The 55,271-nt window shown below is 64.9% G+C and carries 58 protein-coding genes and 2 tRNA genes (1 of these 60 running past the window's edge); 12 read left to right on the top strand and 48 right to left on the bottom strand.

What is annotated here, in order from left to right; genetic code table 11:
• Together F790_RS0100315 and mutM are read left to right on the top strand one after the other, a co-directional pair.
• A protein-coding gene (locus F790_RS0100315) for a hypothetical protein (RefSeq protein ID WP_019590544.1) crosses the window boundary here: on the top strand, window positions 1-147 show its 3' portion. 810 nt of this gene lie to the left of the window's left edge; the window shows 147 of its 957 coding nt (coding positions 811-957); its start codon lies beyond the left edge, outside the window; it ends in the stop codon at window positions 145-147.
• Window positions 140-967, top strand: coding sequence for a bifunctional DNA-formamidopyrimidine glycosylase/DNA-(apurinic or apyrimidinic site) lyase (gene mutM, locus F790_RS0100310; RefSeq protein WP_019590543.1), 828 nt, complete (start codon window positions 140-142; stop codon window positions 965-967). The genes F790_RS0100315 and mutM overlap by 8 nt, the downstream gene beginning before the upstream one ends.
• Window positions 968-975: 8 nt before the next feature.
• Here the strand turns inward: mutM and ggt are convergent, their stop codons facing one another.
• Genes ggt through coaD form a run of 3 tightly spaced genes read right to left on the bottom strand, consistent with a single transcriptional unit; the run spans window position 976 to window position 3,499 of the window.
• Window positions 976-2,706, bottom strand: a complete 1,731-nt coding sequence (gene ggt / locus F790_RS0100305) for a gamma-glutamyltransferase (RefSeq protein WP_019590542.1) — start codon at window positions 2,704-2,706, stop codon at window positions 976-978.
• A gap of 15 nt (window positions 2,707-2,721) precedes the next feature.
• Window positions 2,722-2,973: a YfhL family 4Fe-4S dicluster ferredoxin gene (locus F790_RS0100300; protein ID WP_018869036.1), complete on the bottom strand. Its 252-nt coding sequence runs from the start codon at window positions 2,971-2,973 to the stop codon at window positions 2,722-2,724.
• 37 nt (window positions 2,974-3,010) lie between these two features.
• Window positions 3,011-3,499, bottom strand: coding sequence for a pantetheine-phosphate adenylyltransferase (gene coaD / locus F790_RS0100295; protein ID WP_018869035.1), 489 nt, complete (start codon window positions 3,497-3,499; stop codon window positions 3,011-3,013).
• A 148-nt stretch (window positions 3,500-3,647) separates the two neighbouring features.
• Here coaD and F790_RS0100290 point away from each other — a divergent pair, with 148 nt between their 5' ends.
• The gene (locus F790_RS0100290) at window positions 3,648-3,875 is read left to right on the top strand and encodes a hypothetical protein (protein ID WP_018869034.1); all 228 of its coding nucleotides are present in this window, start codon (window positions 3,648-3,650) and stop codon (window positions 3,873-3,875) included.
• A 188-nt stretch (window positions 3,876-4,063) separates the two neighbouring features.
• On the opposite strand, the gene F790_RS0100285 is transcribed toward F790_RS0100290, so the two are convergent.
• The 7 genes from F790_RS0100285 to F790_RS0100255 all read right to left on the bottom strand — a co-directional run bounded on the left by F790_RS0100285 (window position 4,064) and on the right by F790_RS0100255 (window position 11,226).
• Window positions 4,064-4,813: a ThiF family adenylyltransferase gene (locus F790_RS0100285; RefSeq protein ID WP_019590541.1), complete on the bottom strand. Its 750-nt coding sequence runs from the start codon at window positions 4,811-4,813 to the stop codon at window positions 4,064-4,066.
• Window positions 4,800-5,591 (bottom strand): TatD family hydrolase, encoded by a 792-nt coding sequence (locus F790_RS0100280; protein WP_018869032.1) that lies wholly within the window; start codon window positions 5,589-5,591, stop codon window positions 4,800-4,802. Before F790_RS0100280 ends, F790_RS0100285 begins: the two co-directional genes overlap by 14 nt.
• 15 nt (window positions 5,592-5,606) lie before the next feature.
• Entirely contained in the window at window positions 5,607-6,638 is a 1,032-nt protein-coding gene (locus F790_RS0100275; protein ID WP_019590540.1) for an NADP(H)-dependent aldo-keto reductase, read from the bottom strand.
• 28 nt (window positions 6,639-6,666) lie between these two features.
• Window positions 6,667-7,803: an FIST C-terminal domain-containing protein gene (locus tag F790_RS0100270; RefSeq protein WP_019590539.1), complete on the bottom strand. Its 1,137-nt coding sequence runs from the start codon at window positions 7,801-7,803 to the stop codon at window positions 6,667-6,669.
• A complete protein-coding gene (locus F790_RS0100265) occupies window positions 7,800-8,261 on the bottom strand; it encodes a hypothetical protein (RefSeq protein WP_019021552.1) in 462 nt (153 codons plus the stop codon). The genes F790_RS0100270 and F790_RS0100265 overlap by 4 nt, the downstream gene beginning before the upstream one ends.
• 164 nt (window positions 8,262-8,425) lie before the next feature.
• The gene (locus tag F790_RS0100260) at window positions 8,426-9,316 is read right to left on the bottom strand and encodes a phosphoribulokinase (RefSeq protein WP_019590538.1); all 891 of its coding nucleotides are present in this window, start codon (window positions 9,314-9,316) and stop codon (window positions 8,426-8,428) included.
• Between the two features lie 50 nt (window positions 9,317-9,366).
• Window positions 9,367-11,226 carry an SLC13 family permease gene (locus F790_RS0100255; RefSeq protein ID WP_019590537.1) on the bottom strand — a complete coding sequence of 620 codons (1,860 nt, stop codon included), beginning with the start codon at window positions 11,224-11,226 and terminating at the stop codon, window positions 9,367-9,369.
• A 259-nt stretch (window positions 11,227-11,485) separates the two neighbouring features.
• On the opposite strand from F790_RS0100255, the gene F790_RS0100250 reads away from it, so the two are divergent.
• On the top strand, window positions 11,486-12,343 hold the full coding sequence (locus F790_RS0100250; protein ID WP_018869026.1) for a universal stress protein: 858 nt from the start codon (window positions 11,486-11,488) through the stop codon (window positions 12,341-12,343).
• A gap of 9 nt (window positions 12,344-12,352) precedes the next feature.
• On the opposite strand, the gene trmB is transcribed toward F790_RS0100250, so the two are convergent.
• From trmB to thiS, 3 genes are read right to left on the bottom strand one after another with little or no spacing between them, the layout of a single operon-like run.
• Window positions 12,353-13,114 (bottom strand): tRNA (guanosine(46)-N7)-methyltransferase TrmB, encoded by a 762-nt coding sequence (trmB, locus tag F790_RS0100245; RefSeq protein ID WP_019590536.1) that lies wholly within the window; start codon window positions 13,112-13,114, stop codon window positions 12,353-12,355.
• Window positions 13,111-13,923, bottom strand: a complete 813-nt coding sequence (locus F790_RS0100240) for a thiazole synthase (RefSeq protein WP_019590535.1) — start codon at window positions 13,921-13,923, stop codon at window positions 13,111-13,113. The genes trmB and F790_RS0100240 overlap by 4 nt, the downstream gene beginning before the upstream one ends.
• Before the next feature lie 59 nt (window positions 13,924-13,982).
• Window positions 13,983-14,192, bottom strand: a complete 210-nt coding sequence (gene thiS / locus F790_RS0100235; protein ID WP_019590534.1) for a sulfur carrier protein ThiS — start codon at window positions 14,190-14,192, stop codon at window positions 13,983-13,985.
• A 65-nt stretch (window positions 14,193-14,257) separates the two neighbouring features.
• On the opposite strand from thiS, the gene F790_RS0100230 reads away from it, so the two are divergent.
• The 4 genes from F790_RS0100230 to F790_RS0100215 all read left to right on the top strand — a co-directional run bounded on the left by F790_RS0100230 (window position 14,258) and on the right by F790_RS0100215 (window position 16,383).
• Window positions 14,258-14,331 (top strand) — tRNA-Gly (locus tag F790_RS0100230).
• 126 nt (window positions 14,332-14,457) lie between these two features.
• Window positions 14,458-14,907, top strand: coding sequence for a Fur family transcriptional regulator (locus F790_RS0100225; RefSeq protein ID WP_019589866.1), 450 nt, complete (start codon window positions 14,458-14,460; stop codon window positions 14,905-14,907).
• A 278-nt stretch (window positions 14,908-15,185) separates the two neighbouring features.
• Entirely contained in the window at window positions 15,186-16,352 is a 1,167-nt protein-coding gene (locus F790_RS14965) for a ChuX/HutX family heme-like substrate-binding protein (protein ID WP_083938851.1), read from the top strand.
• Window positions 16,308-16,383: transfer RNA gene (locus F790_RS0100215), tRNA-Thr, on the top strand. The genes F790_RS14965 and F790_RS0100215 overlap by 45 nt, the downstream gene beginning before the upstream one ends.
• Before the next feature lie 240 nt (window positions 16,384-16,623).
• On the opposite strand, the gene F790_RS0100210 is transcribed toward F790_RS0100215, so the two are convergent.
• The 5 genes from F790_RS0100210 to F790_RS0100190 form a co-directional block, all read right to left on the bottom strand.
• Window positions 16,624-17,574, bottom strand: coding sequence for a site-specific integrase (locus tag F790_RS0100210; protein WP_019590533.1), 951 nt, complete (start codon window positions 17,572-17,574; stop codon window positions 16,624-16,626).
• Between the two features lie 135 nt (window positions 17,575-17,709).
• Window positions 17,710-18,048, bottom strand: a complete 339-nt coding sequence (locus F790_RS0100205; protein ID WP_156824316.1) for a hypothetical protein — start codon at window positions 18,046-18,048, stop codon at window positions 17,710-17,712.
• A gap of 129 nt (window positions 18,049-18,177) precedes the next feature.
• Window positions 18,178-20,016 carry a MobH family relaxase gene (mobH, locus tag F790_RS0100200; protein WP_026332809.1) on the bottom strand — a complete coding sequence of 613 codons (1,839 nt, stop codon included), beginning with the start codon at window positions 20,014-20,016 and terminating at the stop codon, window positions 18,178-18,180.
• Window positions 20,017-20,121: 105 nt separating this feature from the next.
• Window positions 20,122-20,640, bottom strand: coding sequence for a hypothetical protein (locus F790_RS13660; protein WP_019590530.1), 519 nt, complete (start codon window positions 20,638-20,640; stop codon window positions 20,122-20,124).
• A 24-nt stretch (window positions 20,641-20,664) separates the two neighbouring features.
• Complete coding sequence (locus F790_RS0100190; RefSeq protein ID WP_019590529.1) at window positions 20,665-21,045, bottom strand: hypothetical protein; 381 nt, start codon at window positions 21,043-21,045, stop codon at window positions 20,665-20,667.
• Window positions 21,046-21,292: 247 nt separating this feature from the next.
• Between F790_RS0100190 and F790_RS0100180 the strand changes: the two genes are divergently transcribed.
• Window positions 21,293-26,104, top strand: a complete 4,812-nt coding sequence (locus tag F790_RS0100180; protein ID WP_019590528.1) for a type ISP restriction/modification enzyme — start codon at window positions 21,293-21,295, stop codon at window positions 26,102-26,104.
• Between the two features lie 1,758 nt (window positions 26,105-27,862).
• Window positions 27,863-28,729 (top strand): DNA adenine methylase, encoded by an 867-nt coding sequence (locus tag F790_RS14050; RefSeq protein WP_083938849.1) that lies wholly within the window; start codon window positions 27,863-27,865, stop codon window positions 28,727-28,729.
• Here F790_RS14050 and F790_RS14460 read toward each other — a convergent pair.
• From F790_RS14460 to F790_RS0100145, 5 genes are all read right to left on the bottom strand, one after another.
• Window positions 28,707-29,819: a hypothetical protein gene (locus F790_RS14460; RefSeq protein ID WP_156824315.1), complete on the bottom strand. Its 1,113-nt coding sequence runs from the start codon at window positions 29,817-29,819 to the stop codon at window positions 28,707-28,709. The genes F790_RS14050 and F790_RS14460 overlap by 23 nt on opposite strands.
• Complete coding sequence (locus tag F790_RS14455) at window positions 29,809-30,987, bottom strand: ParB N-terminal domain-containing protein (protein ID WP_156824314.1); 1,179 nt, start codon at window positions 30,985-30,987, stop codon at window positions 29,809-29,811. The genes F790_RS14460 and F790_RS14455 overlap by 11 nt, the downstream gene beginning before the upstream one ends.
• A gap of 234 nt (window positions 30,988-31,221) precedes the next feature.
• A complete protein-coding gene (locus F790_RS13655; protein WP_038036457.1) occupies window positions 31,222-31,461 on the bottom strand; it encodes a WGR domain-containing protein in 240 nt (79 codons plus the stop codon).
• Window positions 31,454-32,038 carry a recombinase family protein gene (locus F790_RS0100150; RefSeq protein ID WP_019590522.1) on the bottom strand — a complete coding sequence of 195 codons (585 nt, stop codon included), beginning with the start codon at window positions 32,036-32,038 and terminating at the stop codon, window positions 31,454-31,456. The genes F790_RS13655 and F790_RS0100150 overlap by 8 nt, the downstream gene beginning before the upstream one ends.
• A 563-nt stretch (window positions 32,039-32,601) precedes the next feature.
• A complete protein-coding gene (locus F790_RS0100145; RefSeq protein ID WP_019590521.1) occupies window positions 32,602-32,865 on the bottom strand; it encodes an integrase domain-containing protein in 264 nt (87 codons plus the stop codon).
• Between the two features lie 29 nt (window positions 32,866-32,894).
• Between F790_RS0100145 and F790_RS0100140 the strand changes: the two genes are divergently transcribed.
• Together F790_RS0100140 and F790_RS0100135 are read left to right on the top strand one after the other, a co-directional pair.
• Window positions 32,895-33,107: a hypothetical protein gene (locus F790_RS0100140; protein ID WP_019590520.1), complete on the top strand. Its 213-nt coding sequence runs from the start codon at window positions 32,895-32,897 to the stop codon at window positions 33,105-33,107.
• 134 nt (window positions 33,108-33,241) lie between these two features.
• Window positions 33,242-33,610: a hypothetical protein gene (locus F790_RS0100135; protein WP_019590519.1), complete on the top strand. Its 369-nt coding sequence runs from the start codon at window positions 33,242-33,244 to the stop codon at window positions 33,608-33,610.
• A 152-nt stretch (window positions 33,611-33,762) separates the two neighbouring features.
• On the opposite strand, the gene F790_RS0100130 is transcribed toward F790_RS0100135, so the two are convergent.
• The 25 genes from F790_RS0100130 to F790_RS0100010 form a co-directional block, all read right to left on the bottom strand.
• Window positions 33,763-35,313: a conjugal transfer protein TraG N-terminal domain-containing protein gene (locus F790_RS0100130; protein WP_019590518.1), complete on the bottom strand. Its 1,551-nt coding sequence runs from the start codon at window positions 35,311-35,313 to the stop codon at window positions 33,763-33,765.
• Window positions 35,310-35,654, bottom strand: coding sequence for a hypothetical protein (locus F790_RS0100125; RefSeq protein WP_038036455.1), 345 nt, complete (start codon window positions 35,652-35,654; stop codon window positions 35,310-35,312). The genes F790_RS0100130 and F790_RS0100125 overlap by 4 nt, the downstream gene beginning before the upstream one ends.
• Complete coding sequence (locus F790_RS0100120; protein WP_232199238.1) at window positions 35,651-37,000, bottom strand: integrating conjugative element protein; 1,350 nt, start codon at window positions 36,998-37,000, stop codon at window positions 35,651-35,653. Before F790_RS0100120 ends, F790_RS0100125 begins: the two co-directional genes overlap by 4 nt.
• Before the next feature lie 10 nt (window positions 37,001-37,010).
• Window positions 37,011-38,036 carry a TIGR03756 family integrating conjugative element protein gene (locus F790_RS0100115; RefSeq protein ID WP_019590515.1) on the bottom strand — a complete coding sequence of 342 codons (1,026 nt, stop codon included), beginning with the start codon at window positions 38,034-38,036 and terminating at the stop codon, window positions 37,011-37,013.
• A gap of 4 nt (window positions 38,037-38,040) precedes the next feature.
• The gene (locus F790_RS0100110) at window positions 38,041-38,430 is read right to left on the bottom strand and encodes a TIGR03757 family integrating conjugative element protein (RefSeq protein WP_026332807.1); all 390 of its coding nucleotides are present in this window, start codon (window positions 38,428-38,430) and stop codon (window positions 38,041-38,043) included.
• 8 nt (window positions 38,431-38,438) lie between these two features.
• Window positions 38,439-38,930 carry a hypothetical protein gene (locus F790_RS13650; RefSeq protein ID WP_019590513.1) on the bottom strand — a complete coding sequence of 164 codons (492 nt, stop codon included), beginning with the start codon at window positions 38,928-38,930 and terminating at the stop codon, window positions 38,439-38,441.
• Window positions 38,927-41,677, bottom strand: a complete 2,751-nt coding sequence (locus F790_RS0100100; protein ID WP_019590512.1) for a conjugative transfer ATPase — start codon at window positions 41,675-41,677, stop codon at window positions 38,927-38,929. The genes F790_RS13650 and F790_RS0100100 overlap by 4 nt, the downstream gene beginning before the upstream one ends.
• A complete protein-coding gene (locus F790_RS0100095; RefSeq protein ID WP_156824313.1) occupies window positions 41,677-42,090 on the bottom strand; it encodes a TIGR03751 family conjugal transfer lipoprotein in 414 nt (137 codons plus the stop codon). The genes F790_RS0100100 and F790_RS0100095 overlap by 1 nt, the downstream gene beginning before the upstream one ends.
• Window positions 42,062-43,501, bottom strand: coding sequence for a TIGR03752 family integrating conjugative element protein (locus tag F790_RS0100090; RefSeq protein WP_026332805.1), 1,440 nt, complete (start codon window positions 43,499-43,501; stop codon window positions 42,062-42,064). The genes F790_RS0100095 and F790_RS0100090 overlap by 29 nt, the downstream gene beginning before the upstream one ends.
• Entirely contained in the window at window positions 43,486-44,268 is a 783-nt protein-coding gene (locus tag F790_RS0100085) for a TIGR03749 family integrating conjugative element protein (RefSeq protein WP_019590509.1), read from the bottom strand. Before F790_RS0100085 ends, F790_RS0100090 begins: the two co-directional genes overlap by 16 nt.
• On the bottom strand, window positions 44,268-44,888 hold the full coding sequence (locus F790_RS0100080; protein ID WP_019590508.1) for a PFL_4703 family integrating conjugative element protein: 621 nt from the start codon (window positions 44,886-44,888) through the stop codon (window positions 44,268-44,270). The genes F790_RS0100085 and F790_RS0100080 overlap by 1 nt, the downstream gene beginning before the upstream one ends.
• Window positions 44,885-45,238: a TIGR03750 family conjugal transfer protein gene (locus F790_RS0100075; protein WP_019590507.1), complete on the bottom strand. Its 354-nt coding sequence runs from the start codon at window positions 45,236-45,238 to the stop codon at window positions 44,885-44,887. Before F790_RS0100075 ends, F790_RS0100080 begins: the two co-directional genes overlap by 4 nt.
• A complete protein-coding gene (locus F790_RS0100070) occupies window positions 45,238-45,603 on the bottom strand; it encodes a TIGR03745 family integrating conjugative element membrane protein (RefSeq protein WP_038036453.1) in 366 nt (121 codons plus the stop codon). Before F790_RS0100070 ends, F790_RS0100075 begins: the two co-directional genes overlap by 1 nt.
• Before the next feature lie 40 nt (window positions 45,604-45,643).
• The gene (locus F790_RS0100065) at window positions 45,644-45,871 is read right to left on the bottom strand and encodes a DUF3262 family protein (protein WP_019590505.1); all 228 of its coding nucleotides are present in this window, start codon (window positions 45,869-45,871) and stop codon (window positions 45,644-45,646) included.
• The gene (locus F790_RS0100060; RefSeq protein ID WP_038036451.1) at window positions 45,868-46,170 is read right to left on the bottom strand and encodes an RAQPRD family integrative conjugative element protein; all 303 of its coding nucleotides are present in this window, start codon (window positions 46,168-46,170) and stop codon (window positions 45,868-45,870) included. The genes F790_RS0100065 and F790_RS0100060 overlap by 4 nt, the downstream gene beginning before the upstream one ends.
• A 345-nt stretch (window positions 46,171-46,515) precedes the next feature.
• A complete protein-coding gene (locus F790_RS0100055; RefSeq protein WP_019590503.1) occupies window positions 46,516-47,250 on the bottom strand; it encodes a TIGR03747 family integrating conjugative element membrane protein in 735 nt (244 codons plus the stop codon).
• Window positions 47,250-49,325, bottom strand: a complete 2,076-nt coding sequence (gene traD, locus F790_RS0100050) for a type IV conjugative transfer system coupling protein TraD (RefSeq protein ID WP_019590502.1) — start codon at window positions 49,323-49,325, stop codon at window positions 47,250-47,252. The genes F790_RS0100055 and traD overlap by 1 nt, the downstream gene beginning before the upstream one ends.
• A complete protein-coding gene (locus F790_RS0100045) occupies window positions 49,322-49,843 on the bottom strand; it encodes a PFL_4695 family integrating conjugative element protein (RefSeq protein ID WP_019590501.1) in 522 nt (173 codons plus the stop codon). The genes traD and F790_RS0100045 overlap by 4 nt, the downstream gene beginning before the upstream one ends.
• The gene (locus F790_RS0100040; protein ID WP_019590500.1) at window positions 49,840-50,370 is read right to left on the bottom strand and encodes a transglycosylase SLT domain-containing protein; all 531 of its coding nucleotides are present in this window, start codon (window positions 50,368-50,370) and stop codon (window positions 49,840-49,842) included. Before F790_RS0100040 ends, F790_RS0100045 begins: the two co-directional genes overlap by 4 nt.
• Entirely contained in the window at window positions 50,322-51,110 is a 789-nt protein-coding gene (locus tag F790_RS0100035) for a TIGR03759 family integrating conjugative element protein (RefSeq protein ID WP_019590499.1), read from the bottom strand. The genes F790_RS0100040 and F790_RS0100035 overlap by 49 nt, the downstream gene beginning before the upstream one ends.
• The gene (locus tag F790_RS0100030; protein WP_019590498.1) at window positions 51,098-51,322 is read right to left on the bottom strand and encodes a hypothetical protein; all 225 of its coding nucleotides are present in this window, start codon (window positions 51,320-51,322) and stop codon (window positions 51,098-51,100) included. Before F790_RS0100030 ends, F790_RS0100035 begins: the two co-directional genes overlap by 13 nt.
• The gene (locus F790_RS13645; protein WP_019590497.1) at window positions 51,322-52,089 is read right to left on the bottom strand and encodes a hypothetical protein; all 768 of its coding nucleotides are present in this window, start codon (window positions 52,087-52,089) and stop codon (window positions 51,322-51,324) included. Before F790_RS13645 ends, F790_RS0100030 begins: the two co-directional genes overlap by 1 nt.
• The gene (locus F790_RS13640) at window positions 52,089-52,751 is read right to left on the bottom strand and encodes a hypothetical protein (RefSeq protein ID WP_232199237.1); all 663 of its coding nucleotides are present in this window, start codon (window positions 52,749-52,751) and stop codon (window positions 52,089-52,091) included. The genes F790_RS13645 and F790_RS13640 overlap by 1 nt, the downstream gene beginning before the upstream one ends.
• Before the next feature lie 996 nt (window positions 52,752-53,747).
• On the bottom strand, window positions 53,748-54,191 hold the full coding sequence (locus tag F790_RS0100015; RefSeq protein ID WP_026332798.1) for a hypothetical protein: 444 nt from the start codon (window positions 54,189-54,191) through the stop codon (window positions 53,748-53,750).
• A gap of 97 nt (window positions 54,192-54,288) precedes the next feature.
• Window positions 54,289-54,909, bottom strand: coding sequence for a hypothetical protein (locus F790_RS0100010; protein WP_019590494.1), 621 nt, complete (start codon window positions 54,907-54,909; stop codon window positions 54,289-54,291).
• Between the last annotated feature and the right edge of the window lie 362 nt (window positions 54,910-55,271).

Here is a 55,271-nt window from a genome sequence, read left to right as displayed (position 1 = left end):
GTCTATCTGCGCCACCCGGAGCATCGCGACACCGTGGAGGCGATCCTGCGCGAGCACTACGGTGAACGGACTCCGCCGGTGCAATGGGTACGCGGCGATGTCTGCCGCCAGGAGCTGCTGATCGAGATCGAGGGCGTGCATGCCTGAGCTGCCGGAGGTGGAGACCACCCGGCGCGGCCTCGAACCCCTGCTTCGCGAACGGCGCATCCTGCAACTCGAAGTTCGCGACGCGCGGCTGCGCTGGCCGGTCCCGGCGGATCTCCCGGCACGGATCGCCGGCGCCACCGTGCGCAGCCTGCGGCGGCGGGCGAAGTACCTGCTGCTGGATACCGATGCTACCGGACTGCTGCTGCATCTGGGGATGTCGGGCAGCCTGCGCCACTGCGCCCCTGATACGCCGCTGCGGCGCCACGATCACCTGAGTCTGGTCCTCGACAGCGGCAGCGAGATCCGTCTGCACGATCCGCGACGCTTCGGCTGCTGCCTGCCACTGGATCCCGCGCCGGACGGCGGCCCCGCCACCCATCCGCTGCTGGAGGGCCTGGGGCCGGAACCGCTGGACGCGGACATGGACGGCGACTACCTGTTCCGGCGCAGCCGCGGCCGCCGCGGTCCGGTCAAGGCCTTTCTGATGGATCAGGCCACGGTGGTCGGCGTTGGCAACATCTACGCCACCGAGGCACTGTTCCTCGCGGGCATCCGTCCGGGGCGCGCGGCGGGCCGCGTGACCCGCGCCGAATACCGCCGTCTGGCCGGCCACGTGAAGGCCGTGCTGGCCGCCGCCATCGAACGCGGCGGCACGACCCTGCGCGATTTCCTGCGCGAGGACGGCAGCCATGGCTACTTCCGTCAGGAACTGCAGGTCTACGGGCGCGCCGGGGAGCCCTGCCGGGTGTGTGGCACGCCGATCCGCACCCGCAGCGTGGGTCAGCGGGCCAGCGCCTACTGCCCGAGCTGCCAGCGCTGACCCGGGGCTCAGCGTTCGAAGACGCGCGCCTCGCCCTCGCCGCGCGGATCCGAGGCCGCCTCCAGCCGTCCGGCCTCGCGCTCCCACAGCACCGCCTGCATGTCGCCGAACGGGCGCACCTGAGGGGTCAGACGATGGCCACGCTGCACCAGCTTGCCGCGCAGCTCGGTGTCGAAGGCCCCGGTCTCGAATTCGACCCGGTCGGGCAGGTACTGGTGGTGCCAGCGCGGGGCCTCCACCACCTCGTCGATCGACTGACCGTCGACCACACCGAGGATGCCGTGCAGCACCATGGTGATGATGCGGCTGCCCCCCGGGGTGCCGAGGATGGCCACGCGATCGCCGGTGTCCACGAAGGTGGGGCTCATGGACGACAGCGGCCGCCGCTGCGGGGCGATGGCATTGGCCTCGAAGCCGATCAGGCCGTAGGCGTTGGGCTCGCCCGGTTTGGCGGAGAAGTCGTCCATCTCGTTGTTCAGCAGGACGCCGGTGCCCGGGACCACGTAGCCGGAGCCGAACGGGTAGTTCAGCGTCAGGGTCGCGGCCACGCGGTTGCCGTCGGCGTCCATCACCGAGAAATGCGTGGTCTGCGGGCTCTCCGCCGCGTCATCGATCCCCGGACGATTCCCCGGCTCCACCACCGGCGGCAGGCCGTCGCTGGGCGTCGCCTGATCGGGGTGGATCCCGGCGCGCAGGCCGGCCGCGTAATCGCGTGACAGCAGCCGCTGCAGCGGCATGTCGACATGATCGGGATCGCCCAGGTACTCGGCGCGATCACGGTAGGCCCGGCGCATCGCCTCCAGGATCAGGTGGATTCGGGCATCCTCCTCCATCTCATCCAGATCGTGGAAGGACAGGATGTTGAGGATCTGGCCGATGGCCACACCCCCGGAGGACGGCGGCGCGGCGGTCACGATCTCGGCGCCATTCCATTCCAGGCGGACCGGGTCGCGCTCCACGACCTCGTAGCCCGCCAGGTCCTCGGTACTCCAGATCCCCCCGGCCTCGCGCACGCCCTCCACCAGGATCTGCGCCAGCTCGCCGGTGTAAAAGCCGTCACGGCCGTCGGCGGCGAGGCGCCGCAGGGTGTCGGCCAGATCCGGCTGCACCAGCTCCGTACCGGCCTCCGGCGGCCCGCCATCGCGCAGGAAGATCCCTGCGGCATCGGCGCCGTCGCGCAGCGCCTGATGCCGAAACTCGGCCATCTGCTGATAACGCGGCCCGATGGTCACGCCTTCCTCCGCCAGGCGGATCGCCGGGGCCAGACTTTGTTCCAGCGACAGCGCACCGTACTCCGTCGCCAGATGATCCATCCCCGCCGGCATCCCCGGGATACCCGCGGCCAGCACCCCGTCCAGCGACAGCCCGTCGATGACTTCGCCGTCCTCGTCCAGGTACATGTCGCGATCGGCCGCGGCGGGCGCGGTCTCGCGCGCGTCGAGCATCAGCGTGCGGCCGCTGTCCGCTTCGTGCAGCAGAAAGAAGCCCCCGCCGCCCAGCCCGGAGCCATAGGGCTCCGCGACACCCAGCGCCGCGGTGATCGCCACCGCCGCATCGAACGCATTGCCGCCGTCGGCGAGGATCGCCTCGCCGGCCGCGGTGGCCTCGGGATGGGCGGTGGCGACGGCATGTTCGCCGGGCGTATCGGCAGACGTGTCGGCGGGCCCGGCAACAACCGGGGAGGCCAGCGGGGCCGCAAGCAGCCCGAACAGCGTGACGGTCAGGAGGTGGCGCCGCATGACAGGCCGCCCCGGCTATTTCGCCGCCATCAGGGCTTCGTATTTCGTCATCAGCTGCTCGCGGGTCTCCTTGTGATCCGGATCCAGGGGGATGCAGTCCACCGGGCAGACCTGCTGGCACTGCGGCTCGTCGTAATGCCCCACGCACTCGGTGCACAGATTGGGATCGATCTCGTAGATCTCGTCGCCCGGGTAGATGGCCTCGTTCGGGCACTCGGGTTCGCAGACGTCACAATTGATGCATTCGTCGGTGATCATCAGGGCCATGGCTTTTCCTCCTCGGGCCAGGAAGGGGTGCGAGCGGTCAGTCGGCCACCCCGGGATCCCGGGCCAGCATGCGCGCCACCCCGGGGCTCACGAATTTTGAGACATCGCCGCCCAGGCGCGCGATTTCCCGTACCAGACTGGACGAGACAAAGCTGTATTCCTCGGCGGGTGTCAGGAACAGGGTTTCGACCTCGGGCGCGAGCTGACGGTTCATGGCCGCCAGCTGGAATTCGTGCTCGAAGTCGGAAACCGCACGCAGGCCGCGCAGGATCACCGTGGCCTGCTGTTCGCGCACGAAATGGGCCAGCAGGGAGTCGAACCCGATCACCTCCACCCGCGGAACGTCCTTCAGCGCCTCGCGGGTCTGTTCCACGCGGGTCTCCAGCGGGAACGCCGGGCTCTTGCCGGGGTTCGCGGCCACCGCCACCACCACCCGGTCGAACAGGCAGGCGCCGCGACGCACGATGTCGGTGTGCCCGTGAGTAACGGGATCGAAGGTCCCGGGATAGATGGCGGTAATCGGCATGCGGCTCGCAGACAGTACGGTTCGGGGGCGCCATTACACCGCAACCCGCCGCCGGAGGGAAACTCGCGGGTCGCCGGCAGGCCGACAGGCGCGCCTCTAGCCGCTACACTGCGGCGCACACACACGCCGGGCCCACCGGGAGACACGCATGACCGACGAATACCGCCCGCCGCTGGCCGACTACTGGGACGAACTGGAATCCCGTTACGGCGGCGGCTTCAACTTCCAGCAGATCAGCCGCGAGGAACTGGATCAGCTGATCGGGCACCTGCGCCAGGCCGTGAACCAGGACCCGCAGGTGACCGAGGTGGAAAAACAGAACCTCGCCCTGGTGCTCAAGCACGCCGAGGAAAGCCGCAAGCGGCGCAAGGGCTGAGTACCCCGGGGCCCTGCCGGTTCGCGTGCGAGCACGCTCCCACAGATGGATTGATGGGGCGACGGGGCGATGCAACCGGAAAGGTGGGAGCCTGCTTGCAGGCGAACCAGGCGTGCGAGCGCGCTCCCGCAGACGGGGCGATGCAACCAGATAATGTAGGAGCCTGCTTGCAGGCGAACGAGGCAGCCTCAGCGGTCGATCAGACTGCGGATCACCTCGCCGGCGGCGGTCAGGCCGAACAGCGCCGGCAGATAGGAGATGGTGCCGTTGACCGAGCGCGGCCGCCCGCCCAGCGGCCCGTCCACCGGCCGGTGCTCGGTGCCCTTGCTCGGGTTCTCGATGGAGAACACCACCGGATAGTCCAGGCGCGCATCCAGCCGCCGCAGGCGCTTGCGCATCTGCCGCGCCAGCGGGCATACCCGGGTGCCGTCCAGCGGCCCCACGCGCACCGCGCGCGGGTCGATGCGGCCGCCGGCCCCCATGGCCGAGATGACCCGCACCCCGCGAGCCTGCGCGCCGGCCACCAGGGCGGCCCTGCAGGCGATGGAATCGATTGCGTCCAGCACGTAATCGGCATCCTCCGGGATCAGCTCCGCGACCGTGTCCGGGTTGAGGAACTCGCGCCGGACGGTCACCGCGATCGCCGGATCGATGTCGCGGATGCGTTCGGCCATCACGTCGGTCTTGGGATGCTGCACCGTGGAGCGCAGGGCCACCAGCTGGCGATTGAGATTGGACGGCGCGACCACATCGTGGTCGACCAGGGTCATGCGGCCGACCCCGGCACGGGCGACGGCCTCCGCGGCATAGCTTCCAACCCCGCCCAGCCCGGCAATGAAGACATGCCGGTCGCGCAGGCCGGCAGTGACATCCGCCCCCAGCAGGAGATCGGTGCGTTCGGTATAGGCGTCGTGTGGCAGTTCGTCAGTGCCGCTCATTGGTCCGGACCGTATCCAGCCGGAAAACCCGGCGTGCATTCCGGGTTGTGAGTATAGCGGTACTGACGGGGTCCGTGTTGCGCAAACGCGCCACGGCCGCGTTGACCCCGGCGATCATCGCCGGTTCGTTGCGCTCGCCGCGATGCCCGGCCAGCGGCTGGTCCGGCGCGTCGGTCTCCAGCACCAGGGCCTCCTCCGGCAGGTCGCGCACGATCCGCTGCAGGCGCCGCGCACGATCGAAGGTCACCGGCCCGCCGAACCCCAGCACGCAGCCCAGATCCACCGCCTGTCGCGCCTGCTGTTCGCTGCCGGAGAAGCTGTGCAGGATGGCGGTCACGCCCGGGTGCTGGCGCAGCCCCTTGAGGATCGCATCCACCGCGCGCCGGCAGTGCAGGATCACCGGCAGGTCGTGGTTATGCGCGATGGCCAGCTGCGCGGTGTAGAACCGCCACTGGGTGTCGAAGTCGAGCCCCGCCACGAAGCCGTCGAGCCCGGTCTCGCCCACCGCCACCGCCTGCGGATCGGCATCCAGGGCGGCGTCCAGGGCGTCCAGATCCGCGTCGGCGTGCTGTTCGAGAAACACCGGATGCAGGCCGCGGGCCACATACAGCCCCGGCTCGCGGCGAGCCAGGGCATCCATGTCCGCCCAGCGGTCACGGGTCACGCCGGGCAGGACCATCTGCGTGACCCCGGCGGCGCGGGCGCGATCCAGCACCGCCGGGCGGTCCGGATCGAACGGATCCAGATCGAGATGGACGTGGGTGTCGAACAGTTCCACGCCGCCGCCCCCGGACTATGGGCTGGGGTAGGTGTAGCGGGCGTGGATGTCCTCGATGGCCTGCAGGATCTCGTCGGACAGGGCCACGTTCACCGAGTCGATGTTCTCGCGCAGCTGTTCCATGGTGGTCGCACCGATCAGGTTGCTGGTCACGAACGGCTGCCGGTTGACGAAGGCCAGCGCCAGCTGGGTCGGCGTCAGGCCATGGCTCTCGGCCAGCCGGGCGTATTCCTCGGTGGACGCCAGCGCCTGCGGGTTGCTGTAGCGCTGGAAGCGCTCGTACAGCGTGAGGCGCGCCCCCTCGGGCTTGCGCCCCTCGCGGTACTTGCCGGAGAGCATGCCGAAGGCCAGCGGGGAGTAGGCCAGCAGGCCCGCATCCTCGCGGATCGCCATCTCGGCGAGACCGGCCTCGAAGCTGCGGTTCAGCAGGCTGTAGGGGTTCTGGATGGAAACGATGCGCTCGGCCAGCCCGCGCTCGTGCTGGCGCAGCCATTCCATGAAACCCCAGGGCGTCTCGTTGGAGATGCCGATGTAGCGCACCCGCCCGCTGGCGACCACGTCCTTCAGCGCGGCGGCGGTCTCCTCGATCGGCGTGGCCCGGTCGTCCGGATCGTGGACGTAGCCCAGCTTGCCGAAGAAGTTGGTCGAGCGCGCCGGCCAGTGCACCTGATAGAGGTCGATGCAGTCGGTCTGCAGGCGTTCCAGGCTGGCATCGACGGCCTGTTCGACGTGCTCGCGGGTCAGCTGCGTGCCGCCGCGCAGATAGTCCATGCCCGGCCCGGCGACCTTGGAGGCCAGCACCACGCGGTCGCGGCAGCCGCGCGAGCGCAGCCAGTTGCCGATGTAGCGCTCGGTCAGCCCCTGGGTCTCGGCCCGCGGCGGCACCGGGTACATCTCCGCGGCATCGATCAGGTTGATGCCGCGCTCCAGCGCATAGTCCAGCTGCTCGAAGGCCTCGGCCTCGGTGTTCTGCTCGCCCCAGGTCATGGTGCCCAGGCCGATCAGGCTCACGTCGATGCCGGTGCGTCCCAGCTTGCGATACTCCATGCCTCTCCCCTGCCCCGGCGGGGCGTTGTCAGGTGAACAGCGTCAGCACGCCGGTATAGGCGTACAGACGGTTGGAAAAGATCTCGCCGTTGGCGAAGAAGCCGACCAGCGGCACGTCCCCCAGGGCCCGCTGCACGGTGCCCAGCTCCACGTCCGGGTGCACGAACTGGTGCCGCCCGCGCCCGAGACAGGACACGTAGACCGCCCCGCGGATCCCTTCCGGGCACTGCTCGCGGATCTGCTGCAGCATGCGCTCCAGGTCCTCGTGCGCCGACTGGCCGTCGCGGCGCACGAACAGCACCCGCGAGCCCTGCTCCAGGGTCTCGCCCACCGCCAGCAGCTCCTGGTCCATGTCCACGCCGATGATGTTGCGCACGCGATAGTCCCCGGTATCCGATCCGGGAATGGGGAACCCGATCTGGATATACCCCAGGGCGCGCTGCAGATCGCGCGAAAGCACGTCGCCGATGATCCGCCGGAACGCCGGCAGCGCCGGCTCGCCGTTCAGGCGCACCACGATGTTGCGCCAGGTCTCGGTCAGTTCGTGCTGCCCGGGCAGCGGCGTGCAGCCCTGGGTGTGGCGGGCCACCAGCGGCACGTCGTCGCGCAGCACGAGGCCGGTGATGCCCGAGCTCATCACGCCATCGGCGATCTGGACCGCGTCGTCCGCGCCGGAGTTGATCCCGCCGGTCGCGAACCATGCGGTCTCTTCGCCGATACGGGTCAGGATCCCCTCGACGTCTTCCAGGCGCGGATCGGCGTTGAGAATCAGTCGCGCCGGCGTGGCCGGATCGACAAAGCCCTCAAGGGCCCGGGTCAGTTCATCGAAGGAGCGCACCGGATGCCGGATCAGGCGCACGGAGTCCGCCGGCAACTCCCCGACCATCAGGGTGACGGCGGGATCGTCGTAATACTCGTGCTCGCGGCCCATGACCGCGATCCCCATGCCGCCGACGAAGTGATCGATGGGGGCCTTCTTGCGCAGCTCGCGCAGCAGCAGCCGGGCGTTACGCGCGATCTCATCGGAGACGTAGATGAAGCCCACGCGCACCTGCCCGTCGGCCGCCGGGGCCAGCTCGCCCAGCTGATCGGCCAGCTCGGCGGCCAGCGCCCGTGGCTCCTCGCCGGTGGCGCTGGCACACAGGAAAGATTGGCTCGCGTTCATAGTCCGAGATGCTCCAGCATGCTGAGGGCCTCGTTGTCCTCGACCGGGATACCGACCTCCGCCCGCATGTGTTCGTTCCCGACAAACTCCAGACGGGCGTGATGCCGCGTGTCCAGCTCTTCCTGGAACCAGGCGATCTCCGAGGGGTGCACCACGTGCTCGCCGCGCACCAGATGCCGCGCCAGCACCGCGTCCTCGCGGATGTCGAGGAACAGCGGCTGCGGCAGCTCCAGCGGCAGAACATGGGTTTGCACCAGCCATTCCACCGGGGTCGCGCCCCGACCGGCCGGCAGACGACGGCTGTCGATGCGGAAATGTCCGCCTCCTCCGGGCTGCTTGAGCAGCTCCTCCAGCCAGTCGCCGGAAAATCCCCGGTGCACGATCAGCGAACGCCCGGTGTAGCGGGCGCGGAAACGCTCCATCTGGCGCGCCGGACGCGGGCCGAACAATCCGAACACGGCAACTCCGTAATCTCGGGAACAGGCAGGCAATCCTATCCGAAAGCGGCGGCGCGTTGAAAAAGAGCGCCCCGGCGCCGTGCGATCCGCAGCAACAAAAAGGGCCGCGACCCGAAGGTCGCGGCCCCTGCAACGGGCCCGCAGCCCGCGCCATGCACTCGCGATCAGCCGCGACGCGCCAGCATGTCGTGGATGATCGGGGCAAGGATGACTTCCATGGCCAGAGCCATCTTGCCGCCGGGCACCACGATGGTGTTGCGCCGGGACATGAACGAGTCCGGGATCATGTTCAGCAGGTAGGGGAAGTCCACGCCGAACTTCTTGGGATCGCTGAAGCGGATCACCACCATGCTCTCGTCCGGGGTGGGGATGTCGCGGGCGATGAACGGGTTGGAGGTGTCCACCGTCGGAACGCGCTGGAAGTTGATGTCGGTACGCGAGAACTGCGGGGTGATGTAGTTCACGTAATCCGGCATGCGCCGCAGGATCGTGTCCACGGTCGCCTCGGCAGAGTAACCGCGCTCGAGGTTGTCACGGAAGATCTTCTGGATCCACTCGAGGTTCACGATCGGCACCACGCCGATACCCAGATCGACATGCTGCGAGGCATCGATGTTGCCGTCCGCCACCAGCCCGTGCAGGCCTTCGTAGAACATCAGGTCGGAACCCGGCTCGATCTCTTCCCACGGGGTGAACTCGCCCGGACCGAGGTTGGTGCCGAGACGCTGGTTGTGTTGCTCGGCTTCCTCGTCGGAATGCAGGTAGTAGCGCTTCTCGCCCTGGCCGGTCTCGCCGTAGGTCTTGAACAGATCCTCGATGCGGTCGAACAGGTTGGCCTCGGGGCCGAAGTGCGAGAAATGGTTGTTGCCCTCGTCGGCAGCCTTCTGCATGGCTTCCTTCATCGCCTTGCGGTCATAGCGATGGAAGCTGTCACCCTCGATCACCACGGGGTTGATCTGCTCGCGGCGGAATATCGACTCGAACGAGCGCTTCACGGTGGAGGTGCCGGCACCCGAAGAACCGGTGACGGCGATCACGGGATGTTTCTGGGACATGAGAGTCTCTCCTTACGCAATCAAGCGTTACAAACGTCAGCAAATCGGGGTCAGAAGACCAGATTGATCATGAACATGGCGACCACGCCGAACAGGATCGTCATGATGCTGCCGGCCTTCATGTAGTCCTTCACCCGGTAGCCGCCGGGGCCCATGATCAGGGCGTTCACCTGGTGGGTCGGGATCAGGAACGAGTTGGAGGTGGCGATGGCCACGGTGATCGCGAACACGCGCGGGTCGGCATCCATGCCCGCAGCCTGGGCCGCGGTCGCGAAACTGATCGCCAGAGGCACCAGCAGCACGGTCGCGCCCACGTTGGACATGACCAGGGTAAAGAACGTGGCCAGCGCGAAGATCGTGGCCTGCAGCACCCAGGGTGGCACGGTGCCCAGCATGTCCAGGGTGTTCTGCGCGATCCAGGCCGCGGTGCCGGTATTCTCCACCGCCATGCCCAGAGGGATCAGCGAGGCCAGCAGGAACACGGTCTTCCAGCTGATGGAATTGTAGGCGTCGTCCAGGCTCAGCACGCCGGTCAGGATCATGCCCATGGCCCCGGTCAGCAGCGCGATCGACAGCTGCAGGTCGGTGAACAGGATCAGCGAAACCGCCACCGCGAGGAAGCCCAGCGCGTGCGGGACCTTGCTCGGGCGCAGCTCCTCGCGCGGGTAGTCCGAGGTGATCACGACGAAGTCGCGGTCCTTCTCCAGACGCGCCAGCGAGGTCCAGGTGGTGTGCACCACCAGGATGTCACCCGGCTCCAGCGGGATGTCACGCAGGCCCTCGCGGTAAACCTCGCCGCCGCGCTGCATGCGCATCACCGACAGCCCGTAGGTCTGACGCATGGCGACCTCGGTCACCGTCTTGCCGGCCAGGTTGGACCCCGGCGAGATCGCGACCTCGGCGATCCCGGACTGGGAAGAGTCCAGGGCGCTGGCGAACACGTCCAGGTCGCTGGACGGCGGGTGCTTCAGGTGCCGGCTCAGCTCCTCCATGCGCCGCGGGCTGGCCAGCACCGCCAGGCGCGAATTGGGCTGGATCTCGTAGCCGGTCCAGGGGGCCATGCGCAGCTCGTCGCGAGCATGCGAGCCGACGATCGCCACGCCGGTCTCGCGTTCGACATCGGCGACCGTCCGGCCCACCAGCGGATCGCTCTCGGCGATGCGCACTTCGTGGATCCCGTAGGACAGGCCGTAGACCCGCTGGAAATAGTCCCGTGTGCCTTCGGTCGCGGTCGGCTGCGCGCCCACCGACGGCAGGACGTAGCGCCCCAGCAGCACGAAATAGACGATCACCGTGGCCAGCAGCGCCAGGCCGATGGGCGTGACATCGAACAGCTCGAAACGCTCCATGTCATCCGGCAGCAAATCGTTCAGCAGGATCAACGGACTGGAACCGACCAGGGTGATGGTTCCACCCACGATCGCGGCGAAGCCCATTGGCATCAGCAGGCGCGACAGCGGGATACCCAGACGGCTGGAGATGCGGCTCATCACCGGCATGAACAGCGCCGCCGCACCAATGTTCTGCATGAAACTGGAGATGACGCCGACCGTGCCCGACACCGTGGGGATGATGCGTTTCTCCCCGGTGCCACCCACGCGCATGATGAAACTGGCGACCTTGTGCATCACGCCGGTCTTGTCGAGCCCGGCGCCGATGATCATCACCGCGATGATCGAGATCACCGCATTGGAGGCAAACCCGCTGAACAGCTCGTCCTGCGCCACCAGCTCGCCGAGCTCGGGCAGCAGCGGCACCACGCCGAACACCAGCGGGATCAGCCCGATCAGGACCATCACCAGGATCGCGGCCAGATCGACCCGCACGATCTCGGAGACGAACAGGAAGATGGTGAAGGCGAGCAGGCCCAGCACCACGATCATTTCGGTGGTCAGCGTCAGATTTTCCATGAACCGCCAGTCCTGAAGGAGCGAGGCCGGCGGAATCAGTCCGCCGGCACGGGAAGCACGGGCGCGTCGTCCGGTCACGACACCGCGCGGAGCACCGGGCCACGCAGGCCGGGCGGAGCTCCGCAGACAACACCCATTGAAAGCGCGCGATTATTCCATCCCGGCGGGCCGGACGCAAAAACGGGCCCGTGCCGAAGGCGTGCGCAGGCCGTGTCCCCTCCGGTATGCTGGGGAAATCGATCGAGAAGGAGAAACCGCCATGGCCGAAGCGGCGTCCACCGGCAACCAGCCCCAGTTTCGCACCATCGTCGTCGCCACCGACGGCTCGGAATACAGCACCGCCGCGGAGAACGTGGCCCTGGAGCTGGCCGGCCGCTGCGGGGCACGTCTGCGGATCGTGCGCATCATCCCGACCGACACCCAGCACGACGCCCTCTCGCCGCGGCGCAGCCACGACGCCAGCGTCGCGGCCCAGGGTGACCTGGATACGCTGGAGAAACGCGCCCGCGAGGCAGGCCTGGAAGTCTCCGCCATCCTGCGCCACGGGGTCGACCGGCATCAGGAGATCGTCAGCGTGGCGGAAGAGCACGAAGCCGACCTGATCGTGATTGGCCGGCGCACCCGCGGCGAGATGGCCCGCCTCATGGTGGGCGACGCCACCGCCAAGGTGATCGGACTCGCGCCGTGTAACGTGATGGTCGTCCCGCGCGACACCGAAGCCCCGCGCCAGGGCCTGCTGGTAGGGACCGACGGTTCCGAACTGGGCGACAAGGCCGCGCGTGCGGCCGTGGAGCTCGCGCAGCACTGCAGCCTGCCGCTGACCGTGGCCTCGGTCGCCGTGCCCGGACAGAGCGAGGCCCGGCGCCAGGAGGGCGTGGACGCGATCCAGCGGCTGCAGGGCGAGGCCCGCGAAGCGGGCGTGGAAACCGATGCGCTGTTCGAGGAAGGCCGCCCGGAGGTCACCCTGATCGAGATCGCGGAGCGCCAGCATCGCGACCTGATCGTGCTGGGCAGCCACGGCCGCACCGGGCTCAAGCGGCTGCTGATGGGCTCGGTCTCCGAACGCGTCGTCGGTCAGGCGCGCTGCCCGGTCCTGGTGGTCAAGAAGAAGGGCTGAGCCGCGGCTTCACTCCGCCGGGGCGGGGGCCTCGGTGCGCCGGTAGACCAGATCCGCCACTGCATGCCCGCGCTGCAGCCCGCGGCGCTCGAATTTGGTCTCGGGGCGCCAGGCCGGGCGTTCCGGGCGCGGCACCGGGCCGTCCGGCGCGAACCACTCGGTCGCCCCGGCCATCACCTCCTGCATGTGTTCGGCGTAGTCCGCCCAGTCGGTGGCCAGATGCAGCCAGCCGCCCGGCCGGATCCAGCCCGCCAGCGCGCGCACGAACCCCGGCTGGATCAGGCGGCGCTTGTGATGGCGCTTCTTGTGCCAGGGGTCGGGGAAATACACCTGCACGGTGTCCAGGCTGCCCGGCGCGAAATGCGCCTCCAGCAGCTCCACCGCGTCACGGTCGGAGACCCGCAGGTTGGTCAACCCCCGGCGCTCGATCTCGCCGAGCAGGTGCCCGACCCCGGGGCGATGCACCTCGGTGCCGATGAAATCCCGCTCCGGCGCCGCCGCGGCCTGTTCGGCCAGGCTGTCGCCGTCGCCGAAACCGATTTCCAGGGTCACCGGCGCCTCGCGGCCGAAGACCGCCGCCAGATCCAGCACCCCGGCGTCGGGCGCCGGATCCAGGCCGAAGCGCGGCCAGAGCTCATCCAGCGCGCGCTGCTGGCCGGTGGTCAGACGCCCCTCGCGGCGCACGAACGAGCGAACCCGGCGATGGTGCGCCGGGCGCCCCCCGTCCCCGTCAGCGGGCCGGTTGTCGTGCGATTCGTGCGGGACCGTCATGAGCCGGCGAAGAACAGCCCGGTCTCGGGCGAGGAGGCCGAGGCATAGCGCCGTGCCGGCATGCGTCCGGCGCGCCAGGCCTCGCGGCCCGCCACGATCGCGTGACGCATCGCACGGGCCATGCGCACCGGATCGTCGGCCGCGGCGATGGCGGTGTTCATCAGCACTCCGTCGCAGCCCAGCTCCATCGCGATGGCCGCATCCGACGCCGTACCCACACCCGCGTCGACCAGCACCGGCACCGACGCGTTCTCCACGATCTCGCGGATGTTGTAGCGGTTCTGGATCCCCAGACCCGAGCCGATGGGCGCGGCCAGCGGCATGATCGCCTGGCAACCGATGTCCTCAAGGCGCTTCGCCAGCAGCGGATCATCGGTGGTGTACACCATCACCTCGAAGCCGTCGTTCACCAGGGTCTCGGCGGCCTTCACCGTCTCGAACACGTCCGGGTACAGGGTCTTCTCGTCGCCCAGCACCTCCAGCTTGACCAGGTTGTGCCCGTCGAGCAGCTCGCGCGCCAGCCGGCAGGTGCGCACCGCATCCTCGGCGGAGTAGCAGCCGGCGGTATTCGGCAGCAGGGTGTAGCGATCCGGCGGGACCACGTCCAGCAGGTTCGGCTCGTCGGGATTCTGGCCGATGTTGGTGCGGCGAATGGCCACGGTCACGATCTCGGCACCGCTGGCCTCGATCGCCTCGCGAGTCTGCTCCAGATCGCGGTACTTGCCCGTACCCACCAGCAGGCGGGACTCGAAACGGCGCTCGCCGACGTGAAACGGATCGTCGGCGGATCCGGCGGCCATCTGGCTCATGCATGCTCCTCGGTTAACGGTTGCGGGTGCGGATGCGGATACAACTGCGGGCAAGAATATCAGCCACCGCCGATGGCCTGAACGACCTCGACACGATCACCCTCCTGCAACCGCCGCTCGGCGTGCTCGCTGCGGGGCACCAGGGTCTCGTTCACCTCCACGGCCAGTCGCCGACCGCCAAAGCCGCGCTGCCGGATCAGGTCCGCCACCGTCGGCGGCTCCTGATCCGCAGGGATTTCGCAGGTTTCTCCGTTCAACTTGATCTGCATGGGTCATACCGTTGGTGATTCGGGCATTGAGCCGGGGCGCGTACGCGCATACAATTCGTGGCCAGGCGGGTGTAGTTCAATGGTAGAACATCAGCTTCCCAAGCTGAGAACGTGGGTTCGATTCCCATCACCCGCTCCATCCCTTGCTCGTTCCCGGCTTCGTTCTGTCGGCGGCATTCTATCAGCTTGCCGCGCCGAGTCGGCGTATGCCTTCTTCCCAAAACAGAACTGGACTCTGTCCAATTCGCTGTTATATGTTGGAAACATGAGCACCCGAACCCCCCAACCCGATCTGCTGGGAATCGACGACGCGCGCGCCCTGCTGCGCGATTACCGCATCTCGCCGACCGAACAGCGAATCGAGATCGTCCGAGTGCTGTTCGCCCGCAACCAGCACCTCAGCGCCGACCACATCCTCGCGCAGCTCACGCGCCAGGAGTCACGCGTGTCCAAGGCCACGGTGTACAACGCTCTCAAGCTGTTTGCCGAGAAGGGCCTCGTGCGCGAAGTGATCGTCGACCCGTCGCGGGTCTTCTACGACTCCAACCGCGCCCCGCACCACCACCTGTTCCACGTGGACAGCGGCCAGCTCGAGGACGTGGAACCGGCCCAGGTACAGGTGAACGACCTGCCGCCGCTGCCCGAAGGTACCGACGTGCTGAGCGTGGACGTCATCGTCCGGGTCGGGTCCGGACAGAAGTCCGGCGACAGCTGATCCCCGGGGCGACGCACGCCCCACCTCTCCGAATTTTCGTGAACACCATCGGGTTCCGGAATCCCGAATCCGGCGGTTCCTGATCTCGCCATTGAAATGAGAATGCTTTTCATTTAACTTTCCTCACGTCGGACGCAGAAAGGCTGTGCTCGACTGGAAAGACCTTCTTCTTCGCATTATTGCTGCCCAGCCAGCCCGGTGTTCCCGGTTGCCAGCCAGGCTGCCTTTTTCGGAACCGCGCATCCGCCCCGGCCCGTGCCAGGGCACTGGAGAACACCATGCAGACACTGAATCCGGCATCCGAACCGCAACGCCGTTTTGCCATGCGACCCACACCGCCCCAGCTTGCCCGCGCCTGGAATGAACTGCGCGACCGCAACCCGCGCACCGGGCTCCGGGAAGCCGCATCGCAGCTCGGCAGCTCCGAAGGCGAAATCGTCGCCGCACGCTGCACCGGTCCCGGCGGCCCGGTCTTCCGTCTGCGCCGGGACTGGAACAGCCTCCTGACAGAACTGAACGCAGCGGCTCCCCTGCGCCTGCGCACACGCAACCGCCACGCGGGCCTTGCCCGGCGCGTAACCACCTTGCCGACCCTCCGGGACCTGTACGCCGACCTCGGACAATGGCACGAGGCGCTTGTCATCCGGGAAGAGGACAACGATCCCGGCCGGCCACAATCACGCGTGTGCATCTTCGCCCCCGACGGCACGCCGGTACTGACCCTGGAACGCACTCCCCACGGGGACGCAGCGGCATGGGAGCGCGTGTTGCGCCGCCTCGCCGCAGTGGACCAGCGGCCCGGAATGACCGTCACCATCTCCACCGCTCCGGGAACGCGCCCGGATACCGCCGTCGATTGCGAAGACCTGCGCGATGCATGGGACCTTTCCCGCCATCCGGACACCATCCACGAACTGTCCGCGTGCTTTCAGTGCACGCCCGAACAGACCCTGCGCCTTGCCGGACCGGAACGCGCCTGGCCGGTCGGACAGGAGGCCCTCGACACCGTCCTGATGTACGCCGCCGAGGACGCGCTGGGCCTCCGGATCGAACTCGCCAATCAAGGCGTGCGGCAGCAGTACAGTGGCCCGGTCACACGGCTGGCGCCCACACGCACCTCCTTCAACATTCTCGACCCCGATTTCAGTCTGAACATCCGCCGCGAGTCCATCGCCGGAACCTGGGTCTTCCGTCGGCCCGCCTCGTCCGGCGCCCGCCATGGCCTGGCGCTGTTCGCCCCGGACGGCGAAACCATCATCCGCATCACCGACGCCAGCCCCGCCGGTCACCCGGAGGACCCGCGCTGGCGCGCCCTGCTGGGCCTGTTCGACCCCCTGCCGGCGGCACCCCGGCCCGGGGCATTGTTGGCGAAGCCCCGCTTCGCTATGATGACCCGCTCGGCCGACGTAGCTCAGCAGGTAGAGCAATCGACTCGTAATCGATAGGTCGGGGGTTCAATTCCCTCCGTCGGCACCAAACCGCTGCCCTGGCATGGAAGCCGGGGCGGCAACCATGCCAGGGATGGGCCCGCCCTGACGGGCCCATGAAGGGCCGGTGCGCACACACCGGCCCTTCTTTTTTTCGTCACCAGGTTGTTGGGCGGGAGACGGACTCCTCGCCAGAATGGAGCTGCAAAGGCCCCTACGTGTGACTATACGGGCTCATTCACACACGTCAATACGGGTGATTCGGCGGCCGTTCGTCACATATCGCCGTTCAGGATCGGCCCGGGGTGGGCAAATGGTCAACCATCTGCCGCAGCTGCCCCATATCGGGCTCGACATACTGCATAGTCGTGGAGAGATTGGTGTGCCCCAGCTGATGCTGGAGGGCTCGAAGCGGCGGGTTGGGCTGTCGGCCGATGAAGGTGCCGAAGGTATGCCGGAGGCGGTGGGGGGAAATCGGCTCCCCCAGGCTTTCTCCGAGACGCCGAAAAAAATAGCTGATCTGCGAGGCGTCAATGCCGGGCCCCTGATAACGGGCAGGGCCTCGATGCAGTCCCAGGTCGAAGACTTGCCGCTCCGGCATCTGGCGCTCACCGACCACCCACAGTGTTCGGCTGTAAAGGTCGTGCAGGGGCCGCTCCAACCCCTCGGTAATCGGCACGTCCCATTCACGGCGGGTTTTCGATCCATCTTCGCGCAGGCGGATGGTGCGCTCACTCCACCGAATGTCCTGCCACAGCAGTCCCGCGGCCTGTCGGCGCCGCATGCCGGTATAGTAAAAGGTCAGGATCAGGATCTCCCAGAACCAGCGAGGTTCCAGGCGGCGCTGCGCTGGATCCTGCAGGACCGCGAGCGCGCGCTCGATCAGCTCCTTGGAAACGGTCTTGATGCGCCTTGCTTCAGGTGCGCCCGACACTCTCTCCAGCGGGTTCTGATGCACCCACCCGTAGTCGAGCGCATGTCGCCAAAGGGCTCGAAAATGGCGCCGGTAGTAGTTCCACGTGGTCGCCCGCGCTCGACCCAGGACCTGATCGCGCCAGTGCAGAAGGATCGGCTCGTCAATCCGGTCGAGCGTCAGGGGGCCGACATCGGAATGGAACTGACGAACCACCTGCCGGTACCGGTCAATGGTCTCGGGGCGAAGGATTCGGACGCTGAGATAATGCTCCAGGAGGCCCACGAGATCGAGGACCTTTTCACCCGAACTGGAATCGGATTCCATTGGGCATGCTCCCTTTTCACGGGTTCACGACACGCCCTGGCGAAATCAGGTTAACACATGGCCGGGCGAGTACAGCGAAGTCGGCCAACACGCTGAGGCGGCACCCCATCGCAAAAAGGGCCGACTGCATCGCGGTCAGCGGGGAGGGGAATCCTGCTGCTTTCGTCGCGACCGAAGGGCTTCCCGCTGGATTGGAAATTCATCGGGAGCATCGAACAGAAGCCGCTCCGGCTTGTCGCCAAAGCGCACCACAATCCTGTGATCAATGGAGAGGCTGCCATCGTCCTGCCAGTCCACTCTCCGTCCGGGTGCGTGGACGGTCAGAACCGGGGCGTCTTCGCCCTCGCCCTGGATCGGGGTCACGAGTATGTCGGTGCCGATGAAGACGGCCTCGCCATCCCTGACAGTCAGTGCCAACATCAGAAATCCTTTCCACAGTTCGCCGACGATCAGTACCGCCGAGATGCGAGCCATGGGTAGCTTGTGACTATGTCACTGTATAACCCTATAACAATACGCGTTTTTAGGTAATGGGATGCCCTGTGATGGCCGTCACATAACAGAAGCTTCTGTTCGCGTCATGGACACGGAACCGGCCAGAACTCAGCCGTCACCCCGACGGATATGCGGGTTCGCGGAAGGGGTCCAGTCCTCCCCGAACACCACGCGGACATCCGGGATCAGGAGCCCGTTGATCCGGCCGGACTGCCGGCCCCCTTCGACGACGTAGGAGTGGATGTTGGTGTCATCCGGCGCCCGGCGGTGCAGCTTGCGCTTCTGAAACCGCTTCTGCGCCGCCTGCCACTCGCACCCCGTGTCCCTGCCGAAGTCGCGGAAGATCCCCGGGCTGACCAGCAGCACCCCCTCTTCGGTCACGTGCACGCGCGCGTCCCGCGTGTTCACGGACAGCTCGCCGTCAGCCACGCCGCGGCGGACCCATGCCAGGAATGCCTCCCCCGCATCGTCCGGGAGGTCTTCGGCGGCCTCAGGGGCCGGACTCGGTGCCGGCGCGGGCGCCGCTGGAGCCGCGGGTTCGGCCGCCGATGTATCAGGTTCGGCCGATTCATCATCGGTCACCGCGGCTTCCATGCCCGGCGGTACCGGGAGATCGTCCGAATCCGGCGCGGCCGCCGGAGCAGGCGCGTCTGACGATCCACCGCCTCCCGTAGACTCAACGGGCTCACTCCGGCCTTCGGCTTCCTTGGTCGGCTCAGGTGCCGCCGTGCCGGCGGGATCCTCGCCTCCTGCGGTGACCGTGTCCTCGGCCGGCGCATCGACGGGCTCAACAGTCCCCTCGAAGACCGGCGGCATCGCGTCCGGGTCACTCCAGACGCGCGAAACCGGAAGTCGGATCAGGGTCAGCTCGTTGGACCATCCGCTTCCGGCCACCTTCGCTTTCCAGATGGCCCGATCTCCGTGCGGGGTGAGAAGCCCGTGCTCCTGCAGCGTGTCGAAGATCCGATCGTTGCCCGATGGAATCCCGGAGTGTCCCTCGTCGCGCAACTGCGCGCGCAGCGCGTCCGCAGCGCGTTTGGAGACCAGCCAGAGATCCTCCTCGGTTCGCCACCCGGCCGCACCATTCCGGTTCAGCGGGAGCTCTTCCTCGCTCAACAGGTGACGCAAGGATGTCAGCAGCTTTTCGTGGAGTGGCTTGGTGGGTGTGGGCAGCCGGTCCGGAGACTCGCCCCCCAGATTGCGGGAGACCGATTCCCGGTCTGCCTGCATGATGATCTGTCCCAGCGGCCCCGCATGGTCCATGTCGCCGTGGATCGCATGGATCCATGCCTGTAGCAGCTCCGGATGCTGGCTGATCCAGGCCATGCCCTTGGGCGGGAGGATCCAGTGGGCGACAAGGCTCGATACCGGTTCGTGCAGCTTGTGCACGCGGCCACGGCGGTATTTGACGGAGTACCAGTGGACGCCGGGGCGCTCGGACATCGGGCCGTACCAGGGTTCCCATGCCCCGAGTCGGCGCCCATCTTCGTCATAGAGATGCACGAGCTGATCCACCACCGGTTTGCCCACGTCGTGCAGCAGGCTCCCGGCGAACACGCCATAGGACCAGGCATCCGCCTCGTGGGTCAGGCGCTCCGGCTCCGCCCCGGGGGGCAAGACGTAGCCCCGCCGAATCTGCAGCGCTTTCAGCACCACCTCCAGCCCGTGGTCCAGCATCCCACCGCGGCCCGAATGGTGGTGCACCTCGGACGCCGGAACCTCCTGCACGAATGCCGCATAGCGCCGGAGTGCCGCGATCACGTAGTACTCAGCGCAGTCCCTGGGGAGGGCCAGCAGGCCCTTGATCTGCCGCAGAAGCTCCTGGCGATGGGGTCGCTGTAGCAGGGTATCTGCATTCTCGACGGGCAGCAGCCCGTCCTTCGGCGGTTTTCTCTGCCGACTGGAGGGCTCTGCAGCAGGGGATTTGCGACGGAGGAATGGCAGCATGGAGGACCGCCTCGGACCGTTGTGACAAGGCCGCCATGATGGCCACCGCCTCGCCGATCTGTCTCCTGGAAACCCTCACCCGGATCTTGAGGGTTTCCGAGGCTGCTACGCGCTTTGCCTGTCGCGATTGAGCTCGCGCTGAGCCCGCACCTGATCCCAGATTTCCACGCCGGGGTATTTCGCGATCAACGGGAGCGGATCGATGTCTTCGAGGTCCGCCAGAAAACGGCAGGCTTCTTCCCAAGCCCCGCGATCACCATGGTCGCTGACCCAGAAGCGCTGCTGGATGGTTCGCCCGTTCCGGTACTTGCGCGCCGCCCAGGCGCGGTATTCGTATCGCGTGTCCCCGCGCACAGTTTCGCTGAGGAAAGGCTGGATGCCACTGACCGGCGGTAGGCCTTTCGGCGGCCGTTCCCGCCGCCTACGTTGCCGAGCCTGCTCCATGGACTGCAGCAGCTCACGCTCATAGGCCTCCGCAGCCTGTCGCGCTCCCTCGATGACCTCCGGCGGATCCCGGTCGGCACGCGCGGGGAAACTGCGATGATGGAGGACGCCATCAATCGTGCGGCGCACGATGTAACCGTAGGTGCCCCAGGGGGACGGGTGCCCGGTGTAGTCCTGCATCCTTTCTCAAGGCCCCAAATCGCTTCACTCAGCGTTGGCTTGAATGAGGTGATCGAGCTCCTCTTCGAGGCGCTCCCGAATCTGTCCCATTGCCTGCGCCACCTGCGTTGCTGTCCGCACCCGAAGTACCTCCAGGGCATTCGCTTCCTCTTCGCTGTCGCAAAGAAAGCCTATTCCGGCGACGCTAACGTATCGCTCCATGCCAGACCGGTCGATATAGAAAATCCGGTTGGAGCCTTTGACCCGAACCACTTCCCCGAGCCTTTCACCAACAATCCGTGTCCGTGCCCCGGACATCGGTGTCCCCGCAACCGCCAGGGCAGCCGGCACGCCTCGGGAAGCGTGGAAAATGATACGGCCGATAAGTTGTTCCAAGTCGCTGGACTGGAACCGGTAGTGAATCATCTTGCCCTCTCTACGATTTCAGGAATTCGGTGGTCACCAGCTTCATCTCTGGCTGCTTGGCGTATTGTCCGCGACGAACTTCCGGCAGCACGCCGTGTTGCCCGAGTCGGGCAAGCGTCTCGGGCGGCGCTCGTGCCCATCCGGATCTTGCGCCACCGTGTCTTGCAGGGCCTTATCTCCGGCTATGAGTCTCGTGCATACTGCCGCGCAAACTACTGGAAGCAAACACACGATCGGGAAGGATGCGATGACGACGACGGTCGATGAGGTCCTCGAGCGATTCCGTGAACGGGCGCAGAGCGAGCGGGAAAAAGGCGGGCTGTTCGAGCGCCTGGTGGCCAACTACCTGATGACGGACCCGCAGTATGCGGATCTCTTCGACCAGGTCTGGCTTTGGGATGAGTGGCCCGCCCGAATCGGCGCCGACGCTGGCATTGATCTGGTGGCGCGCGAACAGGCTACCGGAGACTACTGGGCGATACAGTGCAAGTTTTTCGACCCCGACGCGACCATCCAGAAGTCCGACATCGACTCGTTCTTCACAGCTTCCGGGAAGCGGTTCGCAACCAATGAGGGCGAGCGCTACTTCGCGCGCCGGCTGATCGTCACAACGGCGGAGCATTGGAGCAAAAAGGCCGAGGAGGCACTCGCGGACCAGACGATCCCGGTTACGCGGCTGTTTTTCAAGGACCTCGAAGAGAGCCCGATCGACTGGACCGTGTTCCAGCTGGACCGCCCCCAGGACCTGCGCCTGCAGGTCAAGAATGAGGTCCGTCCCCACCAGAAGGAGGCATTGGAAGATTGCCTGCGCGGGTTCGGGCAGCATGAGCGCGGCAAGCTCATCATGGCCTGCGGAACCGGGAAGACCTTTACCTCGCTTCGCCTTGCCGAGGAGATGGTTCCGGAGGGTGGACGCATCCTTTTCCTCGCTCCGTCGATCTCTCTGGTTGGTCAGACTCTTCGCGAATGGACTGCTCAGGCGCATGCCCCCCTGCGAGCCCTGGTCGCCTGCTCGGACACGAAGGTCAGCAAGGACGCCGAGGATCTCCCCGTCCACGATCTGGCGTACCCGGCCACGACCGACCCGCGGAAGCTTGCGCTGCATGGCAGCCAGGAGACTACGGATCGGCGGACGGTCGTTTTTGCCACCTACCAATCCATCCAGGTGGTTGCGGACGCCCAGAGTCAGGGTCTGGGGACCTTCGATCTAGTCATTTGCGATGAAGCCCATCGAACCACCGGGCTGACGTTGCCGGGGGAGGACCCCTCCGATTTCGTGAAGGTCCACGACAACGACAAACTCACGGCTCACCGCCGGCTCTACATGACAGCCACCCCACGGATCTTTGCGGAGCAATCGAAGAGCAAGGCTGAGGAGAAGGATGCGGAGATCTTCTCGATGGACGACGAGGCCGCCTATGGCCCGGAGTTCCATCGGCTGAGCTTTGGCAAGGCGGTCGAACGCGATCTCCTCACCGATTACAAGGTGCTGATCGTCGCGGTCCAGGAAGAGACGATGGCTTCGCTGGCCAACGCCTACAACCAGACATACAAGCTCGATGACAAGAAGGCCGTCGACATCAATTTCGCCACCCGGATGATCGGGGCCTGGAAAGGACTCTCGAAGCGTGGCTTGGTTGCGGTGGACGAGCAGGGGGCAGAGGAAGCCGTTACCGAAGACACGAACCCCATGCAGCGCGCCGTCGCGTTCTCGCGGTCGATCAAGGCCTCGAAACAGACGACCGAGGCATTTAGCTCCATGGCGGAGCTTTACAGTAATGCCCTCCCGGAGAAGCATCAGCAGGGACTTGTCCCCTGCGAGCTTCGCCACGTCGATGGCACGATGAATGCCCATCAGCGCCAGGTGGAGCTCGAGTGGTTGAAGGAATCCTCGGAGGATACCTCCTGCCGGATCCTGTCCAACGCACGCTGCCTGTCCGAGGGCGTCGACGTGCCGGCGCTGGACGCGGTGGTCTTCTTCGATACCCGTGAGTCGATCGTGGACATCGTCCAGTCGGTTGGTCGGGTTATGCGCAAAGCGCCGGGCAAGCAGTACGGCCACATCATCCTGCCGGTGGCCATTCCAGCCACACAGGTCCAGAACTACAACGCTTACCTGGAGAGCGATTCCCGCTTTCGCGGCATCTGGAAGGTTATCAAGGCTCTGCGCGCCCACGATGAGTCTTTGGTGGATGAGGCCGAATTCCGGCGGAAGGTCAATGTGGTAGGCGGCGAAGGCGAGGGCGAAGGCGACAGTTCCGGCAGCGGAGAGGAACAACTCAGCTTAGAGTTCCCCGATCTGCCGGTGGGCCAGATCTCCGAGGCCGTCTACGCGGCCATCCCCAAGAAGCTCGGCGATCGCGAGTACTGGAGCCAATGGGCGAAACAGGTTGCTGACATCGCGCGTCGGGTCACAGAGCGAATCCGGCAGCTGACTGAGAGCGGCGAAACACAGGAGGCCTTCGACGAGTTCCTCAAGGAGGTGCGCGCGAACACGAACCCGAACGTCCGGGAGGACGAGGCGATCGAGATGCTCGCCCAGCACGTTGTTACCCGTCCGGTGTTCGAGGCGTTGTTCGCAGAGTCCTCTTTCACCAAGGATAACCCCATCTCGCGGGGCATGGAGGCGCTCCTTGAGGCGCTTGACGAGTATGCGGTCAGCAGCGAGACGGATGAGCTGGAACGCTTCTACGAGGTGATCCGCGAGCGCGTGCAATACGCGCAGAGTGACAAGTCACGCCAGGAGATAATTCGGAACCTCTACGACACCTTCTTCCAGACTGCCTTCCCGGCCCTGTCCGACCGGCTGGGCATCGTCTACACGCCCGTGGAGGTCGTGGACTTCATCAACCGCTCGGCGGACACCATCCTGCGAAAGCACTTCAACCGGGGCCTGGCCGATCAGGGGGTGCAGATCCTCGAACCGTTCGCCGGCACGGGCACCTTCGTCACCCGGCTTATCCAAAGCGGCCTGCTCGGGGGCGCCGAGACGCTCTCACGCAAGTACACCGAGGAGCTGCACGCCAACGAGATTGTCCTACTCGCCTACTACATCGCCACGCTCAATATCGAGGCCACGTTCCACGAATGGACCGGCGAACAACGCCCCTTCGAGGGCATGGTGCTCACCGACACCTTCAACATGGCTGAAGAGCGTAATCGGGACTGGGAGCGCGAGCAGCGCTGGCTTGCCGAGAACAGCGAGCGCGCACGGCGACAGCGCGAGAGCGACATCCGGGTCATCGTGGGGAATCCGCCATATTCGGCTTGGCAAGAGTCGGGGCATGAGGGCAACGCCAATCGCCCCTATCCGACACTCGACGAGCGGATCCGAGAGACCTATGTCGCTCAGTCATCAGCGACCCTCAACAACAGTCTCTACGACAGTTACATCCGCGCCATCCGTTGGGCCTCTGACCGCATTGGCGAGCAGGGGATCATTGCCTTCGTCACCAACGGCTCGTTCATCGACGGTAATGCCACCGAGGGACTGCGTCGTTGCCTAGCGGCGGAGTTCAGCCACCTGTATATCCTGCATTTGCGAGGGAACCAACGGACATCGGGTGAGGAGTCGCGCCGGGAAGGCGGCAAGGTCTTCGGGCAGGGCTCTCGTGCGCCGGTCGCAATCACCCTGCTGGTAAAGGATCCGGCCCACCAAGGCGACTGTCGCATCCTCTATCACGACATCGGTGACTACCTGAGCCGGACGGAGAAGCTCGAGGCGTTGGACCACTTCCAGGAAATCACGTCCACCCCGCTCACCACAATCACGCCGAGTCCCCAAGGGGAGTGGATCAACCAGAGCGACCCGGCGTTCGATGACTTCTTGGCCATCGGCCGGAAGAGGGAGCGCGAAGGGACAGCCATCTTCGGGACGTATTCGTCGGGTGTGAAGACGAATCGAGACGCTTGGGTCTACAACTTCTCCCGCGAGGCACTTCAAGAGAATATGGCGGAGATGATCGACCGCTACAACGAGGAGGTCGAGGCAGTTCGCCAGGCTGGTGGCGCCAACTCCGTCGACGAGGCCAGGCGGTTGGTCGATACTAATCCCGCACATATTGGCTGGGATAACGATTTGTTCCAACGGGCGATCCGCGGGCAGCAGGCAGATTTCCGAGAAGCAGCCGTCTTCAACGCCATTTATCGCCCCTTCACCAAGAATGCCTACTACTTCGACCGGCACTTCAACAACCGTCTTTACCAGATGCCGCATCTCTTCCCAACCCAAGAGCACGGCAATTACGTCATCGCCGTCACGGGAACAGGGGCGTCCAAGCCGTTTTCCGCCCTGATCACTGATTGCGTCCCCAACTTGCACATGATCGATTCCAGCCAGTGTTTCCCCCGGTACTACTACGAGTACGTTGGGGATCGATCGGCGCAGCCCCCCGACCTTCTCGACGATTCACCCCAGACACCGGACGCGCACGGATACATCCGCCGAGATACGATTACCGCCGAAGCGCTAAAGATCTTCCAGGACCACTACGCCGACGCCTCCATCACCAAGGAAGATCTCTTCTGGTACGTGTACGGCGTCCTCCATGCAGAAGATTACCGCGAGCGCTTCCGCAATAACCTCCGCCGTGGCCTGCCGCGGATCCCGCTAGCCGGGGATTTCTGGGCATTCAGCCGTGCAGGCCGTGAGCTCGGCGAATGGCACCTAAACTACGAGGCTGTCGATCCGTACCCGCTCGACGAAGAGAACAAGCGACTGTCGCTGGATGATGAGGACTACCAGGTCCACAAGATGCGTTTTGCCGGCTCCGGACGACAGAAAGACAGGTCGACGATCATCTACAACGAACATCTCACGCTTCGCGGAATTCCACCAGAGGCATACGAGTACCAGGTCAACGGCAGGTCACCGATCGAGTGGGTAATGGAGCGCTATCAGGTCTCAAAGGACAAGAAAACCGGCATCGGGAACGACCCGAACGACTATTCGAATGATCCTAGATATATCTTGGACCTCCTTAAGCGAGTTATCCGGATCAGCATTGAGACTAACCGGATCGTCAGCGAGTTGCCGCCTTTAGTGGAATTTCACTCCTAGACGACTTTTCTCGCTCATGCGAGGAGCTTCCAGCCACGCCGATTCGACACCACTTATAGCGTGTTCTCAGCGGCCTGACTTATAATCTTCGACCAGCGAGCCGTTACCATGCCCTTATGGTATTTTGAAACGTCAGCGGTCAACTATATTGCCGACAATTTTCGCCAAAGCATTTGGTGGGGAACAAAAGTCCAACAAGAACGCCATGGTCGCCAGTGGAAGCTTTCCCCCGTTACGTTGGTCGAATTACTTATGACCAGTGATGACGGCCGACGCAACCACCTGCTGGAATGCGCCCGAAGATTCTTGCACCGTGATCTTTTACCAAGCCCGGGCGACATGATCGTATCATACATCGAAAACGGCATACCCATACACATCCCTTCGCTTTCATTGACAAACAAAAGGTCCATAGGGGCCACGTGGCAAGCGTTCGCCGATGACTTCGACATATCTCTATCATTTGACCACGACGATATAAAAATGAAAGCCTCAATAGTACAAACCCAAACGAGGCTGTTGCACAAAGCCATTCGAGGGGAAGACAACCTACAGAAAAGTCCACACCCACACATCGATCTCCCAAGCGACGAAATAGTACTCGATTATTCTCTGCACCAGCTAGTACAAGAACTCCCTTTTGTGCGAGGCAGAGCGTTTCACTCTGAGCAGGAGCTTCGCGCTTATCGCGTAACGCTTTTTTTTATAGTCCACGTCTTGTGCGCGGAACTGGACTTCGACAATAGCGCTCTCAAAGAGTTTTGGAGCCAGCTGGCGATAGAAGAGACGTCGGATCGAGTCTCCTACGTGATCCGAAACCTGCCAGAACTAGTGCTACGCGGTCCCTTCGTCATGATGGCTATGATGGCGCTGTCACAGATGGATGGAAAATATCCGCGGGGTCTATGGCTGGACTGCATGCACTGTGTCTACTTTCCACACGCGCAGTATTTCATGAGCTGTGACCGCCATTTCCAAAGATTCCGGCATACTTTGTCACGGAGAGGCTTTCCCGCCGAAAGCTTGAAGCAGATCGACACTCTCGAATGGGGCGAGGTGGTTTTATAGCGGCAGGCATCTTCCCGGCATTGGCTGTGACCATCTTGCGCGACACAGAAGCGGTCAGCGCTACTACAAGCTTCTCCGTTAAGGTGATCATCCATTCTCAAAGTCCTCGGCGGTTGAATGCGGGTAGGCATGGACGTCCGGTGGCAGATCACCGAGGGCAGCATGCGGCCGTTCCTCGTATCAATCGAGGCCCCCAATGAGTGATCCCGCAAAATTCGCCGAGGTAGTTGAGCCCATGGCACCGCACACGCGGTGCACCAACTTGTGTTTCGAGGGGGGCGGGCCAGGGGTGGCCCTCCCGGCGCACCCGACGCTGGAGCTTCCAGAAAACAGCCCAGCAGTTCCATCACGAGGGTCGCCCTTCGAAGCCGATACGCGCCCAGAACGTGCCCTGCGCCAGGGCCGTAAACCAGTTGCTCCGTACCAATCGGCGCCCCCCCGCACAACCGTGTATTCCACTTCTTAGGGACACTTACGCCGGCTCCAAAGGCCCATGGAGTGTGGTCACCGCTCGAAAGGGCCGGTATTTCCCCGGACCGCGACACTTATGACATACTGTCAACAACGCAATCGATTCCATCAATCTGTGTCGACACTAGGCCAAGCCAACCACGCAGCATCAATTGCCCGGGGCATTGCACACTCGCCAAGGGACCACGCACACAGCGCCTCAGAAATCTCGAAAACGCCATGCCCCAATCGACACTAGACTTATCTCTCTACCCGAAGCTGCGCCGAAACCAGTACCTGACGCCGTTCCGCTACCCCGGTGGCAAGACGTTTCTTGGCGGTTTTCTAAGCTCGGTCGCTGGAAAGCTCAAACAAAATGCAGCTCGACACTACGTTGAGCCGTATTGTGGAGGCGCCGGCGCAGGGCTTTATCTATTGGCTAACGACGCGGTCGATCACGTCCACTTAAACGACATGGACCCGTGCATCTACAGTTCATGGCACGCAATCCTTTACGAGACCGAACGCTTTCTCAAGGAATTAGACCGCCGGCCCGTAACTCTCGAGACATGGCATGAATGTCGAAACACCCTTCAAACTTATAACGGCGGCTATTCTTTTGATGCAGGATTCGCGACGTTCTTCATAAATAGAACCAGCCGATCAGGTATTATCTTGGGCTCCGGACCAATTGGCGGCTACGGCCAGAATGGAAAATGGAAGATGGACGCCCGCTATTATCGCCAGGCAGTCCGAAAACGCATCGAGTGGATCAGTCAGCACGCGCGCCGGATAAGCATATCGAATTATGATGGGCTAGAGGCGCTGGTCAGAGCCAGCGACGACCTTCCGCGCCACTCGACCATGTACCTCGTCGATCCCCCATATGTTACCGTAGGTGGCAAACTTTATCTTAATGCAATGAAAGAAGAACAGCACCAAGCTCTTGCTAATTTTTTGACATCCGGTCAGTGCGCAAACTGGACCATCACGTATGATGACCACCCCCTAGTACGCTCACTCTACAAGAGCCGGCATTTGCGCTTTCTGAACGTTTACTACAGCATGCGCAATCGACGCCGCGCTAACGAGCTTCTGATCCAATAAAACCGTTCGGCCCCATCATTTCCGATACGCGCACCTCCAGCCCATTTATCCTGAGATTCAAAAGATTTGCGCACCTTATTACCCGAACAAGCAACTCACGGTGAAGCCTGCAAAAATAAAAGCGCCTCGTTTGGATGTCGTTTGCTTCAGCTAGGCACCTCAGCTTTTCATTAACCGCATCAAGAGGAAAGTATCTACAATGCTGGTCCCGACAATCCTGCGCTTCGGGAAGGCTTTGACGAAAAGGGACCGCTAACACTCCTGACCATTGGACATTTGGCCTGTTCTTAAAGAACCCTTTCAGACGCTCAATCTTAGCGGGGCCCATGATTTTTTCTCGACGCCCATGCTCTTGAATTGTCGCCCCAACCAGCTCACACATCGCATCTGGCCCAGGGACTCCGCCTGTTGTCGTGAGCACAAAGGCGTCCACACCCCCGTCATTCACTTTGGCTTGATTCTCTTCAAGCTCGTCGATTTCCAACACCTTCCCTGAGCCCACGACGGCTTGAAGCTTACGAAGCTGCCGCAACAAACCGTTAGAACCGCGATGTCGCCCATTCCACCAAACGATGTTGCCTGGGCGGTCACCCGCGAGAGCTAAGGCCGCTATTATCTCGAAAATTTCTGCGAATTTCCGCCGAAGACTTTTGCGGTCTTCACTGGACATCTGCGCGATCTCCTGGTCTTGTAGAAGGTCGAAGAAGCCAGTGGCAATTGCAGCGATTCCAGATGGAGTGAGGTCCTCTAACGGTTTCGGTCGAAGGGAACCGCCATTATCAGAGTCTATTTTAAAGGGATACGCGGGACCGAGTTCGGCTTGGCGCGCCATGAGCTCAGCATAGACACTAGCGCTGAATTTCTCGCGTGCGAGATTTTCTGCGGCGAATGGTTCTTCCCGGAGCACATCCCCCTCTTCCTCTAGGTCAAAGAGCTCCGGCTTCTCCTGTATTTCTGCAAGGAGTTGGCTATCCTCCGGCTGCGTGTCGTCGATTACCGCGACCCCATTGACGATAGCGGACACCTCAAGCAGCCGGGCAGCGCTTTGGGTCTTATCAAAACTTGTGACCGGGCTAAACTCAATTCTCATCGTCGTCTTCGTCCGGGTCTTCTAATTGCCGAATTATCACATTAATGTTGCGCTTGATCTTGCGCGAACGCTTGAGCGTGTCTTGCAGTACGCCATCTTCCATTTCGTCAAATATGTGCGTCATTTCTTGCACCAATTCGAGAGCCTGGAGTTCGACTTTGTAGAGCCGATTGCGCCATGCATCAACGTGTAATCCGGCAGCAGTCGAGGCGTGTTCAAGACTGCCAGTCCTCTCTAGGGTTCCAGTGGCGTCTGGGTCGCGGAGCACCTTTTGGAGTTTTGGGCGATCAGTTCCTTGGGAGTTAATCACTCGGTCTATTGTGTCTGTCCCGAACAGCCACCCTACAAGGTTCTCAAGGTTTGGCCTGTATGCTGGGGAAACAGGACGGTCTCGAATGGAGTCAGCATTTAGTGGATCACCGCCCCACCCAAGGTACTCGCGGGTCGCGGGGTTAGGCATCATCGTGTAAAGATGAGAAAACTCGAAGCCGCCCGCTTCTGTCGAATGCGATGAGAGGATACCTTCCTCGAGAGCCTGCTCGAGAACCTTGTACCCCACAATCATACGCAGCATAGATGTGGTCGTATCACCAAGTGCGTCAGTTACCCGCTTGAGCGCCACCTCCGCATCGTGCTCATTTTTCTTCATGCGGGTAAACATATCAGTAGCGAATTTTGCCTTTGCCAATGAGCCCCAGCTGGCAGGTCCATTTACATGCTTAAACCCAACGAATGCATCTGCATCGCGGCGACTCCGGACGACGACCACCTCGATCGAGGTCAAGGACGTTAGTTGAGATGAAGGAAGCTCCGGCACCCGACTTTGGAGTCGCGCATCAAGTAGATTGGGCCTAATAAGTGTTTTGAGAGCCGCAAGCCTTCGGTTACCCTCGATGACGATATATGTTTCTGACGGCTCATCGTAGATACAGACCATGGGCTCGATATCCAGCCACCCCTGCGACCGGATCGAATCCCAAAGCTCGCGCAAGTTCGCACGTTCCGCCAGGATCTGTAATGCTTCCCACGTAGTGGACACCTCCTTGAGGCCAAAACGCGGGTTCTCTAAGTCGAAATCGAGATCCTTGAGGTTGACGGATTGGCGATGAAAGGATACTTCCTGATGCGGCGCCTCAGTATTGGGGGGCGGCTGTGGTTCATTCGTCATTCGGTCTGACCTCGTTTGGCATGGCAGCCATCGGGGGCGTGGCGAGAACGCGCTGGGTGTCGTGTGCTGGGCGGCTGGCCCGCTTGCCTGAAGGGTATCGGTGGCTCAGACGTCGCGCAAGCGGCGTTTGGGTACGTGGGCATGGCGGTTAGGCTTTTCCCCTTTTGTGCCGGCCCTTTCTAGATAGTCCCCTTGCCATTCACCTTCCCTTCCCCTCCTTTATCCTTTCGCCCTTTAGGATGCAGGACCCTCACAGTATCCACGTCGCAGCTTGTCCTCGGCCCTTTGCTCCAACCGCCGCGCGGCCGCCTCGAAGGTCGGGTACCAGTCGTCGCGCACAGTTCCGGGATGGCCGATTCGGCCCCATTCGCGCGTCAGTGCGAATTGCCCAAACAGGCCCCGCCGGCTGAACATGCGATAGAAGCGGTGCTGATTGCGCGCGACGTGCGTCTTCACCAAACGCGTTTCATTCATGGGCTTGGCCCTCCCGCAGGGCGGCGCGGCCACCAGGGAAATGCCGGTAGAGCGTCGCGGCCGAGATCCCCAGCTGCTCCGCAATCGATCGCGCGGGCGTGTCGGTATGCAATAGCAACGCACGGACATGCTCCAGTTGTTCCTCCGTCAGCGCCGGCGGTCTCCCCCCAACGCGATTGCGCTGCCTCGCCGCCTCCAGGCCTGCCCGCGTCCGCTCCTGCAGGATCGATCGCTCGAACTCCGCGACCGCTCCGAACACATGGAACACCAGCTTGCCGCCCGGCGTGGTAGTGTCGATCGACTCCGTCACCGACTGGAACTCGATCCCGCGCTCACCCAGATCCTCCACCGTGGTGATCAGCTGCCGCATCGACCGGGCCAGCCGGTCCAGCCGCCAAACGACCAGCACGTCGCCTTCCCGCATGTACTCCAGCGCTTCCCGGAGCTTCGGCCGGTCGCGCTGGGCCCCCGACGCTCGCTCCTCGTAGATCCGATCGCATCCAGCCTGCCGCAACGCATCGGTCTGCAGGGACGGGTCCTGGTCTCGGGTTGATACCCGCGCGTAGCCAATCTTCATCGTTGGTAGTCTCTCAAAACTCGTTCACAGTCTAGGTATTGCGACACACAGTTTCGAGACAGAATTATGGGACACTCAGGGCAAGGCCTTCCGCGTCACCGGCCGGGGGTGCGGCGGTTGTCTCGCAAACGGTCGTTTTAGAGACACCGGACTTCAGCAACGCACTAGGTCGGACATGAGCAACGGCACTCTGAACCGAAGGCGTATCAATACAGAAGTGATATTCACTCTCTTTGAACCTTGTGTTCCATCCGGGCGTTCCAGTCTGTGGCGCGCACAAAAAAGGGTACCTTTCGCCGTGCTGATTTGGCCCCATGGCGCGATTTGTGGGGCGCCCCGAACCGGGTGCACAAAAACGGGCACCTTTCGCGGCTGCAACGCCAAGGTCGGACACGAGCAACGCGTTGGTTTTCCGCTTCCAGGCCACACCTGGTGGACACCCCCCGGCGACGAGCCCGCCCGTGATAGGCCGCTCCGGGGGGGGTAATGCTCCAGGGATATATCCCCAGAGCATATCGAATCGGATGAAAAAGCCCCTGTCCTTCCAGGACAGGGGGCGCGGATCAGCGGGAGTACACCGACGAGTAGAGATCAGTGCGCCCCGCTCCGTGGCCCAGATCCATCGCGACTTGGGCCTTGGCCGATTTGTCGGCCCAGCCATCCTCGCGATAGTGCTGGTACATGTGCTGCGCATACGCGTAGCGCAGCGAGTGAGGCGAGTATTTGCCTTTTAAGCCAGCAACTCGGCTGAGCTGGTTCCTGAACCGATCTTTCGCCGACTGGATTCCCGGCGACTTCCCTTGGATCAGGTAGCCACCATCGGACACGGCTTTCGCCTCCGCATATCAAGGCCGCCGTGCGCCACTACGTGGAGGACGTGCCGGCGGCCGACGCCGGCGCGCACGCCAGCCTGGTCCAGCGCCTGCGCGATCTCCTTGCGGAGGTCGATGACGCGCCGGCACCCACCGGCGAACCGGCGGAAAGCGTCCAGCTCGGGCAACAGCAGGTGGCCGATCAAATCCGGGCGATCCTCGCTGCGGCCGCGCCGGCGGAGGAACGACCGCGGTGAGCCTTCCCCCTCACTGGATCTCGAACCTCGTCTCAGTGTGCGGGGAAAGAGAAGGCAGTTCCTTGCAAGCCGTGCGGAAATGCGCTACGGATAAATTGCGGCCAATAGTCACAGGAACAAGCAAAGGAGGACCCATGGAAGACCTCATGCAACAGGATCCACAGGCATCGCAGCCTGAACCCACCATGGCCGAAGAGCCGGAACCGAACTCGGTCCAAGACGCCGCCGAAGGCACCCCTGTAGCCAAGACTGTAGCCACGGTCATCGGCACCTTCATCGGCCACTTTCTCTTGGGGATTCTGGGCTCCGCGGGGAACAACAACAACTTTTTCTCGGAATCCGACACATGGAACTCGGACGAGGATGAGGAAGACGCATCGGTCATAACGGGGCCTGACGGACGGGAGTATGTTGGTCATGTCGCGAAAGGCCGTGAGGCTCCCGATTGCGTTTTGACGCAGATGGGCCAACGGAACAACGACTTTATGCGAGTCGATCGGTAGGTCGACCCTTGTCCCGGGCACCTCGCCCGGGACAAAAGGCCCTTCCGGCCGGGTCCTGATTTGCCGGGTGTTCCGAGGTTCTAACGTCCTCGGTCTCGCCGTTCACTGCCTTCCCTCCGTCGCCCCCCCACCTTCCATTGACCGGATTGGTTCTAGCGGCGCGCGGCTTTCCCGGCCGACTTCCCGGCCGACTTCCCGGCCGAGACCGTCGTAGCCGCGCCTGAGCTACCGAGCTGACCGGCTTGGCTGGCACCCATACCGTCTCCGCCCTTGGTCAAGGTGCCCACCTGGTACCCCGCCCAAGCCATCATGGTCGAGAAGATCAGCGGTAGACCAATATGCAGAAAGCTCACGATGATGTTGAGCAGCATGCCCTTCGTGCCTCCGCCAACCCCCTGACCATCGGCGGGGGTCATCCATCCCTGCATATCGGGCCACAAGGCCATCGCCATGTTGTTTTCCAGCCACATGGACACCTGCCACAGATAGCTCCAGAACATCACGGTCAGAATCGCAGCGGTCGCGATGAAGACCGTCTTCCAGCTGTACCCCGAAAACACCAGGACGAACGGCAGGAGCATGTACATGCCCATGAGCAGGAAGCTCTGGATGATCGGTGCCGCCTCCCGGATGGTGTGCATCATCGGGCCCCAGGAGGTGGTGTAGAAGGATCCGACGCCTACCGACGACATGGCACCTGACAACAGGTTTTCATTGTTGTGGGTGCGCGAGGCCTGCCCTGCCCACCCCGCATCCGAGCTTCCAGCAAGCGCCATGATCTCCTGATCGATGACCCGGCGGATCATCCGGTCCTCGGTCACCTGCTGATCTTCGCCGAACAGCGAAGAGAAGCGATCCCGGGCGTTTTCCCAGAAGGACTGATCCGTCTCGTCCACGATCATCTGCCGCAGCGAAGGTCCTCCCTGGCCTTCCCACCACTCGTTGCAGTACGGGTGCCCGTAGTCGGTGTCTCCGTCGGGATAATTCGCACCATCCCGGTCCTCATTGAAATCAAACCCCTCGACCGGTTGCTCGGCCCGATAGTTGTTGTAGTACCCGTCGGTCTGGAGATAGGTCCGGGATCCGATCCACTCGGGGTCGTCCTGACCATGTTCATCAAGGATCCCCTCCACGTCCGGGTTGTCCCGGTGGTACTTCGAGCGCGCGGGAATAAAGCACTGTTCCGCGAACTGCCGGATCTGGGCCGAAACCGAGGAATCCTGGATCCGCTGTTCGTCCAGCTCCAGCCGCGTCTGGACCATTTCGTCGGGGCACCCGATACCCGCGATCGCCGCGCCGGTGAATCCATGCCCGATCGCCATTGTCCCGTACCACCACAGCGGGACATTCGCCTGCGTCATTTCCTCCGCAAACTGATCGTCATAGGTGGTTTCTTCCGGCTGGAGGCGGTCATCGCACGGGTCCCCCACGTCCATGGAGTCCACGGACAGGTTCACCAACGGCTGTGCGGCCAGCATGATGGCGAGCACCGCCTTGGCGATTTCGAGCTCCATCATGTGCAGGCTTTTCCTTGATCCTGCCTTGGCCTCCTGACCGGTATAGTTTTCCGAAAAGGCATACGCGACGATGAAGAAGAACGGGATGAAGGCAATCCCGGTGAAGACGAAGATGTCCCAGAGGTTCTGATACTGCATCCATCCGAAGATGGTCGCGAACCCCTGTAGCGGATCATTCACGTTCACAGCAGCACCTCAATCGCTTGTCCCACCAGGTTCTGTGCGAGCAGCAGCTCCAACACGACCATCCACCCCACGACTTGCCAGCGGGCGGCGATCAGATTGGCCCGGGCGGCCGGCTCCAGGTGACCGCCCAGCCACTCCACCCAGTAACGCCAGCCGACGCCGATGACGGCGATCGCGAGCCAGCGCCAGGCGGTCATCCAGTGCTCCACGCGGTCCAGCCGCTCCCGCACGCCGGCGGCCCCCTCAATGAAGTGCCAGCCCATGCCGCCGATCAGCACCAGGGCAAACAGGGCCGCGAGGCCAAGGACCAGATACCGGGGCATTCGCGTCAGCGTGCTCATTGACTCTCCACCGCGCCGCCCTGCAGCGGATTTTCATCGCGCATGAATGGGTGCGGGATGGGCGCCGACTCGGTCCGACGCTCCTGCGCCTCCCTAATGATCTCCCCGGCCGTACTCGACACCATCATTTGCCGGGCTTCGTTTTCCTGCATCATCAGCTCGATCTCGTCGCTGAGCTCCTCCACGGCCGCATCGATTTCGTCCGCCGCAACGCCGGTGGACTCGATCTCCGGCGCTTTGCGCCCGGTCAGCAGCATGCGGCGCGCGAGCAGCGCCTTCTCCATCGTGCGGGCGGAGGCCACCTCCTGCGCCAGACGGCCCACCGCGACGCGCTGGTCCTGACTGGGCATTTCCTGAATCGCCTCCACTACGTCGCGCGTGATCGATACACCCGGCGCGGACACGTCATCCAGGTTCGACGCGGTCATGCGGCTGTCACCGGCGACCAGGGCCTGCAGGTCCTGTTGCACCTCTTCGTTGGTTTCCTCCTGAATCGGCAGCAGTCCGACGCCGGGGGTCGTCTCGCTCTCGCAGCCGTTGCAGGTCCGCACGTGCGTGTCACCCACCACCCGCGTGGTCCACTCTTCGGCTTCCGAGGGGCTGCCCCAGGTCTGAGCCAGCAGGGGCTGGTCGTCACCCTGGCCGACCGGCGTTCCGGCCGTGGCCGGCCGGTCCAGGGTGATGTTGAAACCGGCGCGAGCCGTGTCACCCACCGCGTTGGCGGGTTCCTGGCCCTGCCCCCCGCGCCGGCCGCCAAGCCAGTTCAGTCCTTCGTCGCCGCCGCTTTCCTCGATCTCTTCGTTGACCTGCACGATGTCGCCGCCCTCGCCCATCGATGCGCGCCATTCGTCGCCTTTCGCGACGGTGACCCACTCCTGATAGGGGTTGCGGCCATCGGCCAGCTCGGCCTCCATCTGCTCGCAACTCTTCGTCGCGAGCTCCAGCTCCTCTTCCGCGCGCAGCAGGTTGTTCTGGAACAGGTCATAGAGACCGGGGTTGGCGCGCTGCAGCACCATGGCCGGGAGCGAAGCGATCGCGTCGTTCGCCGCCTGGACCATCTGATCCACCATGTCTTCCATGCCCTGCGCGACTTCGTTCAGGGTGTTCTCGACCGACAGGACAGGGTCAAAGCTGCCGCAGCTGTACCCCATACTGGATTCCCCGCCCACCGACAGCTGTACCGTGGTGACGTTGGGATTCGGGGCCCGACTAACGGGGCTGGCCCCGCCGATCTCGTAGTACCAGAGCCCGCTTTCGCCGCCTTCCGACGGGATCTGCGCCGAAGCGCCGGAGGCGGCCACGGAGGCCGCGATCGCGGCCATCATCAGGGTTTTCCTTGCGTTCATCGTCCGCTCCTCACAGTCCAATCGTGCCCAGGTACACCTGCCCCTCGATCTCGCAGCAGCTGTAGGGGCGCCACAGGCTCCACGTGTAGTCGCCGTGCAGATTCGTCTTGTCGTCCGCCCAGCCTTCCTCCTCTTCACGGTCGTCTTCCCCGAACACTTCGCAGTCCCCGGTGTCGGTCGGGAGGTGCATCTGGAACATGCCGGTGTCCTCGTCGCGCTCGACCAGCTCCGGCGGCTCCCACACGCGGTAGCCGTCCACGTGCACAACGTCCCCGGTCGGCAGGGGTTCATACACGTGGCCGTCCTGATCCTCCCGGGTCGTGATGTCGCCGGCGCGCTGCGCGACGATCGCGCCGGCCTTGGCGTCCTCCGGCTGCGAGACCCACCCGGAACGCGGGTAGACCGCGCCCCAGGTCCAGTCATCCCAGTCGCCGATCTCGCGCTCGCCTTCCTTGATCGATTCGGTGTAGAACATTTCCGGGAGGCCATACCGCCATGCCATCGTGCTGGACGCCGACTGCATGTAGGGCTCGAACGCCTCGGCCTGTGCGTCGCCGGGGCAGATATACGGCACGTCGATGTAGTCCATGATTTCCTGCACGGGGTGGCCGATCACGTCCGACTCCTTGAACCGGATCTGGCGCGCGTGATCGCGCTCGGCGTCGCGCGCCTGCTGGCCGCCGCCGCCGATGAACGCATCGCCGTCCAGGAGGGACTCCCCGGCCGACTCCTGCGCGGATCCCAGCGCCTGCCGGATCTCGACCCAGGGGTTTTCCCCCGTCTCGTGATAGGCGGAAATCACCGCATCCGGTGCGTAGTGCTGGATGCGCTCGGACGTTTCGATCGAACAGCCCGTGATGGTGCACCGCAGCCACAGGCAGATCCCGATGATCTCCCAGTTCAGGCAGGAGCTGATCCCGCTGATCGTCTGCGAGTAAATCTCTCCGGTCGTGATGTCCTCGGGATCTTCCGCCATGGCCGGGGTTGCCAGCGCCAACCCCAGCACCATCCCGCGCCAGGCATGTCGTTTCTGCATCAGTTCACTCCCTCCCCTCGAACTCCCGCAGCGCCCGGGCCAGGTCCGTGGTGCCGTACACCACGGCCTCCCGGTCCATGACGATCGCCGGTACCTGCTCCAGCTCCAGCCGCTTCGCGAGCACCAGCGGTGCATAAGCGTCGCGGATCTCCTGCTGGGCGGCGGCGTCCAGCCGCTCGCGCGCCTGCTGTTCCGCGAGGGCCTCCTCAGCCGCGAGACCGTCACTGAGCTGCTCCAGCGTGCGGTCCACGGCATCAATGCGGTGCACCTGCACTGGGATGCCCTCCCGGTCCGCCGGCGTCGTACTGACCGTCATGCCTTCCACCAGAAACACGTCGATCCGGTCCGGCCCGGCCGCCTGCGCACTGCCGATGCACAGAACCGCCGCCCCCAGGGCGGCCATCATCCGTTCCCGCATGTGCCCTCCTTGCCCTCGATGTCCTCGATGTCCTCAATCTCCTCGATGCCCTCGGGATCTTCGGGGTCGCGAACCATCAGCTGCGTGCGGATCCGCCGGTTCGGCGCCCACTCGTTGACGAGGTGCTCGCAGATACGGGCCTCGACGTCCGCGAGGTGGACGGCCGCCCGCCGCAGGTCTCCATCCAGACGCGCCCCCTGATCCGCCGCCTCGGCCAACGCGTCCGGTGTCCAGCCGAGTTCGGCCAGGGTGTTGACCGCCGTCTGCCGCTCCGGCGATGACAGCCACCCGCCCTTGTGCACCAGCACGCCTTCGCCCTCCATCGGCAGCCGCCGAATCGCGAGCAACGCCGTCTCCAGTGGGTTCATGTCCGGCGGGTCGGGCAGCAGGAACAGCCCCTTGCGACCCGCGGCCACCTGCAGCCACTCCAGCCAGTCGAAGTCCTCGGCCCAGAGTTCGTCCGGGTTCGCGATCATGCCGGATCCTCCCCCGCGATTTTGCGGGCCACCGCTTCGGCGGCCTCGACCTCCGTGCAGCCGAGTTCGTCCATCAGCTTCTTGCGCTCGGCCTTCTCGTGCTTCTCCGTCATGGCGAGGGCCAGCGCGATCGGCGGCGGGACGTTGCGGAACAGGGTTTCCATCTGGTCGGCGAGCACGACGCCCTCGACGTAGCTCCCCGGCTCCTTGCGCGCGCCCAGGAGCATGCCCTTCTGTTCTTCCGAGAGATCCTTGAAGCGGGCGATCTGCTCGATCTCCTCCTTGGGCATCACGAGGCAGAGCCACCACTCCATCATGTTGAGCATCTTCTTGGAGGCGTTCGGGAAGTCTTCGAGGTTCTGGGTCGCGATCCAGAACCACGCACCCAGTTTTCTCCACATCTTCGTGATCTTGACCACGTAAGGCGCGAGGAGTGGGTTCGTGGTGATGATATGGCCCTCGTCGGTAAGCACGAGGGTGGGTCGCTCGGAGTGCTGGTGTTGCTCGACCTGGTCGTTGATATGGTTCATCAGGCCCATGTAGGCCACGGTCAGCTGATCCTCGTACCCCTCGCGGGCCATGATGCCGACGTCGACGATCGTGACGTCGGCCTCGGGCCAGCGGATCCCCGGGCGGTTGAAGACCTTGCCGGCGAACCCGGTGCAGAACAGCTCCATCCCGTCGGCCATGTCCCGCACACGTTGCTGCCGGGACTCCGCGTCCTCTTCAGCGGCCACGTCCCGCATGCCGGCAACCACGTCCTCGGTCAGGACCTGCTCGCGGCCGGCCTCCTGCACGCGCTGAGCGCCGCGGAGAATCCCCTTGCGGATCGCCAGGCGGTCGGTGCGGCGCATGAGCTCGTCTTCGCGGGCATCGCCGCCGGTGATCATGATCCGGGCGGCGATCTCCATTTCGCCGAGGATGTCGCGGCTTTCATCGCCGTCGTCCTCGTCCTCTTCCTCGTCTTCGGAACCAAGGCTGTCCTCGGCCGAAGCGGGCCGCTTGAGCAGCTCCAGCGCCGCCCCGAACGGCGGCAGCGACACGTCCTCCTTGGGATTCAGCGAGACCTGGTTGACGCTCAGGCCGCGCTCCGCCATGTAGTCGCCGAGCAGGCCGAACGAGTTGCCGGCCTCGATGACGTAGATCCGCGGCCGGTAGATCGCGGCCATCTGCATGATCAGATAGGTCAGCATCGCCGACTTCCCGGCCCCGGTGGGGCCCAGGATCAGGGTGTGCGCGTTCTTCTTCCGGTCGCTGCGGTGCAGCGGGTCGAAGAACAGCGGTTCGGCGCCGCGGTTGAAGAAGAAGAACCCGGGATGCCCGGTGCCCTTCGTGCGGCCGTACAGCGGTACCAGCGCGGCCAGGTGGTCGGAGTAGATATACCGGCTCCGCCGGGTCACCTTCTCCAAGTTCGGGTCGTAGGCCATCGGCAGGCTGCGCAGATAGGTGTCGAGCGGCAGCAGCTCCGCCTCGCGCGTGATCGTCTTGAGGCCGTTGGCCGTCAGGCGCGAGGCGAGATCGTTGCGCCGGCGCACGAGCGTGTCGTCATCCTCCGCGCGGATGTAGAACGCCATCTGTACCGGGTACAGCTTGTTGTCCTTCGCCATTTCCTCCTGCGCGGCCTGCGCCTCTTCCATCGCGAGCTGGGACTCGATGTTGTCCCCCTTCGAGGCGGCCGCGATCGCACCGATATGGTTGCTCACCTGGTCCTGCGGCTTGATCGTCACCGTGATCGCCAGGATGGTCCCCTCGGGGGAGCGATCGAACAGCGCAAACACGTTCTCGCCAGCCTGGCGCTCGGCCGTGAAGTGCCCGATCTTCGGCTTCTGCCGCAAACCCTGGATATTGAGCACGGCATGGGGCATGCCGTCGAAGCGCCAGGCCCCGAGCTTCGCGTCGGACTGCGGCATCGAATAGGTCAGCTGCTCACCGAAATCGCGACCAAAAGGCAGGTCTTCGTCCCCCGGATAGGGGGCGATCTGCAACAGCTTCTCCGGATCACCTTCCGCGAGCTCCGGGCGCGGATTGAACCACGGCACCATCCACTTGTAGAGGTCCTCGGCGGTGCAGCGCCGCACCCCGACCCCGACGGCTTCCAGGGACGCCTGCCACTGTTCCGCGACCTGATTGAGCTCTTCCTCCGGCCGGATGTCGCCGCCCGAGATTTTGCGGCGATACAGACACGCCCGGATGCGCCGGCGCTGGCCGCGCCAGGGGCCGCCGGTCACCTGGTTGTCCACGAACAGGCCGCCGGGGCGGGAGATCCGGTCGAGGTGGTCACCCATCTGGTGAAAATAGTGGTCCGCGAAGGTGTGGTCGCCGGCGCGTTCCCGGCTGTATTCACGGACCTCCTCGATCACGTCGCCCAGCGCGGGATCGTCCTGGACAAAGAACTGCAGGATCCACGGCGAGCCGTCTTCCTCCGGGATCGGGTCCGTCAGCGTGCCCTGCAGCTGGGAGCGCAGCTCCTCCATGTATTCCGGACTGCGCGCCTCGGAAGACATCGGCGTGAGCTCGAACAGCGCGCCCACGCTGTTCGTGTCTTCCAGCAGAAACGCCCGGGTCTCCGGATCGTAGTCCGTCCAGGGCAGAAGATCGGTGAAGGAGTTGGGGCGCCGATAGAGCGAGCGCACCTCCGCCTCCGACACCGGCTGATAGGTCTTCTGGCCCAGCCGATGATCCGGACGCGCCTCCTCCGAGTCCTCGCGTTTCGAGGGCGACAACATGGATGCGAGCTGGCCCAGCATCAGTGCGTCTCTCCCGGCAGTGCGTAGTGGTGGCCGTCATACATCGGGAACGAGGTGGCGTAACCCGGGACCGGTACCGAATCGCGCCCCGCGAGGTGCGGGTACACGTACATGACCAGGGTCGGATTCGGCACCCGCTCGAATCGGGTTTCGATCTCGTCCTGCGCGGTGCGGGTGTACCCCGAAAGGTCCTGGGAGCCATCCTTCACGGCTCGGCCCCGCGGAGACTGGCCGACAGGCTGGCCCAGCGCCTCCCGTACACCGTCGATGTCGTCCTGTCCCATGGACTCGAAGTGCTGGTCGTGCACTTCACGCATGGTCGGGGCATCCTCCGGATACACGGTCTTCTGGCTCGTTGACGCACACCCGGCCAGCAGCCCGGCACTAATCAAGAGCGCGATGGGGCGAATCATGCTCGAACGCCTCATGGTCAATCCTCCGTCCTTCGATCTCGTAGTCGATGTGGAGCTCACGATCGAGGTGCACCGCCACGGTCTGCCCCGCCGGGGTGAACACCGCGTCGAAGTGGTTTTCCTGGCGCTCCCGCAGCCAATCGACCACTTCCTCGGCAGCACCCGAGACGGCCTGCCCGGCCATGAACTCGCCGGTGTCGCCGCTCACGATGTTCTGCGTGAAGCCTTCCTGCCCCACGATCTGCGTCGTCTGCGCGGCCGCGGCCGCATCCCCCGCGGCCTGCAGGCTCACGATGCCGGTCGCCTGCGCGAGATAGGCGCCCGCGTTGGAGACCCGCTCGCCCTCCACGCACGGCACGCCCCGGTCATCCGAGATCCAGCCGAGCGCGTCATCGGTATCCCCGTGGGGGTCGGGCAGGGTGCGGACGGTGCCGTCATCGAACACGTAGGTGACCGACTCGATCTGCCCGCGGACGCAGGACAGCGTCCAGTCCCCCATCGCCTTGCCCGAGAAGATCATCCCGTCGATGTTCGGGATGTCGATGTCGTTAGCGGCCAGGTTGTCGCGACCGACCACGACCTTGAACGGCACCGGATCCTCGACGGTGCCGCCATGCGGCACACGCCCGATCAGGGCGGTCATCGCGGTTGACCCCATGAGGGTGGAGTTGCGCGGTACGGTGTAGCGCGGCTCCTCGGTCTCTTCATCGGCGTCCTGCGCCGCGTCATCCGCGAGGGAGGCATCCTGCACGGCATCCCGGCCCCGCCCGACGGCTTCACGGCCCCGGTCGGCCCCTTCGGACAGGACCTGCCCGCCGCGGTCCAGCACGCCACCTTCACGATCCGGGAGCCCCCCGTCCTCGGCTTCGGGGTCCCAGCCGACCGGCTCGGTCCACTGGATGTCGGTTTCGTCCCGCGGCGGGGTCTCCGGAGCCGGCTCGGCGTCCGCGAGGTCCTCGTCTTCGAGCCCCAGACCGACGGGCAGATCGGTATCCACCCCGTCGTCCGCCTGGAGATCCTCCACCCGATCGGACAGGCCTTCGAGGCGCCGCAGAACACCCGCCATGCGGGATTCGTCCACGGGCTCCGCTCCTTCCTCGCGCATCCGCTGGAGCTCTTCGCGCAGCGCTTGGTTTTCCTCGCGGATCGTCTCGTACTCTTCCCGGGTTTCTTCTACCCGCTCCTGCGTGCGCCGCTGTTCGGCGGTCAGGGTGCGGATGGTGTCCGCCGCCGTATCGGCGTCGGGACGTACCACCTCGTCCCGCTGGTCGAGCGAGTCCGGTGCCTCGGCGACGTCGTCATCGGTGCCGCATGAGCGGACCATCACCACAACCAACAGGAGCGCCATGAGGCCGCCGATGATCGGCAGCAGTCGATTGCCCTGCGTCGAAATCATTACTGCACCCCCCAGAAGCTCTCTTCAAAGGGACGGTCGGAGACGAGGTAGACCGCCGTGGTGTCGGCGGAGGCGCCGGCGGGGTGCAGGCGCGCGTGCTGGAAGGTCGCGGTCAGCCAGTCACCGCGCAGATCGCGCGGATCCAGTTCCACCGGCCGGTCCACGGCGTTGGTCAGCTGCACGGCCGTGACGTACCACTCGCCACCGCGCCAGGCAGCGACGGGTTCGGCCTTCACCTCCGCTCCGCGCACCATCGGCACCGAGTCGTCGGACACCGACACCTGCCGGATCCCGCGCGCTTCCGGCTGTAGCCGGCGCGGGCCATACAGCTTCTGCGCGGCATACCGGGTGAGTGCGACGTAATCCAGGTTCTGGTGGACCTCCTCCTCGGCGTCCGCCGGGGCCTCACGCGCGGCGTCATCCGGTCGGCCCCGGTGAACCACGAGCTCGGCATCCGTGGCGCCCGCCGAAGCCGACAGGTCCAGCATGTACGCCGCCCCGGTATCCACGTCCTCCACCAGGGCCCGGGCCGCCGGAAACGCGTCGTGGGCCTTGAGATAGACGATCCCTTCGTTGGAGAAGACCCGCACCTGGTCGTCCACGTGACCCGGCAGGCCGACCCGCACGTGGTTGGCCGGGAACCGCAGGATCCGTTCTTCGCCGACCGGCAAGGCCACCTTGATCGGGCTGCCATCCCAGGCCACCCGTTCGGGCGGCTCGGCGGCCACAAGTGCGGGTGCGACACAGCACACCAGTGCGAAGATCAGGCCGCGCATCGTCATCACTGCTCCTCCAGATCAATCTGCGTGGGCTGGCCCGCGAAGCCGTCCAGCGCGAGTCCCCACGGGTTGTACTGAGGGTCCACGTCGTATCGCACCACCCGGAGCGGATAACGGGCGCGAAGGTGCTTCACCAGCTCGCCATCCACGTGTTCCTCGATCTCCACGTCGATCCAGACGATCCACGTGTCGTCACCGAGGGCTTCGACCCGCTCCCGCTCATAGCGCCGGCCCGGGGCTTCACGAATCGCCCGCGTGCGAGCGAGTTCGCCTTCGTCATCACGGCGCTGGAGATCCTCCTGCATCATTTGCTGCATGGAAGGCGTCATAAACGCCTGGAGTTGCCGGAGGTTCTCCGGGTAATCCTCGCGGCCGTCGTCATCCCAGCGGTACGCCTGCTGCCACATATACAGCGCGAAGGTGTAGATCGAGGCGGGATGGACCTCGTCCGCGTCGAGCACGCCGCCGGTTCTGAGCTCGGGCGGGACGTGCACCTGCAGCCGTTCCGGCGCGGTCTGCCAGCCCCACCACATCGCGGCGGCGATCGCGAGCACGACCACGATCACCGCCCGGAGGGTGTTGATATGGCTGCGTGCGGTGTCCAGTTCCTTGCGGTATCTCATCGATGTCTCCCGATGTCCCAGGAGCCGGAGGTCATCACCACCGGCAGCCGGCGCAGGCCGGCGCGGTGCATGGCGAGCATGATCCGTTGCTGGTAGTACCCCGTCGGGCGGCCGCGCTTGACCTTCTGCAGAACGGTGGCCGCCACGAATACGGTTGCGAGAATGCCCGCCGCGGACAGCCCCAGCCCCATCGAGGCGCCTCCCAGGGCGGCCCCCAGAAAGCCGCCGCCGGGAAGCCAGACCGCCGCAGCCATCCCCAGGAGCATCAGCAGCTCCGAGGAAGAGCAGCCGCGGAAGATCACCGGCTCGTCGTTGAGCCGTTCGGCCAGGGGATGCTCACGCGCGGCCATCAGTTACCCATGATCGCGAGGGCCTGTTGCAGCAGGAAGCCGGTGAACACGAGCAGGCCGGCCCCGACCACGGCGAGCAGGCCGACTTCGGACCACTCGGCCTTGCCGGCGCGCGCTTCGTTGAACTTCGTCAGGCCCGCATAGGACACCCAGATGAAGGAAATCAGCGAGACCAGGGTCGCCACGATCATTCCTCCATCGAACAGGGCCCCCTGGATCAGCGAGAACCAGTCTTCATCCTCGCCCCCAGAGTCCGGTTCTGGCGGATCCGGAAGATCCCCGCCGATAGCCCAGGCCGGCCCGGTCATCAGGGCGGTACTGGCCCCGACGGCCCACAGCTGCACACGCTTGAACATACCCATCATCAACCTCCTCACTCTTCGTTGAGTCATTGCGGATCCGGCGTCACTGCAGGATCCAGAGAATGGCGACCACCACGACGGTTGCCCGGATCACGATCCACGTCATGTCGAGAAACGAGACCTCCCCGTCGCTCCAGCTGCGCCATTGGGCAACGGCCAGCCACGCGAGCCACAACAGGTAGGCCAGGCCCACCACCGAGACGATCACCGTGCCGAGTTGGGCGCCGGAGACCCCGGCCCAGAGCTCGAACTCCTGTTGAGCGTCGCTCACCGCCGGTAATCTCCGGTCAGCGGTTCCACCCGGCGCGGGGCCGTCTGCGGTTCACGCAGATGCTCCCGGATCCCGGACTTCACCCGGTCCAGGTCATGGCGCAGCCAGTCGTACTCGAAGCGCACCCGCTCGTCCGGATTCGCGTGCGCTTCGGCCTCGGTGACCAGGGCGTCGAGCGCCTGAATCTCGTGCAGGAGGCGACTGAGCACCTCCCGCTCCGCGTCCCGATCCGCCAACGCGGTCACCGGGGTCATGGCGAGGGCCGCGGCGATCGCGGTCAGCACTAGGGGTTTTGGCATTCCCGAACTCCGTCACGACTGAACGTGTGGAAAGTCTCGGGCACCGGGAGGGCCGGCAACCATAAAAAATCCAGAATCGATCGCGAGGAATTTTTCGAGCGGCTCGTGAACGGCGTAACCGCCGGCCCGGGGCGGGTTTTTCCAACCTCAAAGACGGTTCGGCGTGGAGTGGAGAGGGAGGCGGGTCATCCGGAAGCACGTCTGCGGGCACGGCCGTGCCACGGCACACCGATGCGGGACCGGTAGGGGGTTCGGCGTCGTTCGCTCGGCGGGTAGACGATACGCCCTGCGCTCGCGACGCTCGCATCCGGATCGGGGGCGGCCGGAAGGCCCCGCGGGTCCGGCCTAGAGGTATTTCTTGAACGAGGCGGCCGTGATGGACACCGTGATCGCGTTGAGAAGCGCGAACGGCAGGATGATCCAGTTCGGGTGCACCGCGATCGGCATGGCGAGATAGATCACCCAGGCCAGGGCGATCGAAGGCAGCATCAGGCGCTTGGCGTGGTGGTAGACGAAACTCGACTCGCGCCCGCCTCCCCACCGGCGCAGATCCCGCTGGACAAGCCCGTCGACCATCGCCACCAGGGCGAACAGGGCGAAAACCGGCATGGCGAGGGTCAGCACCCCCAGGCGCAGAAAGAACACCTGCATGATCGCGATCGCGGCCAGCACATAAGCCTCGATGGTGGCGAATCCGTCACGCAGGGAGGTGACCAGCCGGCCATCATCCGGATGCGCCGGCACGGACAGCCATTCGACCAGGGTGATGATACCTGTATATTCAAACAGTACCCGGTAAGAATAGTCGGTGAAGGCCCGCACGTAGGCCGCTGGATCCGAGGTCAGGAGGGATTGCTGGAAGTCGGCGTTGATATACGACACTTCCCGCTCAAGCATGTCCCGGCTGTGATCCAGCCCCTCGTCGGGCCAGAACCAGGTCATGCCGACCCACTCCGCGATCACGGAAAACAGCATCGCGATCAGCAGCCAGACCAGCAGCCGCCCCAGCGTGCTCAGCGTGATGCCGATCCATCCCGGCTCACCCTGTGCGGGATGCTTGCGCGCCGCTTCCGAGGCCATCAGGTGGCCTCCGCCGGCGCCGCCGGCATGGGTTCGGCCTGATACCAGTTCTCGGTGGAGCTGTAATCATGCTCCATCCGCTCGGCGATCTCGGCGAGCGACTCGGGCATGACGGGGTCCGCCTTGGTGTCCGGAAGAGGCATCCGGATCTTGAACAGCTGGCCGCCCTCGATCAGCGCGAAGGCCTGCCCCTTCGGCAGGGTCACCACGTCGGACGGCGTGATCAGCGGGACCTCGCTGACGGTGATGCGGTCCTCGTTGCGCGAGGAGAAGTGCTGGTCGGAGTTGGGGTCGGCGGAATCGTTCGTGCCGGACACCTGAGTGAGGCTGAAAATCTCCACCTGCGGGAGTTGCTCGGTCAGCATTTCCGCGGTCTCGTACTCCTTCACCCGCAGCATGACCAGCGTGTTGAAGTTACCGGCCACCTGGCCGGCCTTGGGCTTGGAGCCGATCCGGGCCTCCACGTCGGACCAGGTCTGGGTATAGGCGGTCACCTGAAAGCCGGCACCGCCCGCCTTGTTCAGCAGGGGGATGAACTCGTTGCCGATCAGCTCGTTGAACTCGTCGGCATGGACGTTAACCGTGGGCATGTCGCGCATCGGCGTCGGCAGGCCATCATCCTGCCCGTGCTTGTACAGCTGCCCGGCCACCGAGCACAGGTCGGCGAACATGGAATTGCCGACGGCGGCGGCCACGTCCGCATCGGAGAGCGCATCGAGGCCCACGTACACGATACCCCCGGTGCGGATGACCTCGCGCCAGGAGAAGATCGGCCGGGGGTCGTCGGTGTCGAGGTAGTCGGGCGCGATCAGTTCGGCGGTCTTGCCGGTGGTGAGCTTCTCCATCAAAGGCAACAACGAAGCCACGATCTTGTCGAAGTACGTCTTGTCGTACTCGAACGCGGACCGGAGGCCGTCGGCCACCGGGTCGAACAGGCCCTGCTCCTTGGCGTAGAGCATCAGCGCGACGGCGCGCTTGTCCCGGCCCTGCAGATTGCGCGGCAGCTGGCGCTCGTTGGTGTTCGCTTCGCGGCGCTCGACCTCTTCCTTCCAGCCCTCCGGTGCCACCTGCGGAAGCCAGAACTCGTAGTATTCGATCAGCAGCGGCTCGATGTTCGTGATATGCCGGAGGATCTGGTCGTAGTCCGGGCGCCGGCCGAGGGCCACCACGGCCTGCGAGACGATGTTGACGAAGCGCCAGGCGAACTCGCGGAACGCCGCGCTGTTGCCCTCGCTTGGCAGCTGGTTCGCCACGCGTGAGGCCACCTCGGTGATGCGCGCGAAGGAGCCCACGGCGTTGTAGCGAGCCGAATGCTCCGGATAGCCGAGGTGGAACATATAGAACTCGTCCTGGCGTCCCGCGCGGCAGGCCTCGGCATAGACCCGCTTGAGAAGCGCGGCATCGCCCTTCGGATCGATAACGATCGTGACGTCACCGCGGCGGATGTCCTGCGTGATCAGCAGCTCGGCCAGGCGCGTCTTGCCCACGCGGGTGGTGCCCAGCACGAGGGTGTGACCGACCCGTTCCCCGAGGTCGGTCCAGACCTCCTCCTCGTCCGGCTCGACCGCGTGCAGCGCCGGCTTCCCGCCGACCGGCGGCAGCGGCGCGACCGGGTTCCACCACGCGCGCCGGCCCATGGCCCGCGCGAGACGGCGCAGCCCCGGCTTGCGCTCCCATGCGATTTCCTTGCGCCGGGCCCAGCGGTACAGGGGCCCCGGCTCAACGTAGTGCTGCACCTCCGGACGGATGGTGTCGCGCAGACGCTGGGTGTGCTTCTGGGTCCAGCGGAATCCCAGCCCGAGGAACAGGCGCCGGGTGCTGACGGGAATCTGGTGCGCGCCCATCGTGTAGGCCGGGAGCTGCCGGAGGTTGCGGTGATAGCGGACGATCCGCCACCCCTGCCGGGCCCGATACACCGCCATGGCGCCGAGCATCCCGGCCGCGACCCACGCGATCGACGGCGTCATCATCAGGGCCCAGGGTGCCACCGCGGCGATCACGGCCGCCATCGCGGCGACGCCGGCGGACCAGAGTTCGATGGGTGGCCTCAGCAGGGCCTCGACGGGGTGCTTCACTGCTCGACCCCCTCCCCGGAAATCACCACCGGGTACACCTCCAGGCCCAGCCGTTCCGCGATACTGCTCGCCGGCGAGAGCTCGATCGGGAGCCCCCGGCTGACCTCCCGGACGCGCTCCAGGTCGTCCCGGGTCTCCGCCTCGACCAGCATGCACACCGTGCCGGCGGACATCAGCGCGTCGCGGTTCTTCTCCAGCCACTGCAGCGATGTATCGTCGGAACCCACCAGACACAGTGGCCGCGGCAGATGCTGGAGCCGGTCGTGGGCGTGCGAGAAATCGCCTTCCAGCACGCCGAGGCTCAGCTCCGGCGTCTCCACGGGCAGCATGCGCTCCAGTTCATCAATATCGGTCGGGGGGCCGTCCCGCTCGGGTTCCGGGTGCTCCGGCGTCGCGCCTTCCAGTCGTTCCAGCCAGGGATCCGCGGACTGGCCTTCGCCGGTGTCATGCAACACGTCCAGCGCCATGGCCGGCGCGCTGGACAGCAGGACGATCAGGGTCAGGGTGTTCCGAATCATTGCAGACGCTCCAGATGATGCGCCACCCGCTCACGGTGGCGTGATGCGTGGCGTTCGTTGTTGGGGGCGTGGTACAGGCCCGCGGCATGGAGCCACCCCCGCGCGCCGTTCTCGTGGCGGTCGCGGAGGATGCCGGCGCCGATGCGCAGGTTGGTATAGGGATCCAGGGCCTGCTCCGGCGATTCGAGCCGGTCCTCGTACCAGTGCCAGTTCACCTGCATCAGTCCGACGTCGATGTTGCGCTTGCCCGCCGCGAGGTGGCCGCGCAGGGCCTCCAGCGCCTCGTCGGCCGTGGCGTAGCGTTCGGGGCGGCCGCCGACATTGAGGGTCCAGGGCCACGGCCGAAGCCGGCCACTCTGCAGGCGCGCACCGGACTCCGCGGCGGCAAGCGCGTACAGCACGTCGGCCGGCACACCGGTGGCCGCCGCGACGCGTTCATAGCCGTGCGGCACCGAGGCCGGCGCCGCCGCCGGCAGGATCAGTCCGACCAGGACAGCTGTGACCAGCGCGATCCCTCGGGGGCCCATAGAGACGGCGTATCGTGTCCGGCCAGGGTGCCGTCGTCGTGATTGAGCGTGATGCGGCCGGCCCGCACCAGCTCCGTCGGAATGGCATTCTCGATCGCCCATCGCTGCACTTCCGCGTCTTCGTCGGTGTCGGTCAGGAAGATGTCGAGGCGCCACGGAGCGTCCAGCGCAGCTTGCCGATCGATAACCGCCTGCACGTCCTCGGTGCAGTCACATTCGGTATCGGCGACAAAAACGATGCGCTCGACATCGTCCGAGAGGGAGTCGAGGGGCTGAGTGGGCGGATCCTCCGCCGGCGTCATGGCCCCGGTGGACTCGGGATCGGCCGCTCCCGACCGATCCCGCGGGGTCACCATGAGCCGATCCGGATAATGCCGATCCCAGGCCTCGTCGTAGGCGCGCTGGAACGCGAGTTCGTCGGCCACCCGCTGGCGTTCCTGCTCCATCGCGCGTTCCGCGTAGTAGCGACGCTCGCGTTCGGTCTCCGCGTGGATACCCAACACCCAGATCGGATCCAGATCCGGCGACCACTTCCCGCGCGGCCCGTCCATGATCGATTCGTATCGGGCCCATTCCTCGGCGCTGAGATCCCAGTGGCGGGCGCGATCCGGTGGCGCCTCCCGTTCCTCGGCGGCGGTCTCCGGGGTTTCGGTCAGCCGGGTCTCGTCGGCCTGCGCCGACAGGATGATGGACCCGGTGAACGCCGCCCCGCCGATCAACAGTGCATTCAGCGTTCGCATGCTTCCCCCTCGATCCAGTACACCCGTTCGGACCAGTCACTGGTCAGCCGACCTTCTACCCGCTCCAGGTCCTCCACGATCGCAAGGCAGTTCTCTTCATCCGCCGGCGGTGCGGGGATTGGCTTGATCGCGACGGTCGGTTCCGTCGGCTCCGGGTCATGGTTGGCGGCCATGATGCCGCCCCCCAACAACAGCACGAGCAGCCATTCCATCAGTGCTCCTCCATCGCCAGTGCATGGGTGAACCCTTGCGGGTGGGTCAGGACCGCGACGCCCGCATCCGGATCGATGCTCACCAGACGCCAGTCGCCTACGCGATCACCGACCGACAGTTCCTGCCGGTCGCCGGCACGATCCACCACAGCCAGCAGCGTGCCGCCCCAGTGATCGATACCGACCAGCGCGGCATCCAGCTCGGGCGTTTCCGGCTCCGCCTCCAGTCGGGCAAGGCGGGCCTGCAGGGTCTCCATGTCCTCCGCGAGGGCGTCGACCTCGTCACGAGCGTCGGAGCTGGCCGCGGACTCGACGGCTTCCAGGTCCGCCCGGAGCTCCTCGATGACCGCATCCCCCGGCGCCGCCGATGCCACCGCGTCCAGGTCGTCCTGCAGCCCCTGAATGGAGTGCTCCAGAGCGTCGAGTTGGCGCGTGAGATCATCGATGCGGCCGTCGTTATCCGATGCCCGTCCCTGGACCGCGGCGAGGTGCATTTCGAGCTCGTCGAGCTCGGGCGTCACGGCCGTGGTGGTTTCTTCGGGGGCGGAATCCCCCTCCCCGTCCCCGGTCGCCGACTCGTCCGCGGGCGAAGACCCCGACCCGGTGAACACCAGAAGGGCGAATACCAGAATGACGAGGCCGCCCAGCACCGGCCCCCCGACGACGATCCACTTTGGAGGGGGGTTCGATGCGGCCGGCTTGCCCGAGGCCGAGGGGGTCTCGGGGCGTGATTCCTGCGGGCTCTCGTTCACGTTGTCGTCGGTCATCATTCGGCTCCCAGAATCGATTTCGCTTCACGTACCGTCCACTGCGCGACGTCCTCGCGATCCGGGACGTCCAGGTTCACTCCGGTACGAAGGCGGTCAGGGGACGGGTTCTGGCGAGGGAAAAAGGCATCCGGATTCGCCTCGAACAGGGCGGCCGCTGTGCGGTGCGGTGTCCCGGGATGGATCCCGCGAGCGATGGAAACGAGCGTCTCGCCCTCCTCCACCGGGCCGTATTGTTCCCGGTCCGCCCGTGCATGAGGATCCACCTCGCCGAGCGCGGCCCGCACTTCATCGTCCGGGATGGCCCGGCCTTCGGTCCGGGCGGCCTCCGCGTAGGGCTCGCGCGGCTCGAACGTCACGAGGCGGCTGGTCGGATCCACGACCAGTCGCCACGGATCACCTGCGAGCGTGGTGAGCACCTGTTCCAGGCTCATGGGCCCCAGCTCGCGGTGCACTTGCGGCAACGGCCGCGTGAGAAGCACACGCATGGCGGGATCCGCGTCATTGACGTCCTGCAGGCGATACCCGGACCGGGCCAGGACATGCTTCAACGCTCCGCCCACGTGCTCGGCGGACGACGGGATGGAAACCTTGACCTTGACCTGCAACGGTTCCGCCTGCGCGTGGGTGGGCGCATTTGGCGCCGACAGATAACGCCCCACCTGGACGTCATCCGCCCAGGCGGGCGCCCCGCCCATGCTCAGGGCGCACAACAGACCGGGAATCGCGACGGCACGTACTCGCATGCTTCTCGCCTCACTCAGGGTTCATGGCTTAACACCGGCGAGTGTGCGAATGCGGCCGCGGCGCAACCACAAAAAATCCGGAATCGATCGCGAGGATTTTTTCGGTTATCCACAAAATCTGTGGAAAACCAACGCGAAATACGGGGAAAGAAGAGACGAAACAGGCGGTTGCAGGGATGATCAAAGAGTGACCAGTGGCCTGCACCGGAATCGCGATGCGCAGACGCATGGCTGCGCGCCGCGACTCCGCTCAGGTGAGTATCAGGAGGGATTCACGAAATCGGGCAGCGGTAGGGTCAATCAGCTGCCACCGACGGAGGTGGATCGTACACCCCGGGGCCGTTTGGCCGGCGCTCCTGCAATCGCTGGCCTGTCCGGATGATCCATGTTTCGGGGCGAATGGACCGACTGTTTCGGGCGCATTGCTGCACAAAGGGACCCGCGCTCCACCTGGCGGCGGGCGGCCAGTGAGTTCGATCACTGGAGACCAGGGTCTCCCCGGGACGGACCGAAAATGATCCGCCCCGGGGAGACCCCCCTTGAGGTTAAGGCTGCGCATGTCACCCCCCCGCCCATGAAGGGCGAGAGGGGTGGCTCGTTCATGCGGACCGCCAACACACGGCGGCTGGGTAAAAAGCCCCAACAGGCCAGGGTTCTGCAGGAGCGTCGATGCCGAGAGGTCCAACACCACGAAGTCCCTCCCCCCTTCTCACGGCACGCAGGGGGTTGCCGGCACAGCCGGCCAGGGGCCTGATACGCTCAGGCGGGCGGTTTAAACCCTATTGGACAGCATGACGGCTACGCCGGGCAATACACCGGAGTAGTCGTAATGGAGTGGCGCACACCACGCGTCTTCCCGGAAACGGCCGAGCCGGCCGACTCCGGGAAGACGCCCCCGAAGGGGCGCCGTGGTTAAATCCAGCGGATGACGTGCTGGATCCGCTCACCATCGGCGAGCGGGAGCTCCACGACATCCGCCCGGGCGTTGCTCCAGCAGGAGCCGCCCAGAATGGAGGCGTCGCGTCGGAACGCCTCCAGCTTCTGCAAGGCCTCCGGCACGGACAGCCGAGCGACATGGTCGCCGATCAGAGGGCTTCCTTCAGAGGAAACCCGGAGCGTTTTGTAATCCGGTGCCCGATACCGGGCCCCGGTGTCGAGGTGGTCCCAGATGGCCTTGATCGCCTCCTCGTGTGTGAGGCGCGGGAGGCCGGCGGCGTCGCGGTCCATGTCGAGGAACGAGCCGTGCGGCTCGTTCCAAGCGGCCCAGTTGAGCACCTCGGTTCGGGTGCCCGCCTCAACGAGGCGCCGTTGATACAGCGGGTCGCTGTACATTTCTGCGAGATCGGAACGTTGCATGGTGGTCTATCTCCTGCATCGAGGGGACAGACCACCCCCACGGGGATGTCTGTCCCCGTGGTGGGTTGAAATGTGAGCCGGCCAGCGTAGCCGACGGTTACGTGTAGACGGGCGAGCAGCCGATGTCTTGGAAGAAGGATCGGTACTCGCGGATCATTGAATCGAAGAGGTACCACGGTGCGTCTGACGAACCGTGGCGAACGGTCGGGCCCCCCTCCATGGACACCTTGAGCCCCTGCTCGCTTTGACCCTGGATGTAGACCTTCTTGTCGCGGGGTCGGTCCACGAGGAATGGCCCCTGGCGGAGATCCACGAAAGGGGCTGCTAGACGCTGCAGCATAGGCTGTTCCTCATAGAGGAACACCGCATTGGTCACTTCCGCGATGGCCCGGGTCAGCGACCAGACCTCGTCTAAGGAAGCGAGGACCTTGGCGGAGACGATGGGGATGTACTCCCCGTCTCGGGTCACCAGAGCCACCCGCAGTATGTCCCCTTCGCACCGCCCCGGATGGGCATAGACGGCGCAATGGTCGAGTGGGAAGCCGATAAAATCGGCAAGGTTCTTGCCGCGGCTCTCGCGGGCTGGAGCGATCCATTCGATGCCGTTTTCAGGGAAACGGCAGGCGATGGTGGCCTCCAGGAACCGAGCGAAACGGTCAGAATCCGCCACGACCTCGTCGTCGACGGGTTCCCAAGCATGGAACCATTGATAGCGCATGATCAGTCTCCTTCTTGGAGGGGACAGACCGCCCCCACGGGGACGGTTGTCCCCGTGGTGGGTAAACGATATGGACCGACCGGCTTTTGCCGGCGCCCCTCCTCCCGGTCCGGAGGGGCTTTCAGGGTGCCTGGATGCGCTCCAGGCCGGCGGTGAAGGCGTCTTCCCGGAAACGGCCGCCCGCGGCCGCCTCGGGGAAGACGCCCCGGAGGGCGTCGGTGGCTACATGAACTTCAGCATGGCAAACATGGACGTCAGGATCACAATGGTTTGCAGAACAAGGGCCTGATACAGATCAGTGCGAGTCATTATCGCCCCCAGGGTTTCCCTGAGCTCCATGCGGGCCTCCATGCCGGCCATCT

It is taken from the genome of Thioalkalivibrio sp. ALE20 (assembly GCF_000381405.1).
Lineage (GTDB): Bacteria > Pseudomonadota > Gammaproteobacteria > Ectothiorhodospirales > Ectothiorhodospiraceae > Thioalkalivibrio.
Note: the sequence above shows the minus strand (reverse complement) of the source record. Positions and strands in the feature narration are given on the sequence as shown.

Excerpts from the sequence above, each read along its gene's own strand:
- mutM (WP_019590543.1), top strand. The coding sequence starts at position 140 with ATGCCTGAGCTGCCGGAGGTGGAGACCACCCGGCGCGGCCTCGAACCC.
- ggt (WP_019590542.1), bottom strand. The coding sequence starts at position 2,706 with ATGCGGCGCCACCTCCTGACCGTCACGCTGTTCGGGCTGCTTGCGGCC.
- F790_RS0100300 (WP_018869036.1), bottom strand. The coding sequence starts at position 2,973 with ATGGCCCTGATGATCACCGACGAATGCATCAATTGTGACGTCTGCGAA.
- coaD (WP_018869035.1), bottom strand. The coding sequence starts at position 3,499 with ATGCCGATTACCGCCATCTATCCCGGGACCTTCGATCCCGTTACTCAC.
- F790_RS0100290 (WP_018869034.1), top strand. The coding sequence starts at position 3,648 with ATGACCGACGAATACCGCCCGCCGCTGGCCGACTACTGGGACGAACTG.
- F790_RS0100285 (WP_019590541.1), bottom strand. The coding sequence starts at position 4,813 with ATGAGCGGCACTGACGAACTGCCACACGACGCCTATACCGAACGCACC.
- F790_RS0100275 (WP_019590540.1), bottom strand. The coding sequence starts at position 6,638 with ATGGAGTATCGCAAGCTGGGACGCACCGGCATCGACGTGAGCCTGATC.
- F790_RS0100270 (WP_019590539.1), bottom strand. The coding sequence starts at position 7,803 with ATGAACGCGAGCCAATCTTTCCTGTGTGCCAGCGCCACCGGCGAGGAG.
- F790_RS0100260 (WP_019590538.1), bottom strand. The coding sequence starts at position 9,316 with ATGTCCCAGAAACATCCCGTGATCGCCGTCACCGGTTCTTCGGGTGCC.
- F790_RS0100255 (WP_019590537.1), bottom strand. The coding sequence starts at position 11,226 with ATGGAAAATCTGACGCTGACCACCGAAATGATCGTGGTGCTGGGCCTG.
- F790_RS0100250 (WP_018869026.1), top strand. The coding sequence starts at position 11,486 with ATGGCCGAAGCGGCGTCCACCGGCAACCAGCCCCAGTTTCGCACCATC.
- trmB (WP_019590536.1), bottom strand. The coding sequence starts at position 13,114 with ATGACGGTCCCGCACGAATCGCACGACAACCGGCCCGCTGACGGGGAC.
- F790_RS0100240 (WP_019590535.1), bottom strand. The coding sequence starts at position 13,923 with ATGAGCCAGATGGCCGCCGGATCCGCCGACGATCCGTTTCACGTCGGC.
- thiS (WP_019590534.1), bottom strand. The coding sequence starts at position 14,192 with ATGCAGATCAAGTTGAACGGAGAAACCTGCGAAATCCCTGCGGATCAG.
- F790_RS0100225 (WP_019589866.1), top strand. The coding sequence starts at position 14,458 with ATGAGCACCCGAACCCCCCAACCCGATCTGCTGGGAATCGACGACGCG.
- F790_RS14965 (WP_083938851.1), top strand. The coding sequence starts at position 15,186 with ATGCAGACACTGAATCCGGCATCCGAACCGCAACGCCGTTTTGCCATG.
- F790_RS0100210 (WP_019590533.1), bottom strand. The coding sequence starts at position 17,574 with ATGGAATCCGATTCCAGTTCGGGTGAAAAGGTCCTCGATCTCGTGGGC.
- F790_RS0100205 (WP_156824316.1), bottom strand. The coding sequence starts at position 18,048 with ATGGCTCGCATCTCGGCGGTACTGATCGTCGGCGAACTGTGGAAAGGA.
- mobH (WP_026332809.1), bottom strand. The coding sequence starts at position 20,016 with ATGCTGCCATTCCTCCGTCGCAAATCCCCTGCTGCAGAGCCCTCCAGT.
- F790_RS13660 (WP_019590530.1), bottom strand. The coding sequence starts at position 20,640 with ATGCAGGACTACACCGGGCACCCGTCCCCCTGGGGCACCTACGGTTAC.
- F790_RS0100190 (WP_019590529.1), bottom strand. The coding sequence starts at position 21,045 with ATGATTCACTACCGGTTCCAGTCCAGCGACTTGGAACAACTTATCGGC.
- F790_RS0100180 (WP_019590528.1), top strand. The coding sequence starts at position 21,293 with ATGACGACGACGGTCGATGAGGTCCTCGAGCGATTCCGTGAACGGGCG.
- F790_RS14050 (WP_083938849.1), top strand. The coding sequence starts at position 27,863 with ATGCCCCAATCGACACTAGACTTATCTCTCTACCCGAAGCTGCGCCGA.
- F790_RS14460 (WP_156824315.1), bottom strand. The coding sequence starts at position 29,819 with ATGAGAATTGAGTTTAGCCCGGTCACAAGTTTTGATAAGACCCAAAGC.
- F790_RS14455 (WP_156824314.1), bottom strand. The coding sequence starts at position 30,987 with ATGACGAATGAACCACAGCCGCCCCCCAATACTGAGGCGCCGCATCAG.
- F790_RS13655 (WP_038036457.1), bottom strand. The coding sequence starts at position 31,461 with ATGAATGAAACGCGTTTGGTGAAGACGCACGTCGCGCGCAATCAGCAC.
- F790_RS0100150 (WP_019590522.1), bottom strand. The coding sequence starts at position 32,038 with ATGAAGATTGGCTACGCGCGGGTATCAACCCGAGACCAGGACCCGTCC.
- F790_RS0100135 (WP_019590519.1), top strand. The coding sequence starts at position 33,242 with ATGGAAGACCTCATGCAACAGGATCCACAGGCATCGCAGCCTGAACCC.
- F790_RS0100125 (WP_038036455.1), bottom strand. The coding sequence starts at position 35,654 with ATGAGCACGCTGACGCGAATGCCCCGGTATCTGGTCCTTGGCCTCGCG.
- F790_RS0100120 (WP_232199238.1), bottom strand. The coding sequence starts at position 37,000 with ATGAACGCAAGGAAAACCCTGATGATGGCCGCGATCGCGGCCTCCGTG.
- F790_RS0100115 (WP_019590515.1), bottom strand. The coding sequence starts at position 38,036 with ATGCAGAAACGACATGCCTGGCGCGGGATGGTGCTGGGGTTGGCGCTG.
- F790_RS13650 (WP_019590513.1), bottom strand. The coding sequence starts at position 38,930 with ATGATCGCGAACCCGGACGAACTCTGGGCCGAGGACTTCGACTGGCTG.
- F790_RS0100100 (WP_019590512.1), bottom strand. The coding sequence starts at position 41,677 with ATGCTGGGCCAGCTCGCATCCATGTTGTCGCCCTCGAAACGCGAGGAC.
- F790_RS0100095 (WP_156824313.1), bottom strand. The coding sequence starts at position 42,090 with ATGATTCGCCCCATCGCGCTCTTGATTAGTGCCGGGCTGCTGGCCGGG.
- F790_RS0100085 (WP_019590509.1), bottom strand. The coding sequence starts at position 44,268 with ATGACGATGCGCGGCCTGATCTTCGCACTGGTGTGCTGTGTCGCACCC.
- F790_RS0100080 (WP_019590508.1), bottom strand. The coding sequence starts at position 44,888 with ATGAGATACCGCAAGGAACTGGACACCGCACGCAGCCATATCAACACC.
- F790_RS0100075 (WP_019590507.1), bottom strand. The coding sequence starts at position 45,238 with ATGGCCGCGCGTGAGCATCCCCTGGCCGAACGGCTCAACGACGAGCCG.
- F790_RS0100070 (WP_038036453.1), bottom strand. The coding sequence starts at position 45,603 with ATGATGGGTATGTTCAAGCGTGTGCAGCTGTGGGCCGTCGGGGCCAGT.
- F790_RS0100060 (WP_038036451.1), bottom strand. The coding sequence starts at position 46,170 with ATGCCAAAACCCCTAGTGCTGACCGCGATCGCCGCGGCCCTCGCCATG.
- F790_RS0100055 (WP_019590503.1), bottom strand. The coding sequence starts at position 47,250 with ATGGCCTCGGAAGCGGCGCGCAAGCATCCCGCACAGGGTGAGCCGGGA.
- F790_RS0100045 (WP_019590501.1), bottom strand. The coding sequence starts at position 49,843 with ATGATTCGGAACACCCTGACCCTGATCGTCCTGCTGTCCAGCGCGCCG.
- F790_RS0100040 (WP_019590500.1), bottom strand. The coding sequence starts at position 50,370 with ATGGGCCCCCGAGGGATCGCGCTGGTCACAGCTGTCCTGGTCGGACTG.
- F790_RS0100035 (WP_019590499.1), bottom strand. The coding sequence starts at position 51,110 with ATGCGAACGCTGAATGCACTGTTGATCGGCGGGGCGGCGTTCACCGGG.
- F790_RS0100030 (WP_019590498.1), bottom strand. The coding sequence starts at position 51,322 with ATGGAATGGCTGCTCGTGCTGTTGTTGGGGGGCGGCATCATGGCCGCC.
- F790_RS13645 (WP_019590497.1), bottom strand. The coding sequence starts at position 52,089 with ATGACCGACGACAACGTGAACGAGAGCCCGCAGGAATCACGCCCCGAG.
- F790_RS0100015 (WP_026332798.1), bottom strand. The coding sequence starts at position 54,191 with ATGCAACGTTCCGATCTCGCAGAAATGTACAGCGACCCGCTGTATCAA.
- F790_RS0100010 (WP_019590494.1), bottom strand. The coding sequence starts at position 54,909 with ATGCGCTATCAATGGTTCCATGCTTGGGAACCCGTCGACGACGAGGTC.